Origin of the sequence: Caballeronia sp. LZ029 (genome assembly GCF_031451275.1) — a bacterium.
Taxonomy (GTDB): Bacteria; Pseudomonadota; Gammaproteobacteria; order Burkholderiales; family Burkholderiaceae; genus Caballeronia; species Caballeronia jiangsuensis.
In genome coordinates this window covers 2,142,844-2,199,800 of record NZ_JARUXO010000001.1, presented here as the reverse complement: position 1 = coordinate 2,199,800, position 56,957 = coordinate 2,142,844, and the positions used below count along the sequence as shown (strand labels likewise).

General features: G+C 58.0%; 54 protein-coding genes (1 of these 54 running past the window's edge). 36 read left to right on the top strand and 18 right to left on the bottom strand.

Annotated elements, in window-relative coordinates:
• The 5 genes from QCE73_RS10440 to QCE73_RS10420 form a co-directional block, all read left to right on the top strand.
• Window positions 1-240, top strand: partial view of a TolC family protein gene (locus QCE73_RS10440; RefSeq protein ID WP_087126637.1) — the 3' end only. The gene continues 1,083 nt to the left of window position 1, outside the view; the window shows 240 of its 1,323 coding nt (coding positions 1,084-1,323); its start codon lies off the left edge, out of view; the stop codon is at window positions 238-240.
• A gap of 10 nt (window positions 241-250) precedes the next feature.
• Window positions 251-1,729, top strand: coding sequence for an efflux RND transporter periplasmic adaptor subunit (locus QCE73_RS10435; protein ID WP_087126638.1), 1,479 nt, complete (start codon window positions 251-253; stop codon window positions 1,727-1,729).
• 69 nt (window positions 1,730-1,798) lie between these two features.
• Window positions 1,799-5,026: an efflux RND transporter permease subunit gene (locus tag QCE73_RS10430; protein ID WP_087126639.1), complete on the top strand. Its 3,228-nt coding sequence runs from the start codon at window positions 1,799-1,801 to the stop codon at window positions 5,024-5,026.
• On the top strand, window positions 5,027-5,707 hold the full coding sequence (gene irlR / locus QCE73_RS10425) for a heavy metal response regulator transcription factor IrlR (protein ID WP_087126640.1): 681 nt from the start codon (window positions 5,027-5,029) through the stop codon (window positions 5,705-5,707). It begins immediately after the preceding gene.
• Window positions 5,707-7,134 carry a heavy metal sensor histidine kinase gene (locus QCE73_RS10420; RefSeq protein ID WP_309881090.1) on the top strand — a complete coding sequence of 476 codons (1,428 nt, stop codon included), beginning with the start codon at window positions 5,707-5,709 and terminating at the stop codon, window positions 7,132-7,134. The genes irlR and QCE73_RS10420 overlap by 1 nt, the downstream gene beginning before the upstream one ends.
• A 79-nt stretch (window positions 7,135-7,213) precedes the next feature.
• Here QCE73_RS10420 and QCE73_RS10415 read toward each other — a convergent pair whose 3' ends face one another.
• The 4 genes from QCE73_RS10415 to QCE73_RS10400 all read right to left on the bottom strand — a co-directional run bounded on the left by QCE73_RS10415 (window position 7,214) and on the right by QCE73_RS10400 (window position 11,702).
• A complete protein-coding gene (locus tag QCE73_RS10415; protein ID WP_087126642.1) occupies window positions 7,214-7,486 on the bottom strand; it encodes a DUF4148 domain-containing protein in 273 nt (90 codons plus the stop codon).
• A 701-nt stretch (window positions 7,487-8,187) separates the two neighbouring features.
• Complete coding sequence (locus QCE73_RS10410) at window positions 8,188-8,904, bottom strand: ZIP family metal transporter (protein ID WP_087126643.1); 717 nt, start codon at window positions 8,902-8,904, stop codon at window positions 8,188-8,190.
• Window positions 8,901-9,269, bottom strand: a complete 369-nt coding sequence (locus QCE73_RS10405) for a zinc ribbon domain-containing protein (RefSeq protein WP_309881088.1) — start codon at window positions 9,267-9,269, stop codon at window positions 8,901-8,903. Before QCE73_RS10405 ends, QCE73_RS10410 begins: the two co-directional genes overlap by 4 nt.
• Window positions 9,270-9,296: 27 nt before the next feature.
• On the bottom strand, window positions 9,297-11,702 hold the full coding sequence (locus QCE73_RS10400; protein WP_404989746.1) for a heavy metal translocating P-type ATPase: 2,406 nt from the start codon (window positions 11,700-11,702) through the stop codon (window positions 9,297-9,299).
• A gap of 77 nt (window positions 11,703-11,779) precedes the next feature.
• Here QCE73_RS10400 and cadR point away from each other — a divergent pair, with 77 nt between their 5' ends.
• Complete coding sequence (gene cadR / locus QCE73_RS10395) at window positions 11,780-12,211, top strand: Cd(II)/Pb(II)-responsive transcriptional regulator (protein WP_087126646.1); 432 nt, start codon at window positions 11,780-11,782, stop codon at window positions 12,209-12,211.
• A 112-nt stretch (window positions 12,212-12,323) separates the two neighbouring features.
• Here cadR and QCE73_RS10390 read toward each other — a convergent pair whose 3' ends face one another.
• Entirely contained in the window at window positions 12,324-13,388 is a 1,065-nt protein-coding gene (locus QCE73_RS10390) for a cation diffusion facilitator family transporter (protein WP_238212473.1), read from the bottom strand.
• An 81-nt stretch (window positions 13,389-13,469) separates the two neighbouring features.
• On the opposite strand from QCE73_RS10390, the gene QCE73_RS10385 reads away from it, so the two are divergent.
• Window positions 13,470-13,817, top strand: coding sequence for a metalloregulator ArsR/SmtB family transcription factor (locus QCE73_RS10385; protein WP_035501785.1), 348 nt, complete (start codon window positions 13,470-13,472; stop codon window positions 13,815-13,817).
• Window positions 13,818-13,843: 26 nt separating this feature from the next.
• Here the strand turns inward: QCE73_RS10385 and QCE73_RS10380 are convergent, their stop codons facing one another.
• Window positions 13,844-14,008, bottom strand: a complete 165-nt coding sequence (locus QCE73_RS10380; protein WP_238212472.1) for a hypothetical protein — start codon at window positions 14,006-14,008, stop codon at window positions 13,844-13,846.
• Between the two features lie 168 nt (window positions 14,009-14,176).
• Window positions 14,177-15,478: an Nramp family divalent metal transporter gene (locus QCE73_RS10375; protein ID WP_087126647.1), complete on the bottom strand. Its 1,302-nt coding sequence runs from the start codon at window positions 15,476-15,478 to the stop codon at window positions 14,177-14,179.
• A 202-nt stretch (window positions 15,479-15,680) separates the two neighbouring features.
• Here QCE73_RS10375 and QCE73_RS10370 point away from each other — a divergent pair, with 202 nt between their 5' ends.
• On the top strand, window positions 15,681-16,796 hold the full coding sequence (locus QCE73_RS10370) for an RNA-guided endonuclease TnpB family protein (RefSeq protein WP_087126648.1): 1,116 nt from the start codon (window positions 15,681-15,683) through the stop codon (window positions 16,794-16,796).
• A gap of 205 nt (window positions 16,797-17,001) precedes the next feature.
• Here QCE73_RS10370 and QCE73_RS10365 read toward each other — a convergent pair whose 3' ends face one another.
• The 4 genes from QCE73_RS10365 to QCE73_RS10350 form a co-directional block, all read right to left on the bottom strand.
• On the bottom strand, window positions 17,002-18,189 hold the full coding sequence (locus QCE73_RS10365) for a permease (RefSeq protein WP_087126649.1): 1,188 nt from the start codon (window positions 18,187-18,189) through the stop codon (window positions 17,002-17,004).
• A gap of 23 nt (window positions 18,190-18,212) precedes the next feature.
• On the bottom strand, window positions 18,213-19,175 hold the full coding sequence (locus QCE73_RS10360; protein ID WP_087126680.1) for a cytochrome D1 domain-containing protein: 963 nt from the start codon (window positions 19,173-19,175) through the stop codon (window positions 18,213-18,215).
• A 17-nt stretch (window positions 19,176-19,192) separates the two neighbouring features.
• Complete coding sequence (locus QCE73_RS10355; protein WP_087126681.1) at window positions 19,193-19,393, bottom strand: heavy-metal-associated domain-containing protein; 201 nt, start codon at window positions 19,391-19,393, stop codon at window positions 19,193-19,195.
• A 712-nt stretch (window positions 19,394-20,105) separates the two neighbouring features.
• Window positions 20,106-20,408: a DUF4148 domain-containing protein gene (locus tag QCE73_RS10350; protein ID WP_309881083.1), complete on the bottom strand. Its 303-nt coding sequence runs from the start codon at window positions 20,406-20,408 to the stop codon at window positions 20,106-20,108.
• Between the two features lie 431 nt (window positions 20,409-20,839).
• On the opposite strand from QCE73_RS10350, the gene QCE73_RS10345 reads away from it, so the two are divergent.
• The gene (locus QCE73_RS10345; RefSeq protein WP_309881081.1) at window positions 20,840-21,259 is read left to right on the top strand and encodes a DUF411 domain-containing protein; all 420 of its coding nucleotides are present in this window, start codon (window positions 20,840-20,842) and stop codon (window positions 21,257-21,259) included.
• 121 nt (window positions 21,260-21,380) lie between these two features.
• Here QCE73_RS10345 and QCE73_RS10340 read toward each other — a convergent pair whose 3' ends face one another.
• Together QCE73_RS10340 and QCE73_RS10335 are read right to left on the bottom strand one after the other, a co-directional pair.
• On the bottom strand, window positions 21,381-22,805 hold the full coding sequence (locus tag QCE73_RS10340; protein ID WP_309881080.1) for a heavy metal sensor histidine kinase: 1,425 nt from the start codon (window positions 22,803-22,805) through the stop codon (window positions 21,381-21,383).
• Complete coding sequence (locus tag QCE73_RS10335) at window positions 22,802-23,473, bottom strand: heavy metal response regulator transcription factor (RefSeq protein ID WP_029672341.1); 672 nt, start codon at window positions 23,471-23,473, stop codon at window positions 22,802-22,804. The genes QCE73_RS10340 and QCE73_RS10335 overlap by 4 nt, the downstream gene beginning before the upstream one ends.
• A 711-nt stretch (window positions 23,474-24,184) precedes the next feature.
• Between QCE73_RS10335 and QCE73_RS10330 the strand changes: the two genes are divergently transcribed.
• From QCE73_RS10330 to QCE73_RS10275, 12 genes are all read left to right on the top strand, one after another.
• On the top strand, window positions 24,185-24,640 hold the full coding sequence (locus QCE73_RS10330; protein WP_140401945.1) for a hypothetical protein: 456 nt from the start codon (window positions 24,185-24,187) through the stop codon (window positions 24,638-24,640).
• Window positions 24,637-26,070 (top strand): TolC family protein, encoded by a 1,434-nt coding sequence (locus QCE73_RS10325; RefSeq protein WP_309881079.1) that lies wholly within the window; start codon window positions 24,637-24,639, stop codon window positions 26,068-26,070. Before QCE73_RS10330 ends, QCE73_RS10325 begins: the two co-directional genes overlap by 4 nt.
• Window positions 26,071-27,366, top strand: coding sequence for a copper oxidase (locus QCE73_RS10320; RefSeq protein WP_087126653.1), 1,296 nt, complete (start codon window positions 26,071-26,073; stop codon window positions 27,364-27,366). It abuts the gene before it with no gap.
• A 57-nt stretch (window positions 27,367-27,423) separates the two neighbouring features.
• Window positions 27,424-27,771: a copper-binding protein gene (locus QCE73_RS10315; RefSeq protein WP_087126654.1), complete on the top strand. Its 348-nt coding sequence runs from the start codon at window positions 27,424-27,426 to the stop codon at window positions 27,769-27,771.
• Window positions 27,772-27,847: 76 nt separating this feature from the next.
• Window positions 27,848-28,222, top strand: coding sequence for a copper resistance CopC family protein (locus QCE73_RS10310; RefSeq protein ID WP_087126655.1), 375 nt, complete (start codon window positions 27,848-27,850; stop codon window positions 28,220-28,222).
• Complete coding sequence (locus QCE73_RS10305; RefSeq protein ID WP_087126656.1) at window positions 28,222-29,166, top strand: copper resistance D family protein; 945 nt, start codon at window positions 28,222-28,224, stop codon at window positions 29,164-29,166. Before QCE73_RS10310 ends, QCE73_RS10305 begins: the two co-directional genes overlap by 1 nt.
• Window positions 29,167-29,987: 821 nt before the next feature.
• Entirely contained in the window at window positions 29,988-32,141 is a 2,154-nt protein-coding gene (locus tag QCE73_RS10300; RefSeq protein WP_309881078.1) for a copper resistance system multicopper oxidase, read from the top strand.
• Complete coding sequence (locus QCE73_RS10295; RefSeq protein ID WP_309881077.1) at window positions 32,138-33,259, top strand: copper resistance protein B; 1,122 nt, start codon at window positions 32,138-32,140, stop codon at window positions 33,257-33,259. The genes QCE73_RS10300 and QCE73_RS10295 overlap by 4 nt, the downstream gene beginning before the upstream one ends.
• A 509-nt stretch (window positions 33,260-33,768) precedes the next feature.
• On the top strand, window positions 33,769-35,028 hold the full coding sequence (locus QCE73_RS10290; protein ID WP_309881076.1) for a type II restriction endonuclease: 1,260 nt from the start codon (window positions 33,769-33,771) through the stop codon (window positions 35,026-35,028).
• Between the two features lie 328 nt (window positions 35,029-35,356).
• Window positions 35,357-35,713: a four-helix bundle copper-binding protein gene (locus tag QCE73_RS10285; protein WP_404989767.1), complete on the top strand. Its 357-nt coding sequence runs from the start codon at window positions 35,357-35,359 to the stop codon at window positions 35,711-35,713.
• A gap of 606 nt (window positions 35,714-36,319) precedes the next feature.
• The gene (locus tag QCE73_RS10280; protein ID WP_238215517.1) at window positions 36,320-36,646 is read left to right on the top strand and encodes a DUF4148 domain-containing protein; all 327 of its coding nucleotides are present in this window, start codon (window positions 36,320-36,322) and stop codon (window positions 36,644-36,646) included.
• A 487-nt stretch (window positions 36,647-37,133) separates the two neighbouring features.
• A complete protein-coding gene (locus QCE73_RS10275) occupies window positions 37,134-37,817 on the top strand; it encodes a heavy metal response regulator transcription factor (RefSeq protein WP_087126661.1) in 684 nt (227 codons plus the stop codon).
• A gap of 286 nt (window positions 37,818-38,103) precedes the next feature.
• Here the strand turns inward: QCE73_RS10275 and QCE73_RS10270 are convergent, their stop codons facing one another.
• From QCE73_RS10270 to QCE73_RS10260, 3 genes are all read right to left on the bottom strand, one after another.
• Entirely contained in the window at window positions 38,104-38,451 is a 348-nt protein-coding gene (locus QCE73_RS10270; protein ID WP_309881071.1) for a response regulator, read from the bottom strand.
• 327 nt (window positions 38,452-38,778) lie between these two features.
• Window positions 38,779-39,414, bottom strand: coding sequence for a cytochrome c (locus QCE73_RS10265; RefSeq protein ID WP_309881069.1), 636 nt, complete (start codon window positions 39,412-39,414; stop codon window positions 38,779-38,781).
• Between the two features lie 229 nt (window positions 39,415-39,643).
• Window positions 39,644-39,970: a DUF4148 domain-containing protein gene (locus QCE73_RS10260; RefSeq protein WP_087126663.1), complete on the bottom strand. Its 327-nt coding sequence runs from the start codon at window positions 39,968-39,970 to the stop codon at window positions 39,644-39,646.
• A gap of 341 nt (window positions 39,971-40,311) precedes the next feature.
• Between QCE73_RS10260 and QCE73_RS10255 the strand changes: the two genes are divergently transcribed.
• On the top strand, window positions 40,312-40,764 hold the full coding sequence (locus QCE73_RS10255; protein ID WP_309881067.1) for a porin: 453 nt from the start codon (window positions 40,312-40,314) through the stop codon (window positions 40,762-40,764).
• Between the two features lie 125 nt (window positions 40,765-40,889).
• Here the strand turns inward: QCE73_RS10255 and QCE73_RS39390 are convergent, their stop codons facing one another.
• A complete protein-coding gene (locus QCE73_RS39390) occupies window positions 40,890-41,342 on the bottom strand; it encodes a multicopper oxidase domain-containing protein (protein WP_404989745.1) in 453 nt (150 codons plus the stop codon).
• Here QCE73_RS39390 and QCE73_RS10250 point away from each other — a divergent pair.
• The 14 genes from QCE73_RS10250 (at window position 41,341) to QCE73_RS10185 (ending at window position 56,360) form a co-directional block, all read left to right on the top strand.
• Window positions 41,341-41,703 carry a hypothetical protein gene (locus QCE73_RS10250; protein ID WP_309881065.1) on the top strand — a complete coding sequence of 121 codons (363 nt, stop codon included), beginning with the start codon at window positions 41,341-41,343 and terminating at the stop codon, window positions 41,701-41,703. The genes QCE73_RS39390 and QCE73_RS10250 overlap by 2 nt on opposite strands.
• A 92-nt stretch (window positions 41,704-41,795) precedes the next feature.
• Window positions 41,796-43,091 carry a TolC family protein gene (locus QCE73_RS10245; protein WP_309881063.1) on the top strand — a complete coding sequence of 432 codons (1,296 nt, stop codon included), beginning with the start codon at window positions 41,796-41,798 and terminating at the stop codon, window positions 43,089-43,091.
• A gap of 11 nt (window positions 43,092-43,102) precedes the next feature.
• Window positions 43,103-44,653, top strand: coding sequence for an efflux RND transporter periplasmic adaptor subunit (locus tag QCE73_RS10240; RefSeq protein ID WP_309881061.1), 1,551 nt, complete (start codon window positions 43,103-43,105; stop codon window positions 44,651-44,653).
• Window positions 44,650-47,856, top strand: a complete 3,207-nt coding sequence (locus tag QCE73_RS10235) for an efflux RND transporter permease subunit (RefSeq protein WP_309881059.1) — start codon at window positions 44,650-44,652, stop codon at window positions 47,854-47,856. The genes QCE73_RS10240 and QCE73_RS10235 overlap by 4 nt, the downstream gene beginning before the upstream one ends.
• Window positions 47,853-48,203: a copper-binding protein gene (locus tag QCE73_RS10230; protein WP_309881058.1), complete on the top strand. Its 351-nt coding sequence runs from the start codon at window positions 47,853-47,855 to the stop codon at window positions 48,201-48,203. Before QCE73_RS10235 ends, QCE73_RS10230 begins: the two co-directional genes overlap by 4 nt.
• A gap of 75 nt (window positions 48,204-48,278) precedes the next feature.
• Window positions 48,279-50,117, top strand: a complete 1,839-nt coding sequence (dsbD, locus tag QCE73_RS10225) for a protein-disulfide reductase DsbD (protein WP_309881057.1) — start codon at window positions 48,279-48,281, stop codon at window positions 50,115-50,117.
• A 541-nt stretch (window positions 50,118-50,658) separates the two neighbouring features.
• A complete protein-coding gene (locus QCE73_RS10220; protein ID WP_309881056.1) occupies window positions 50,659-50,955 on the top strand; it encodes a hypothetical protein in 297 nt (98 codons plus the stop codon).
• 67 nt (window positions 50,956-51,022) lie between these two features.
• Complete coding sequence (locus tag QCE73_RS10215) at window positions 51,023-51,229, top strand: DUF2933 domain-containing protein (RefSeq protein WP_309881055.1); 207 nt, start codon at window positions 51,023-51,025, stop codon at window positions 51,227-51,229.
• 105 nt (window positions 51,230-51,334) lie between these two features.
• Entirely contained in the window at window positions 51,335-51,496 is a 162-nt protein-coding gene (locus QCE73_RS10210; protein ID WP_309881053.1) for a hypothetical protein, read from the top strand.
• The gene (locus QCE73_RS10205; protein ID WP_309881052.1) at window positions 51,493-52,035 is read left to right on the top strand and encodes a PCYCGC motif-containing (lipo)protein; all 543 of its coding nucleotides are present in this window, start codon (window positions 51,493-51,495) and stop codon (window positions 52,033-52,035) included. The genes QCE73_RS10210 and QCE73_RS10205 overlap by 4 nt, the downstream gene beginning before the upstream one ends.
• Before the next feature lie 39 nt (window positions 52,036-52,074).
• Window positions 52,075-52,392, top strand: coding sequence for a P-II family nitrogen regulator (locus QCE73_RS10200; protein WP_087126688.1), 318 nt, complete (start codon window positions 52,075-52,077; stop codon window positions 52,390-52,392).
• Between the two features lie 698 nt (window positions 52,393-53,090).
• Window positions 53,091-53,486, top strand: coding sequence for a Cu(I)-responsive transcriptional regulator (gene cueR, locus QCE73_RS10195; protein WP_087126674.1), 396 nt, complete (start codon window positions 53,091-53,093; stop codon window positions 53,484-53,486).
• A 74-nt stretch (window positions 53,487-53,560) separates the two neighbouring features.
• Entirely contained in the window at window positions 53,561-56,014 is a 2,454-nt protein-coding gene (locus QCE73_RS10190; RefSeq protein WP_404989744.1) for a heavy metal translocating P-type ATPase, read from the top strand.
• Between the two features lie 133 nt (window positions 56,015-56,147).
• The gene (locus tag QCE73_RS10185) at window positions 56,148-56,360 is read left to right on the top strand and encodes a GDCCVxC domain-containing (seleno)protein (protein WP_087126676.1); all 213 of its coding nucleotides are present in this window, start codon (window positions 56,148-56,150) and stop codon (window positions 56,358-56,360) included.
• A gap of 53 nt (window positions 56,361-56,413) precedes the next feature.
• On the opposite strand, the gene QCE73_RS10180 is transcribed toward QCE73_RS10185, so the two are convergent.
• On the bottom strand, window positions 56,414-56,957 hold a 544-nt coding region (locus QCE73_RS10180), incomplete at its 5' end, for a class I SAM-dependent methyltransferase (protein WP_309881051.1).

Genomic DNA, 56,957 nt, shown 5'->3' with positions numbered 1-56,957 from the left:
CGACTCAGAGTCGATGTGCTCCCCGCCGCCCGCCAGGCTCTTGACGCGATGTCTCGCGGTTACGAGCTGGGAAAATTCAGCTTCCTTGACGTGCTGGACGCTCAGCGCACGCTCTTTCAAGAGCAATCCCGTTACGTCCAAGCCCTCACCGACGCACACCTTGCGGTCGCAGATATTGGACGGCTCACAGGGACACCGTTGCCGACTGCGACCACCATTCCATCTCTGACCCAACCCTGAAGGACTTGCTATGCCGCGCAAAAAACTTATCGCTATAACGGCGGCTGCCATCGGGGTGAGCATCACGCTGGCCGTACTGGCGACAACGCTTAAGTCAAAAGAAACCAATGCCGCAGCCGAAGCCGCATCCGAAAAAAACGGTTCAGATGCGGGTGAAGCGACCGGACAGCACGGCGGTAAAGTGCTCAAGGCCGGCGACCTCACACTTGAGGTTGTTCTTTCCGAAAAACCCAACGACGCTCGACTCATCCTCTATCCTTCCGCCGGAGGTAAGCCTATTCAAGGCGGCGTGACGGCGACGGCGAAACTGAATCGTGCCCAAGGAACAAGCGAAACTATCGGCTTTGTCGAATCTGGAAACAAGCTGACCTCCGAGCTGGCCATTGCGAAGCCGCATGTCTTCGACTCGACGCTCAACGTTTCTTGGAACGGCAAGCCGACGACCTTCGCATTCGCGCTTGCAGATGGCGCCATCCCTCTGGATGGGCAGCAAATGCAACGCGCCGGAATTGGCCTCTCGAACTCCGGCCCGGCGCAGATTGCGTCGACGATTCAGGTCCCGGGTGAGGTTCGCTTCAACGAAGACCGAACAGCGCACGTTGTGCCGCGTGTATCAGGGATTGTTGAGCAAGTTGCCGTTTCTGTTGGAGAGAAGGTCCAGAAGGGACAGGTGCTGGCCGTGATTGCCAGCACCGACCTCGCAGACAGGCGCAGCGAACTCTTGACCGCCGAGCGCAGACTCTCTGCCGCCAAAACCGCCTACCAGCGCGAGAAGACGCTTTGGGAGGAACGCATTTCCGCAGAGCAGGACTATCTGCAAGCACAGGTGCAACTTCGTGAAGCTGAAATTGCGGCACAGAATGCGCGCCAGAAGCTCGTTGCATTGAACGCAACGCCGAACGGCGGTGCTCTGAACCGTTACGACCTCCGAGCGCCGTTCGCCGGAACCATCGTCGAGAAGCACATCACGCCTGGTGAAGCCGTCGCGGCTGAAGCGAACATCTTCACGCTTTCAGACCTCTCCACTGTCTGGGCAGAAATGGCCGTTCCTGCGCAGCACCTCAACGACGTCCGCGTCGGCCGGGACGCGATTGTGAAGGCGGCAGCGTTCGATTCGACTGCGCAGGGAAAAATCTCATACGTCGGTGCCTTGCTCGGGGAGCAAACGCGTTCTGCGCCTGCACGCGTCGTGCTACCGAATCCGGATGGCGCTTGGCGACCAGGCATGTTCGTCAACGTTTTCGTGAATGCTGGGGAGCAAGGTGTTCCTGTGGCAGTTGCGAGCGATGCGCTTCAGGACATCGACGGGTCGCCGGCAGTTTTCATCGCCACGCCCAAGGGTTTTGTCGCTCAACCCATCAAAACAGGCCGAAAGGACGACCGCGTCGTCGAAGTCGTCAGTGGACTGTCTGCCGGTCAGCAATACGTTGCCTCCAACAGTTTCGTATTAAAGGCTGAACTCGGCAAAGGAAGTGCCGAACACGAGTGACTACGCGCCGCGCCACATCAATACGACGCGGCGGCATGACCGTCAGTGCACAGTTCATAGGACCATTCAATGTTCGAGCGACTTATTCGTTTCGCAATTGCGCACCGCTGGTTGGTGATGCTGGCCGTCGCGGCAGTGGCGGCGCTCGGTGTCTTCAGCTACCAAAAATTACCCATTGATGCGGTACCTGACATCACGAACGTTCAGGTCCAAATCAACACGTCTGTTCCCGGATACTCGCCGTTGGAGGCGGAGCAACGTATCACCTTTCCAGTCGAGACGGCTATGGCCGGGCTGCCCAATCTCGACCAGACACGTTCTATCTCCCGGTATGGGCTGTCTCAGGTCACCGTCATCTTTAAGGACGGTACCGACATCTACTTCGCCCGCCAGCTCGTGAACGAACGCATTCAGGAAGCCAAGGAAAAGCTGCCCAGAGGTGTCGCGCCCGCGATGGGTCCAACCTCGACTGGCTTGGGCGAGATTTACCTCTGGACCGTCGAGGCAGACGCCTCCGCCCGCAAGCCTGATGGCAGCCGTTATACGCCAGCTGACCTGCGTGAACTGCAGGACTGGGTCATCAAGCCTCAGTTGCGCAACGTGCCCGGAGTCACGGAAGTCAACTCAATCGGCGGCTATGTCAAAGAGTTCCGCATTGCGCCCAATCCGACAAAGCTGATGTCCTACGGCTTGACGCTTGCCGACATCGTGAAGGCTATCGAACGCAACAACGACAACGTGGGCGCCGGATACATCGAAAAGCGAGGCGAACAATACCTCGTCCGCGTCCCGGGTCAGGCCGGCTCGGTGGAAGACCTTGCGAACATCGTTCTGACGAACGTGGGCGGCGTGCCGGTTCGCGTGAAAGACGTTGGCGAAGTGGACGTCGGCCGTGAGCTTCGGACGGGCGGCGCGACGTCGAACGGTCAGGAAGTCGTCCTGGGTACGGTTTTCATGCTCATGGGCGAGAACAGTCGGGCCGTCTCGCGCGCGGTCGCGCTCAAGATGGGCGACGTCAACCGCACGTTGCCGAGTGGCGTTCGTGCGATTCCCGTGTACGACCGTACCGTTCTGGTCGAGAAAGCTGTCAACACGGTAAAGAAAAACCTGCTAGAAGGCGCGGTTCTCGTCATCGTCATTCTCTTCCTGTTCTTGGGCAACATCCGCGCAGCCCTCATTACTGCGTTGGTCATTCCCTTGTCGATGCTGATGACCTTCACCGGTATGGTCAACGCCAAAGTTAGCGCGAACCTGATGAGCCTCGGCGCGCTCGATTTCGGCATAATCGTGGATGGTGCCGTGGTCATCGTCGAGAACTGTGTACGACGTCTCTCTCACGCCCAAGCATTGGCAGGCAGGCCTCTCACACGCGAGGAGCGTTTCACTGAAGTGTTTGGCGCCTCGCAGGAAGCCCGTCGCGCGCTCATCTTTGGCCAGCTCATCATCATGGTGGTGTATCTACCCATCTTCGCCCTCACTGGCGTCGAAGGGAAGATGTTTCATCCGATGGCCATCACCGTCGTCATGGCACTGGCTGCAGCGATGGTACTGACGGTCACCTTCATTCCCGCAGCAGTTGCGTTGTTTATCGGCAAGAACGTCGAGGAGAAAGAGAATCGCGTGATGGGATGGGCTCGCCGCGCATATGAGCCAGTTCTCACGCGATTCATGGGTCAACCAAAGCGCGTGCTCGTCGGTGCGGCACTCATCGTCGCGCTGACGACGGCACTCGCGACTCGACTGGGCAGCGAATTCATCCCCAGTTTGAATGAAGGAGACTTGGCGGTCGCAGCGCTGCGCATCCCGGGCACCAGCCTCTCGCAATCGCTGGAAATGCAGAAGAGCATCGAGAAGGCGCTCAAGGAAAAGATTCCGGAGATTGACCGAGTATTTGCACGCACGGGCACAGCAGAAATCGCGGCCGACCCAATGCCGCCCAACCTGTCCGACGGCTACGTGATGCTCAAGCCGACCGACCAGTGGCCTGACCCGAAAAAGTCGCGCGACGACCTTATCAAGGAAATTGAGGAGGTTATGGCAACGCTCCCAGGCAACGCATACGAGTTCTCGCAGCCCATTCAGTTGCGCTTCAACGAGCTTATTTCAGGTGTTCGTAGTGATGTTGCCGTCAAGATTTTCGGCGACGACATGACTGCGCTGAACACCGCCGGCGAAAAAATCGCCGCTGCGCTGCAGAAGGTGCCAGGTGCCTCGGAGGTGAAGGTCGAGCAAACGACGGGGCTGCCTGTCCTGACCATCAATCTGGAGCGTGACAAGCTGGCCCGCTATGGCGTGACGGTTGCTGACGTTCAGGACGCTGTCGCCGCCGCGGTCGGTGGACAAAAAGCAGGTACGTTGTTTCAGGGCGACAGACGATTCGACATCGTCGTGCGCTTGCCTGACGAACTTCGCTCGGACATTGAAACCATCAAGCGTCTTCCGATTGCGCTTCCGACGACTGCGTCCAGCGCAACCCGAGGCCCGACGCTTCAGGCCCCGTACGTGCCCCTCGATGAACTGGCGACTGTCGAAGTCGGCCCTGGACCGAATCAAATCAGCCGGGAAGACGGAAAGCGCCGGGTCGTGGTGAGCGCGAACGTGCGCGGCCGAGACGTCGGTTCCTTCGTTGCCGAGGCTCGGGAACTGATTCAGCAAAACGTGCAGGTCCCGGCCGGATATTGGGTATCCTGGGGCGGACAGTTCGAGCAGTTGCAAAGCGCAACCGAACGACTGAAGCTCGTCGTCCCATTGGCGCTCTTCATGGTGTTCGTGCTTCTGTTCGTGATGTTCAACAACGTGAAGGACGGTCTCCTGGTGTTCACGGGCATTCCGTTTGCGCTGAGCGGCGGCGTCGTCTCTCTCTGGTTGCGTGGAATTCCGCTTTCCATCACGGCTGCGGTGGGATTCATTGCACTCTCGGGCGTTGCCGTGCTCAATGGTCTGGTCATGATTTCGTTCATCCGTAACCTCCGGGAGGAAGGCGTACCGCTTGATGAGGCAGTGAGAGAGGGAGCGCTGACGCGCCTGAGGCCGGTTTTGATGACCGCTCTTGTCGCGTCGCTCGGATTCGTTCCAATGGCATTGGCGACCGGCACCGGCTCGGAGGTGCAACGACCACTCGCCACGGTCGTTATCGGGGGGATTCTGTCTTCGACGGCGCTGACGCTCCTTGTGCTGCCCGTGCTTTATCGCGTATGCCACTCCGTGTCATTTCGCAGCAACGCAAGGACGAGCGCAGGCCGCAGTTTGGCGGCACAATTACTTCAGAGAATTGGTATCAACCGAGGGAACGTCTGAATGCGAATCCTGCTAGTCGAAGACGAACAGATGACTGGTTCGTACCTCAAGAAAGGCTTGTCCGAGGCCGGATACGTCGTCGATTGGGTCGAGGACGGCATCTCCGGCCAGCATCAGGCCGAAAGCGAAGATTACGACCTTCTGATTCTCGACGTCATGCTTCCCGGTCAGGATGGGTGGACGTTGCTTGAGAAGATTCGAAAGCACAGTTCGACACCGGTCCTCTTCCTGACTGCTCGCGACGATGTCAGCGACCGAGTCAAAGGCCTCGAGTTGGGGGCCGACGACTATCTTGCGAAGCCGTTCGACTTTGTCGAGCTGACTGCGCGAGTCAAATCGATTCTGCGGCGGGGCCAACCGCGCGAGACGAACGTGATGCGCGTGGCAGACCTGGAGTTGGACCTCAATCGCCGAAAAGCGACCCGTCAGGGAAACACCGTCCTGCTCACGGCAAAAGAATTCACGCTCCTCTGGCTGCTGATGCGACGCGAGGGAGAGGTGTTGCCTCGCGCGACCATCGCTGCTCAGGTCTGGGACATGAACTTCAATAGCGATACAAACGTTGTCGACGCTTCTATTCGCCGCTTGCGGTCAAAAATCGATGATGCTTACGAGCCTAAGTTGATTCATACAGTACGGGGTATGGGATATGTCCTCGAGGTACGGGACGACGAGGCGTGATGTTCAAAAGCCTTTTGCCTCGGACGCTGCGGACCCGGCTGACCGTTCTGATTATCTTGTCGACTTCAGCCGTTCTCGCATTGAGCGGCGTTGCGTTGTACGAGGCGCTGCGGAATCGCATCGAGTCGTCTGCTTCGGAAGAGATGACTGGCACGTTGAGTGCGCTGCAATCTCATCTCGCAGACTTGCAGAAGACGAGCGACATACCGCATAACTGGGAGATGTGGGTCGACCAACTCCACGGACATCAAAACATGGACCTAGCCATGTATGACATGGCTGGGGAGCGGCTCTTCAGCACGAGCAGATTCCAAGCATACGCACCCATTCAATCTGCTGACCCTGGGCATTCACCACTCTCACTTGCCCGCGACGAGTCGAAGCTCAAATATCTTGTGACCATGGCGTCGCTCAACGGAACAGACGGACCACGCGTGCGCGTCGCGGTTCAATACGACCGAAGCGGCGATGTCGCACTGCTGCGTGCGCACGCGTACACGATTGTGGTCATTCAAGTTCTGGGGGTAGGCCTTGCATCGGCGCTGGCATACGGTATCGCCTTCCTCGGGTTGAGCCCGCTTCGTCGACTGTCAAAGCGCGCCGAACAGATGTCGTCGTCACGATTGGCACAGCCGTTCGCTGAGCTTGACGCGTCGGGGGAGCTAAAAGAGCTCGAGCACGCATTCAACGGTATGCTTCATCGACTGAACGAGTCGTTCACCCGGCTTAATCAGTTTTCGTCAAACTTGGCGCATGACATGCGCACGCCCCTTACCAACCTGCAGGCGGCGGCACAGGTCGCGCTATCTCGCCCTCGCAACGCTGCGGACTACCGGGACGTCCTTGAAGCGAGTATCGGCGAATATCAGCGGCTGACGCGAATGATTGAGGACATGCTGTTCCTTGCGCGCGCCGAGAGCACCGATTTAAGCATCGAAGCAGTCAGGCTCGATGCCGCGTTTGAAGCAGAGCGAGTGGCGAACTACTATGAATCAATGGCAGAGGACGCCGGTGTCGAAATTGTTGTGAAAGGACGCGCGGATGTGTTCGCCGACCTGCTTCTATATCAAAGGGTGCTCAGCAACCTGCTCACGAACGCGCTCAAGTTCGCACCTCGCGGCACGGAAATTCGCGTTGATTGCAGCGAGTCTTCCGATGCCACAGTCATCGCCGTCTCCGACACGGGCGTCGGCATTGACTCCGAGCACATTGACCGCATCTTTGAACGGTTCTATCGGGTGGACCCGTCGCGGCACAACTCTGCATCCGGAACTGGCCTCGGACTAGCTATCGTGAAATCAATCATGGAAAGCCATCGCGGTCGCTGCTGGGTTGAGAGTAAGCCTGGCGTTCGCACGACGTTCTCGCTTTCTTTCCCAAAGCAGGTTGCCGCGTCCATCTTGGATGATTCGGGAAAGCGCCGATAACAAAGGCGCGTCGCAGTAGTTTGGCCACTGACGACGCGCTCCACTTCACATTCACCGTGAAGACGCAAGCCTGCGCGAATCAACGACCGGCAAGCTGGTCGTGGTGGTCAACGTTCGGCGACTTCTCGCCACCGTGCGCGTAAGCCGCGTGAATTTCTTTGTTTCGAGCGACGTTCGCTTCGGTCGGCGGATACTGAGTCTTGGCGACGGGCGTGATTCCGTCATGTTGAGCCTGAATCAGCTCCTGCCGGACTTGTTCACGCGTTTTCCCTTGCGCCATTGCCGCCTGCGAAATCACGCCCATCGACACGGCCGTCGCCGCGAACATCACCGCGAGTTTTGCTGCTTTCATTTCGGTTCTCCAAGTTCCGACCGCCAAGTGCGGCGAGTCATGCGAACAGTATGCGTGGCGGACAGTGCGTCGACGTGACGGAGAGATGAGAAAAATGTCAGAAAGGCGTGCACCCGCTAGTGTCTATTCAAAAAGCGGAGGATGACGAAGTTGTCATCCTGCTCTCATGTCTGCGATGCGTCGCCGTTGCAAAATGCCTGCACGTTCGAACAACATCGGTGGGCGTCATGAACTTATCTTTGCGGCTCTTCCCTTTGTCGTTGACGCTCGCGGCCGTCGTCTTGGTAGGTTGCGCACAACCTCAATCGACGGCGTCCGGCGTCCCAAGCGACGACGCCAACCGTCCTTGGACGGCCACCTCATCCGAGGTGCGCGTGGACTACGCGGGACACAAGTGCAGCCCTGAAAACCTTCACGTGAAGGCACATCCGTGCATCTTTCCACGTCGTAACGCTTCAGATTGACTCCCGTCAACTAGCCGCGGATGCATTGCCAGAATCAACGGAGACGCCAAGCCGAGAGCTGTTGCGGCGCCGATTCTAGCGACACGGAGGTCGAGATATGTACCTAACCCAAGCGCCTCAGGAGTAGCGTTGTCAGGCCACGCGCACGGCGAGTGTGGTTTGTCGCCGTGCTTTGGTCCGGGCCGTCTGCCCGGACTTTTTTCTTTCCAAGCTAAGCGGGAGCGAAGGCGCTCCCGCTCATACCGATGCTTCGATGACGAAGAACACGATGAAGCCCGCGAAGAACGCTGTCGTCGCGAGTGGCGTTTCCTCGACCTCGTGAGCCTCAGTCAAAAGTTCTTCGGTCACGAGATAGATGAGTGCCACGGTCCCAAGGCCGAGCAGGGCTGAGTAGTACATTGAGGAGATGTTGGCGAGCAGTCCAGTCGCGGCAATGGCTGAAATAGACAACAGCATCGAAAGCAGAATCGGAACAACAAGCGCAGCGCGCTTGGGGGCACGCGCGGCACTCAGCGCGGCGCTCACCGCAAGCGAAAGAAACAGCACCTCAAGCGTCAGCGCCACCGTGAGAATTAGGCCAGTACCTTCACCGGCTGTGAACGCGATTCCAAGGACGAGGCCGTCAATAACCAAGTCGACGGCCGTGACAATTATTAGCCCTGTTGGAAACTCGGTACCTTCGAAACGCTTCTCGAGTCGATTGCACATCGATTTGATGCCAAGCATCAAGCTTAAACCGAGCCCAAAGCCTATGAGCACGGGCCACAGCGCGCGCTTCCTGTCCTCCGGCAACAGTTCAAGAGCCGCGGCCGCGAAAACAATGCCGGCTGTGAAGTGCTGAATGACGCTAGTAGTCCGCGCGCCCGGCGGGCGAACAAATGCGATGCCCGCTCCGACGGACGCGGCCATCACCGAGGGCAATGTCAACAGCGCCAGGCGTTGAGTCGGCGTCACGGCTTCACCGGCGTGCCGCAGGCGCTACAAAACTTGGTACCTTGGGCGAGCGTCTGATTGCACTGCGAACAGGTCTGAGGAACGATTGATGTCCCGCACTGGCCGCAAAAGCGCGACCCCTCTGCCTTCGCTGCGCTGCATTTTGGGCAAGTGACGCTCGTGCGCGGCGTCGGAGCTGACCCGGGCGCCCGGCCCCATTCTTCACCAGAGTAGCAGCGACCCTTATCCGCGTGATGCCCCCCGCGTGCGTGCTGGGCACCGTGATGAACCTGCGTGTTCCCGTGTGACTGGCCGTGGCCACGGTCGTGGCCGCCCTGCGAACGGCTACCGTGATGCCCGCCAAGAATTCTCTCTAGCCAACTCATGCTGTCTTCTCCTCGGACTCACCCAATCTACTTGCGAAGCAGTCGCAAACCGTTTGCAACGACGAGCAGACTCGCTCCTACGTCAGCGAACACGGCCATCCACATCGTTCCGAGTCCGCCAATGGTCAGCGCGAGAAAAATCGCTTTGATGCCCAGCGCTAACGTAATGTTCTGAACCAAAATCGTGTGAGTCGCCTTCGAAAGTCGGATGAACGCGGGAATTTTCCGTAGGTCGTCATCCATCAGGGCGACGTCAGCCGTTTCAATGGCGGTATCCGTGCCCATCGCGCCCATGGCGAAACCGATGTCCGCACGCGCTAGCGCTGGCGCGTCGTTGATGCCATCGCCGACCATTCCGACCATCGCGTGGTCACTCGACAAGCTTTCGACGACGCGCAGTTTGTCCTCTGGGAGCTGGTCACCCTCGGCGCGGTCAATCCCCACTTCCTTGGCAATCGCGGCCGCAGTGTGTCCGTTGTCACCCGTGAGCATCGCGGTTCGCACGCCAAGCGCGTGAAGCTCGGAGATTGCTTCGCGGCTCGTGTCCTTCACCGTGTCCGCAACAACGAATAAGCCAAGCACACGCTTGTTATCAGCGAGCATGACAACAGTCTTGCCGTCTCGCTCGTAAGTTTCCAGTCGAGCCTCGAGTTCCGGTGAGCAACGGCCAAGCTCTTCCACGAGCCTGTGGTTGCCGAGTGAGTAACGGCGACCATCCACGCGTCCCGCGATACCTCGTCCGGGAAGCGCCTCAAACTCTTCGACTGAAAGCCGCGCGATGCCATCGGCATCTCCTGCTTGCGTGATGGCCGTCGAGACGGGATGGTCTGAGCGACTCGACAAGCTGGCTGCGATAGAACGCACTAACATGCTATCAACGCCAGTCGCGCGAAGTTCGAACGCGACCTGCACCGGCTTACCGTGGGTGATGGTGCCGGTCTTGTCGAGTGCAAGCCAGCGAAGCTTCCGGCCTTGCTCGAGGAACGTCCCGCCCTTAATTAGAATGCCTTTGCGGGCAGCAGCGGCAAGCCCGCTCACTATCGAAACCGGCGTCGAAATGACGAGTGCACAAGGACACGCAATGACAAGAAGCACAAGCGCTTTGTAGACCCAGTCAAACCACGCGCCGGCGAAAAAGAGCGGCGGAACGATGGCAACGCCGAGCGCAAGCAGGAAGACAATCGGGGTGTAGACCTTGGCAAACTGGTCGACAAACCGCTGCGTCGGCGCTTTCGCGCCTTGAGCTTCCTCGACGGCGTGAATAATGCGCGCAAGCGTCGAATTGTTGGCCGCGGCCGTGACTTGAAACTCGAACGACCCCGATTCGTTGATGGTGCCCGCAAAGACGTTGTCGCCTGGACCTTTTTCAACCGGCATGCTCTCGCCGGTAATTGGCGCCTGGTTCACCGTGGAGCGCCCGTCGGTGAGAGAGCCGTCAAGCGCGATACGCTCTCCAGGACGTACTCGGACAATCGCGCCCAACTCGACGCGTGTCGCGTCGATGTCGACCCAAGAACCGTCTGCCTGCTTGACTGTTGCAGTCTCGGGTGCGAGGTTCATCAGACCTTCAATAGCATTGCGTGCTCGGTCGAGCGATTTGGCTTCGATGAGCTCGGCAATCGTGAACAACACCATCACCATCGCGGCCTCGGGCCACTGCCCCAAGGCCAACGCGCCGGTGACCGCGATGCTCATCAGCGCGTTGATGTTGAGGTTTAGATTCCTAACGGCAACCCAGCCTTTTTTGTACGTTTCAATTCCGGCACAGGCAACCGCCAACAGGGCGAGCGCCGCCACCGCCCATACCGGCGAGCCCAACCAGCTGGCAAGCTCCGCTCCCAACGCGGCTGCGACGGCGATGGCGAGGGGCCACCAAGGCTTTCTGACTGGGGCTGGGGTGCGGGTGCCGGCAACTCCCTCGTCGCCGAGCTCAGGCGTGAACCCAAGAGTCGAGAGCGCCTTGACTACCGCCTGAAGGCCGTCGGGACGATGAACTACCGTAAGGACCCGTTGCATGAGATTGAATTGCATCTCGGAGACTTCGGCCATACCGTCGAGCTTCTTGCGAATGAGTGCTTCCTCGGTCGGGCAGTCCATCTGCAATATCCGCATTTGCGTGCGGACCAAGCCTCCGACCGAAGAAGATTGAGTGAGCGCAGCAAGGGCGGGCAGCGCTTCGGCCGCCTCAGAATGCGATGCGTGGCCGTGCCCATGGTCGTGGTCGCATTTCGCGTCGTCGCGATGCGCATGCTGATGTTCATGAGCGTTGCCATGGATTGAATGCCCTGCGTCGTCATGCACCCGTCCTGTCGCAACTGCATCAGGTATTTCTGTGCACGCATTCCCACCGCAACAGCCGCCATTCGTCTCAGACTTTTCTTTGGCCGGTTGCCAGGCAGAGTTCGATTTTTTCTTACCGCAACAATCTTCCATTTCTGCTATCCGCTTGGTATATGCTGCCAGTAGACACCTTGGAGGAACTCCAAGGTCAAGCGTTTTGAGGAGCAGATATGAGAATTGGCGAACTGGCAAAGGCGGCCAACTGCACAACGGATACGGTCCGGTTCTATGAAAAGGAAGGTCTACTTCCGCCACCCGAGCGGACCAGGGCCAACTATCGCAGCTACACTTGGGCCCACGTCGAGCGTCTACGCTTCGTGCGGAACTGTCGCGCGCTTGACATGACGCACGATGAAGTTCGAGCGCTACTGTCCGCATCGGACGAGCCCGGCCTCGGATGTGGCACCATTAACTCGTTGCTGGATGAGCACATCGCGCATGTCGACGAGCGCATCGCAGAACTTGTTCACTTGCGGGAGCAATTGGGTAGCCTGCGAGCCCGCTGCGCGGGAGAGGCGGCGGTTAAAGAGTGTGGAATCTTGCAAGGCTTGACCTCGATGGAAACCGCCCTGGACAACCATCGCGCCACCCATCTGGGCTAGGCATAGGTTTCATCGTTGGGACTTGCGGCATTACCGGATTCCGTCGTTGCCCCAAAGCTGGTCTTTCTCGCAACGGGTCACAGGCAGCAGGCCGGCGCCGCTTACCGCTAAATCAAACAACTCTGGGAGCGTCATGTCCGTCACCCGCGGTTGAACTGGCGTCAACGCACTCTTCGTGCTCCACCTGGACCGTTACATGCTGGATGTTGAAACGGGTGGCTAAACGCTGCTGCACCGCCACCACGACGTCACGAGCACTTGCGCCTGCAACTGGATGGACATGAAGAGTTACCAAGTGTTGCTCGCCCGTGATGGACCACGCATGAATGTGATGGGCGTCGTGCACTTGCGCAACGTTTTGTTCGAGGTCGGCTTTGATATCGACAAGATTCACCCCCTCGGGAGTACCTTCGAGCAGGATGTGGGCGGAAGACTTAACGATACCCCAAGCGCTCTTGAGGATGATGACAGCGACGAAGATGGACAGCAGTGGGTCAATCGGCGTCCAGCCGGTCCACAGAATCACAAGTGCCGCAACGATAGCTGCAATCGACCCGAGCATGTCACCAAGAACATGAAGCCAAGCTCCTCGCAGGTTCAAATTCTCACGGTTCCCGCCGTGTAGGACGAAAAACGCGGCAATATTCGCCAAGAGTCCCACGACGGCGACAATCAGCATGGTTTTGCCGATGACAGGGACGGGCGACGCAAAGCGTTGCACGGCTTCAATCACAATCCATCCTGCTATGACGAAGAGCGCGCATCCATTCACGAATGCGGCCAGGATTTCGAGCCGCTTGTATCCAAACGAAAGCTGCGCCGTAGCGGGCCGCTTTCCGTAGTGGATAGCAACCCAGCTGAAACCGAGCGCTGCCGCGTCGCTGACCATGTGACCAGCGTCTGCTAAAAGCGCGAGAGAGCCGGAGATGACACCGCCAGCCACTTCTACCAGCATAAACGCTGCGATGATGACGAAGGCCCAGCCGATACGCCGTTGGTCGCTCACGCCATGCAGATGATTGTGGCCTGCGTGATTGTGTCCGTGGCCCTCAGGACCATGGCCGTGTTCATGGTTTTGGCGACCATGCTGATGGTCACTATGGTTGTGTTCATCTTGGCCGCTGTTGTCTTTGCGGTGGTCGTGCTGGTGTCCAGAGTGGTCGTGCTTAGAGGCCATTGTCGCTATCCTTGAGCAGAGTACGAGCGCTATTATATACACATATAAACATGCGTTGATGTGAACGGAGAATGGTCTTTTATGTCTGCAGAAATCGAGTTGAGCGATGACCAGGTCGTGGAACTGGCAGAGATGTTTCGGCTGATGGGGGACCCAAGTCGACTTAAGATAATCGCTGCGTGCCTTGGCGCGCCGATGTGTGTCTCTGACATCGCGGCGAAATACGGCATGTCCCAGCCGCTCGTGAGTCATCACTTGCGACTGCTTCGCGCTGCTCGAGTGTTGCGTTCTGAACGTCGTGGAAAGCAGATTTTCTACGAGGCGGCCGACCACCACGTGAAACGAGTCATTGGAAATATGGTCGAACACGTTTGCGAACAACCGTCGCCCGAGGCAGCAGATATCGACGACGCAACGCGCCAGGAGTAGATTCGACGTCCATTTGTCTCGCTGTCTCAGACACGGCAACTCTTATTCTCCGCCATTGCTCCGAACGCAAAGGCTTCAGCTTTTAATCGATATGCCTTGACGCTCGCCATATATCCGCCGAAGTTGAAAAGCGCAATAGCGCGTGAGCAAACTGGAGTTCCGGCAAGAAGCGCCAGATTAGCGGTAGCCATGCGAGCGCCGCTGGAATCTCATTCAACTTGGTCGGCACGCGTTCTCGGTGCGCGCAGCGGGCATTCAGCAACGCCCCAAGCATATGGTGCGGAAGACGAGTGAGTCGGTTGCCGGCGCCAGTTTCAATCTAGGCTCTGCGTTCCTTCGTGCCTTTCAAGCCGCGATTATCATGGAAGTGCTACTCCGAACGTTTGCAGCAGTAAGAACGCGTTGAGTGAAAGGACAATGGCCGCTGCCATCGCGGACAATATGGTCGTAGATGCGCTGCTCTTGCAGACACCCATAATGTCCTGTCGGCAACTGAACCAAAGCAGCGCCAGCATCGGAAACGGCAACGCTAGGCTCAACACGACCTGACTGATAACAAGTGCCGTTGTAGTATTCACCCCAAAGCCGACAACCGCAAAACTGGGCAACATTGTCACGACCCTTCGCACCCATAGCGGGATACGAAAGCCGATGAAGCCCTGCATAATCATCTGGCCGGCCATCGTGCCCACGACCGAACTGGATATCCCAGAGGCAATAAGCGCCAGGAGAAAAATGCCCGCAGCTCCTATGCCGAGCAAAGGCGCAAGGGTGTGGTATGCCGTTTCGATTTCGGCGACCTCAGGATGACCCTCGTGGAATGCGCCGGAAGCCATGATGACCATGGCCATATTGATAAGGCCGGCAGTGCTCAGCGCGATGAGCACCTCGAGGTTCGAATACGCCAGTAGCATGGTGCGTTCAGCTTCTGTCTTAGCGAGCACGCGACTTTGGGTCAACCCTGAATGGAGAAACAACGCATGTGGCATTACGGTGGCGCCAATAATGCCGACCGCAATAGTGAGAGCTTCTGAATCCGGAAGATGCGGCGAAAACGTATGCGCGAAGACTGCTGGCCAGGCGACCGGTACGATGAATAGCTCGACTAGGTAGGACAAGCCAATCACGCCGACCAATCCTCCAATTGCAAGTTCGAGCGGACGGAAACCGGCACGCTCGAACAACAGAAGCGCATAGGTCACGAGGGCGGTGACAACCATGCTGACAAACAACGGCATGTGGAATAGCAGGGACAGGCCGATTGCTCCGCCCAGAAACTCGGCCAAATCCGTGGCCATCGCAGCCACCTCGCTCACTCCCCACATGAGAAGAACAAGCGACCTCGGGAGGTGTTCGCGACAGAGCTCAGCGAGGTTTCGTCCGGTAACTATCCCGAGTTTTGCGGAGAGCGCCTGGAACAGCATGGCTATCAGATTTGCCAGCAGCACGACCCAGAGGAGCGTATAGCCGTACTTCGCGCCAGCCTGAATGTTCGTCGCGAAGTTCCCCGGGTCTATGTAGGCGATTGAGACGACCATCGCCGGGCCGAAAAATGGCAGGAACACCCGCGCGCCTCGACCTTCGAGCCGCTCGCGCATCGCCGACGTCGTTCGCTCCGTCAGCGTTTTACGCCGGTCCTTCCGGCGAGCACGGTCGTCCATTGCCACTCCAGCCTGTCACCAGCTGCACGCACTGCGCGTCATCAGTCTGTCTGCGCATTACAACATCATTTGCCAGCGTGATTGGCCTGCCACTTCTTCTTCCGATAGCGCGAGAACCCCGTCCATTAGGTCGCGGAGGAAAGGCGCGAGTTTCGCTTTTGCCACAGGCTTCCGGCATATAAAGTATCGCGCTAGACGGGTCATGTCCGTCAAACGCGCCTTCCGTTTCCGCTTCTATCCAACCGCAGCTCAGGAGCAGCAGTTGGCGCAGCACTTTGGCTGTGTGCGGTTCGTCTATAACCACATGCTCGCGCGTCGTCAGCAGCGACGCAAGGACGGCCTGAAGTCGAACTACGTTGACGACGCCGCCGCGCTGACCGTGCTTAAGCGCGCGCCCGAGTGCCTCTGGCTGCGTGACGTCTCCATCGTCGCCCTGCAAGCGTCACTTCGTCACCTCGACACGGCATACCAGAATTTCTTTGCCCGGCGGGCAGGCTTTCCGCGCTTCAAGCGCAAGCGAGCCGCGCAAAGCTATGCCCTAATGCGCAACGGCTTTACCTTGCGCGACGGCAAGCTGACGCTCGCGAAGATGGCAGCGCCGCTCGATGTGCGCTGGAGCCGGGAGTTACCCGCCACGCCCTCGAGCCTGACCGTGTTGCGTGACGCTGCCGGCCGCTACTTCGTGAGCCTGCTGTGCGACGACGAGGTGGCGCCGCTGCCGGCGACGGCCAAGGTCGTTGCCGCCGACCTTGGTCTGACGCACCTTCTGACTTTCGCGGACGACCAGCCTCCACTGTCTCCGCCGAAGTTCCTCGCCGAGCTGCTGCATCGCGTGCGTCGCCTGAGCCGCGCGCTCTCGCGCAAACACAACGGCTCGAAAAACCGCGACAAGGCGCGCAAGCGTCTCGCGCGGCTGCACGCGCGCATTGCCGACTCGCGCAAGGATTTCCTGCACAAACTGTCCACCCAGCTCATCCGCGAAAACCAGGCGGTGTTCATGGAGGACCTGTGCATCAAGGGGATGATGCGCAGTCACCTTGCGCGGAGTATCGGCGACGCCGCCTGGGGCGAGTTGCTCAGGCAGCTCGCCTACAAGGCGGCGTGGTATGGCCGGACGTACTGGCAGGCGGACCGGTTCTTCGCGTCGAGCAAAACCTGTCACGCCTGCGGGTTTCGGCACACGTCGCTGCCGTTGAACATTCGGCAGTGGACCTGCCCGGATTGCGGCGAGATACACGACCGAGACCAGAACGCAGCGAGGAATATCCTCGCCGCAGGCCTTCTCGCAACACGTACCGCGGGACGCGCGGAACCTTAAGCCTGTGGAGCGGACGGAAGACCTGACGGAGACACCTTCGGCAGGCGGTCTGCAACGAAGCAGGAACCTGACTTGCGAAGCTCAGGAATCCCCGTCCCTTCAGGGCGGGGAGGACGTCAAGTAAGCAATTTCCTCATTTTGTGCCTTGATGATGTTCTTGGCCAGTCGCTTCATGGCGGGGGCCTTGCCGTGAGTGGCCATGATGTTAATGGTGTGTATGGCCATGGGAGGCATGATGCTCATGCCCACCGTGGTCGTGCTGGCCGCTCTCCATCATTCGCATCATCTGCGGACCCCCGGTCCTGAAAAATACCACTGTCAAGACGATGAAGATTGCGCCAAAGATGATGTCGAGGACGGTGGTGTAGTTGAAAGTAATCGTCGCGTCCACAACTGCTGTATGTCGGTCCGTCGGCACCCAGCCAAGCTCTTGGAATAACGCTTCGACCACGAGTGCCGCTGAGACCATCGCAAGATAGAAGGTTAGAGCGAGGAAGACCGTCATCCGTCCGCCGTAGTACTTCCTGTAGATGTTGAGGATGGGAGGAATGATGAGGTCGCCAAAGATGAAAGAAGCGACTCCGCCGAAGCTGATACCACCATTCCACAGTACGGTGGCGAGCGGCACGTTACCCACGGAACAGGTGAACGACGCAACGGCAATCAGCGGGCCGACAAATGCACCCCAAATCATCGCGGCCGTCGGATGGCTGACAAGAAAGAATTTCTGCCAGAAGCTGTCCGGCACCCAGGCGCCGAGCGCGCCAGCGATGAGCAACCCAATCCCGATGTCGCGCCACAGCATCGCCCAGTTCATCACGTAACTATGGCTGATAGCTATCCACCCGTCCTTGGATGAGAGACGTTGCTTCCAGGTCCCCTGCTGTTCGCCCATCGACATGGCAGCGTGACCCTCCATGCTGCCGGCGATGCCCTTGTCCGCCTGCTCGATAGCTTCGCTTTTGAGCGAGTCCTTGACAAAGAACCGGAAAAGCAGCGCAAGAACGACAATCATGATTGGGCCACCGATGAACTCAGCGGCGGCGAACTGCCAGGAAATCAGCACCCACATCAGCACGCCCAGTTCAAGCACAAGATTCGTCGCTGCAAACTGGAACGCCATGGCGGCCGTGAAGTCCCCGCCCTTGCGCACGATGGAGCGGGCCATCGCGACGGCGGCATAGGAGCAGGAGGATGATGCGGCGCCGAGCAGACTGGCAACTGTCAGCGACCGTGGGGATGCGTTCGGCAGAAGCATCGACATCTCGGACTTCGAGACCACGACCTCAATCACGGCCGAGAACAGAAAGCCGAGACTCAGCCCCCAGAAAATCTGCCACAGCATGGTGAAGGACATCCAGAGGGCATGACCGACAGCAGTGACAATCTGCATCGCAACCTCCTGCGTGAAGACTCCTATATCAGCGGTGCGCGGTTATAGAAATAAATGCCGTGAGGTGATTTTCCGACCTTGATGGTGTTGACGAGCTTCAATGTCTTCATGTCTATAACGCCGACATAGCGTGTGAAGCGGAAGGTCACCCAGAGATATTGCCGGTCGGGCGTGAGCTCCATGTCGTCAGGCCCCGGCAGCAACCCCGTGATGGTTCCAACGTTGGTCAACGTGTTCTGGTCGAGGATGCTGATAGTATTGCCGACGCGATTCGTCACGAGCACATGTTGGCCGTCGGCAAGGGAGCGGAAGTTGTGCGCCCCTCTATCCGTGTGAATTGTCTTGACGATTTTGCGCGCACGCCAGTCAATGACGGCGACATAGTCCGCACCGGTCATGCCAATCAGCAGATACTTGTCGCCGGGCGTTAGCCATAGTCCTGCCGGCGCTTTGCCGACAGGCATCTTCCACAGTACGGTCTGTGTCGCAAGGTCGATGGCGGCAACTTCGCCCGACTCCTGCAACGTGACGAAGACAATCTTGCTGTCGGCCGAGAAAATCATATGGCTCGGCATCTTTGCGAGCGGCACCCGTTTGGCCAGTGAGACATTCTTGCCGTCGTAGTGGTATATGTCCACGCGGTCAAGGCGCAGTCCATTGGTGACGAACCACTTCCGGTCGTAAGAAAACCCAAGCTGATAGGGGTCTTCGATGTCAGGCACCCACTTCTGAGCCTTGCCTGTCTTTGGGTCCAAAAATACGAGATTATTGCCCACCGAGTTCGCCACAATCAGAGACTGATTGTCTGGTGTGGCCATCAGATGATGCGGCTCCTTCCCGACCGGGAATGTGTCAACGACCTTCTGGCTCGCCTGGTCGATGAGACTTACACTCGCGTCCGCCGAGTTAAGGACGATGACATTCTCTGCCTGGACCGGTGTGTTCGCGAGTGCCGTGACGGCGAGCGCGCCGAGCATATACCGCATCTGAAATATGCCCAGCTTCATGCTGCGAGCACCGTAGGATGGAAGCCTGCTGCTTCGATTGCGGCCATGAGGCGTTCCGGTGACGCCGTCGACTCGACCTCGACAATCTTGCCGCCCACGTCGATTGCCACACTGGCTGCGGCGTCCTCCTGCGTGATAGCCTGCGTGATGGCGTTCGCACACCCGCCACATGACATGTCTTTGACTTCGAATTTCATGGCTGTCTCCAGCAATTGAAGAGAAACTTTGATGCTGAACCTTCCCATCGCGGGAAGGTCAAGCGTCTTTGCTGATGGCGCGCGTCTTCAGACTCACCCGTTGGCATCGCGGAAAAAGAACAATGCGAAGGCTCGCGACGCCCACATTTGCCCGATGCGTTTCCGTGATGGGCTTACCATAGCAAGCCCTAAGCCTGTGTTTTGAAATGACGCAGCCCGCCAGCGTTCACGCCGTAGAAGCGCCCAAAGATTATTTCGAAGATGCTCGGCCGCACTCGCGTTCTTTTGATTGGTCGCCACAGTAACGGCGAACTTCGGCGATTCAAACGCGGTTAGTTCGAGTGATAACCCCCGAAATGCATGCTCAAGGACAATCAACATCAGACTGCTTGCGACCCGGAGGAACGAGAGAGTCCGAGCGAGACCGGTCCCTTCGCCCGCTACCGGCTCGCCCCGCACGTCGCCGAGGGATGAGGGCCAAATTCGAGCCGAGCTGCTAAAGCCTTCGTCTGAGGATTGAACGCCGAGGACCATTCGTCTCGCAGGAAATGGCCGATTGACAGGCACGCAGAACTAGGCCGCAGGTATGCAGAGCCCATTAAGGCTTCTTGTCGAAAGCAGCAAATAGGAACGTATCGCGGTTGGTGCGAATTTGCAAAAGAGATGAAATCCACTCGATATGCCCTGTGCTGAGGGTGCAGCACGAACGGATTCAGCGACCAGTGGTTTTGGCGGGCGTGTCGAGCTTCGACGCCTTCTCAGGATGAGCGCGAGCGTACGCTTCCTTGTTCTTCTTCATGGATGCTGCGCTTGGCGGATACTCCGAACGACGAAAGGGCAATACGCCATCCTTGTACGCCTGGACAAGTTCCTGCCGAACTTCCTCTCGCGTTTTTCCCTGAATCATCGGACCGCCCTCGCCATTTGCTACACCGTCGGCACCGACTGTCAGCAACACGAACGTCGCGATTCCAACAATGAGTTTCATCGCATTTATTCCGTTGACGAAAGCCATCCCGGCCCTTCGATTCAGTGTACATGCCCGACGCTGCGTTCCCATGACCTGAAAATGATAAAAGCGTCATTTGACTGTAATCTGGTCCTTGCAGCCGCCTCGAATATCAAAAGGAGATAAAGTAACGTTGGAGTAACGGTCGTTACCCGCTTTCCGCTGTGATAGACGAGCAGTCCTTTCGGGCTTGATGTAGATGACCGCGCCCGTTCCGAGGGAAACAAGAGCGGCCTAATCCCTGGCGAAAAGCGAGAGCGTCCTAGGGCGCATCTACGAACCCAAGGATGGCAGTGGAAGCAAAACCAGCATCGCACTGTGTCTTGTCCGCTCTTTTCAATTGTCCGGGTGCGACGCAACGTCGCTTCTGCTCGTTGCCATGGTCCCAGCCGTGCGGTTAATATCCTGATTGGAACCAGTTCGGATTTTTGAAAACAATGATGAAACGTCTTTGTATCACGGCGGCTTTTATGTTTGGAACGCCCATAGCGCATGCCGCAGATACAGCGGTCACGATATTCAAAAGCCCTGCTTGTGGCTGTTGCGAGGGTTGGGTGAGGCATGTCGAGACCGCGGGCTTTGTGACCAACGTCGTTGATACAAACGACCTTCAGGCGGTTAAGGACCGGCTAGGGGTCCCGGCCTCGATGCGTTCCTGCCATACCGCTGTCGTGAGCGGCACGAATCAAGTCATTGAAGGCCACGTTCCTGCCTCGGCTATAAAAAAGCTGGTCGCTCAACGGGCAGTGCACGGTGTCGCCGCGCCCGGAATGCCAGCGAATTCCCCGGGGATGGGCGAGATGGATGGGAAGTTGGTCACTGTAGACTTCCTCGGAAAAAGGTTCTCACAGGACTGACCAAGACGACGAGATGTCGGACGCGTCCTGTGAGGGCGCACAGCACTTACATCAGCCGCTTCACTTGCAAGTTTTCATCCGATAGCGCTGGAAAACCCCGTCCTTCAGCGCGGGGGAACGTTCAAACGGTGACGACCTTATCATTGATTGCAACAGAATCGCTCGTTGGGAAATATAAAGTAAAAGTCGTTCGCCCCGCGGCACTCTGCACGTCAATTCTGCCTCGGTGCAGTTCCATAATAGATTTGACGATGGCCAATCCCAAACCCGCGTTCTTTCCGGATTCGTGTCGTGCTGGGTCTAATCGATAGAACCGGTCGAATATCTTCTCGACATCCGAGGCGGAAATTTCGATGCCTTCGTTAGTAACGGAGACCGCGGTATAACCGCGCTCGTTGGAACCGCGCAACTCGATGGTGGAACCGGGAGTAGCATGGTCCAAGGCATTGCTTACAAGATTACTGACCGCTCGTCGAAACATCGTTGTATCGGCGCGAATAGTACCATCGCCCTGAACGCGTAGCGAATTGCCACGTTCCTCGGCCAGACCGTCAAAATAGGACGCGAGCCGTCGAAGCTCGGAAGCGATATCTACATCGACAGTCGTGATAGCTTGCTGTGCGTTATCGGTCCGAGCAAGGAACAGCATATTCCCAATCATGCGCTGAAGCCGCTCGCACTCTTCGATGTTGGAGTCGAGAAGCGCTTCATACTCGTCAACACTCCTAGTCTTGGATAGCGTGATTTGGGAAGAGCTGATTACGTTCGCGAGCGGCGTGCGCATGTCATGAGCGAGGTCCGATGAAAATTGCGACAACCGGACGAACGCGCGCTCCAAGCGGTCCAGCATTCGATTTACCGAATGTGCTATTTCGTTCAATTCGACTGGGCCGCGCTCAATATTGAGTCGTTCACTCAAGTTGTGCGCCTCGATGCGAGACGCTTGGCGCCCAATACTTTTCACCGGCGTAAGTCCGCGCCTCGCCACGAGATAACCAAGAAGTCCGACCAGCGCTGAACCAATTGCGGCCGCAGCCCAAACGTCCAAACGGTAACTAGCCAGCAGGGAAACTCTGTCAGAAGCACTGCGCGCGAGAAGTATGTGCACGGTTTCCCCTGAGGGCAGGCTCTCGCTTGAAAAAATGCATCTAGCGGACCCAATGGCTTCGGGTGAGCACGTGTAAGGGAACCCTTGCAGTCGCCGCGGCTGGTAAGCGGACAACAGACCACCGGGCGTTTCCGGGTGTTGAACCACTATCGCGCCCGCTTGGTCCAGGACGGCCAAATATACGCCCGGATGAGATAGCAGAATTTCGTGAAACATATTGCTGGCGTCGCGGACGCCTGCGACTGTCCCGGCGTTGTGAATGAGTTGCCGGAACTGACTGAGCTTTCCGTCAATTTCGATATCATCGCGTCGCTGAAGTTCTGATGAGAGGGACGTATATAGGAACGCACCCATTAACGCGAATACCATCGCCGCGATGCCGAGGAAGGCGAGCGCAAGGCGGCCGGACAGTGAATAATGCTGCCCATCCGTCTTCATGTGCGCTCCTCCAGTACGTAGCCCATGCCGCGCACCGTGTGGAGAAGTTTTCTTTCGAAAGGAGCATCGATTTTGGCCCGCAGGCGCTTTACGGCGACGTCGACGACGTTTGTATCGCTGTCGAAATTCATGTCCCAGAGTTGGGACGTGATGAAGGTACGCGTCAGCACCTCTCCTTGGCGCTCCGCCAGCAATTGAAGAAGCGCGAATTCCTGGGCTGTCAAATCAATACGAACGTTTCCACGACGGGCGCGTCGCTTGAAGAGTTCAATTTCGAGGTCGGCGATGTTGATTACGTCGCGCGCTCCGCGCGGCGAGCGCCGAAGCAAAGACTTGACGCGCGCAAGAAACTCCGCATACGCGAATGGCTTTGAAAGATAATCGTCGGCTCCCAATTCGAGCCCTTTGACCTTGTCCTCTACCGTGTCCCGCGCAGTAAGAAGAAGCACCGGGGTCGATTTTTGTTGCCTCAAACGGCGAAGCACTTCGAAGCCGTCTAATTGGGGAAGCATCACGTCTAGAACGACAATATCAAAGTCTTCATGCAAGGCGAGGAAAAGGCCGTCCTTTCCGTTCGATGCAACGTCAACGTTGAAGCTCGCCTCAGTTAACCCCTTGTGCAGATACGACGTCATTTTTTGTTCGTCTTCGACAAGGAGTATGCGCATATTGAGCCTTTCAATCGCAGGGGTCATCGGTAAGGTTAGCAACTGCTGTCAGTCAAGTACATGACGCGAAAATGACATTTCGGTAATTTTAGGGCTCTTCATTACAGGTTGGTCATTTTCGAGCCACGGTCGCGTCATGGTCACCTGTGTATCGTGCCTTCAACTAATTCGCCGTAGCTTGCAACGGGTATAAACCCGCGTGCTAGACTCTTGCCTCATGACAAACTGGCGCAAATTCCTTACTGTCGTTCTGCTGATGCTCAGCCTGTCGGCTCGGGCATTCGCGGGCACACCGCTGAGCTGCGAACTTTCGCGGATTAGTGGAGGGAGTTCGTCCGTCGGTCATCTCCATACGACTCACGTGTTCAGTGCAGCGTCGGACTCCGTCGCCGCCGTCGGCTCCGCCCAGCATCATCACGACTCTCATGACGGCTCACACCATCACGGTAGTGGGCCCTGCAGCATCTGCGCGTCTTGCTGCTTCGGGAATGCTCTGCCGCCAGTAGCGGTCGTAGCGACAGCCATCGAGCTTTCTCATCAGGTCGCACCTACGCCACCGCACGTCCGCCCGGCCCGTTTTTTGACGGGCGGTATCGAACGTCCTCCTCGAACTCTCCTCGTTTAAGTCGAGTCGTCCCGCCCATGGCGTGACGCACCTTCGTTCTGTCTGCAATTCCTTGTGGACAGTTGACTTACGTCGAGAAAACTTTCATGCGAAACATTCTAGCGGCGCTGCTTACTGCGGCGGCGGCGATGCCGTCGTTCGCAAGCGAAACGCCGTCGCTTCCCGACCCTACGGACGCCGCGGCGCCGGTGCCGTCTGTGATGGTTCCGGCGATAGCCGGTTCATATCAATCGTTCCAAGACAAGCCGGTCGGCTCTTGGAGCGAGCTCAACAAGGCCGTGGCTCCAACTCCGAAAAAAACCGGTCCGGCTGGAATGTCCGGGGTCGGAAAAATGGACCATTCCACGATGTCGTCGTCGACGGCCGTCACCAAAGCTAACAAGGGCGCGGTACGTGGGGACGAAAAATCGCAGAAGGGCAACAACGGCATGGCCGGAATGAACCCTTCCCAGATGCCCGCGAAGTCAGCCACTGATGGCAACGCGGGCTCGGCTCGCGAAAACAAGAAAGAGCATTCGAACCACGAGGGCATGCACGAATGAACCAGCGCTTTCCTTCCGCTGGCCGCCTAGTGACGACCGTAAGCATCGTCGCGGTGCTGGCCGGGTGTACGACTTTTTCTAAGGACGGCGGTTTTAACAGTGTCTCTAATGTCGCGTCTGAGCGACTAGGAAAAGACGCCGTTGTCGTGAAAACTGACGACGACCGCAATGCGGTTTTCACGCGGACCAAGGAGTTGTTGACCAAGCCGCTGACTATGGACGATGCAGTGCAGGTTGCGCTCCTGAACAATCGCGGATTGCAGGTCTCATATGGGGAGCTTGGTATCTCCGAGGCTGACCTCGTGCAGGCAGGACGATTGCCGAACCCGGGTTTCACGTTCAGTCGGACGCATTCCAGCAACGACCTGACCATCGGCCGTACGTTCTCGATGGGCATCTTGAGCATCTTTACGCTCCCGCTCGCGACTCGAATCGAAAGCCGCCGTTTCGAACAGACGAAATTGCTCACGGCCGACGCCATGCTCAAGGTCGCCGCTGACGCACGCCGCGCTTACACCACTGCAGTGGCCGCCCAGCAGTCGGTTGCCTACGCCGAGCAAGTCAAGGATTCGGCCGAGGCTGCTGCAGAACTTGCCCAGCGGATGCAACAAGCAGGCAACTTCAGCAAGTTGGACTACGCGCGAGAGCAGGCGTTTTACGCCGACTCCGTGGCTCAACTTGCTAAGACCCGCCAAGAAAGCGTTGCGGCCCGCGAGAAGCTTACTCGCATCATGGGCCTATGGGGTTCCGGGACTCAGTACCAGCTTCCTGACCGGCTGCCGGACCTTCCGAAGTCTCGGCCGGAACTGAATGACTTGGAAAGCTTTGCAATGCAGAACCGTCTCGACATTCAGGCGGCAAAGTTGCAGACGCAGAGCGTGGCCACATCCTTAGGTTTGACCAAGGCAACACGCTTCATTAACGCACTCGACGTTGGAATTCTCAATAACTACGAGACCGATAAGGGTCATGAGCACGGGTACGAAATCAGCGTCGAGATTCCCATCTTCGACTGGGGCGGCTCGAAGGTAGCGCGCGCACAAGCAATCTATATGCAATCGGCGAATCGCTTGGCGGAAACCGCTGTGAACGCCAGGTCGGAGGTCCGCGAATCGTATTCGGCCTACGTAACCGAATACGACGTAGCGAAGCACTACCGCGACGAAGTCGTCCCGCTTCGCAAAACGATTTCAGACGAACTGATGCTTCGCTACAACGGCATGCTCGCAAGCGTTTTTGAGTTGCTGGCGGATTCCCGCGAGCAGGTTGGCGCCGTCAACAGCTATATCGAGGCGCTGAAGGACTACTGGATTGCAGAGACCGATTTGCAGCAAGCAGTCGGTGGACGTCTTCCTAACGTAGCCGACGCGCAATCTCAGACCGCGCCTCTCGCACAGCCGGCATCGTCATCAAATTCTGAAGGTAAATAAATGGTCTCACGTCGAAATTTCATCGGCGGTTCAGGCGCTGCGTTGTTGGGCGCAGCACTTGTCAGCAAGGCCGGCGCTGCATCATTGCCCGAGGCGCCGACAACGTCGAGCGTCAACATGCAGCCTCCGTTGGCTCCGCCAAACGGCCGCCCTTACACTCCAGTGGTGACTCTCAATGGCTGGTCGTTGCCATGGCGCATGAAGAACGGCTGGAAGGAGTTTCACCTTACAGCCGAGCCAGTCGTGCGCGAAATGGCTCCCGGCATGAAAGCCAATCTCTGGGGCTATAACGGTCAATCGCCGGGTCCGACCATCGAAGCGGTCGAGGGCGACAAAGTTCGAATCTTTGTGACCAACAAGCTGCCCGAGCATACGACCGTGCATTGGCACGGAATGCTGCTGCCTTCCGGTATGGATGGCGTCGGAGGGCTGACTCAACCGCATATCCCGCCGGGAAAGACCTTCGTGTACGAGTTTCAACTTGAGAAACACGGCACGTTTATGTATCACCCGCACGCCGACGAGATGGTGCAAATGGCGATGGGCATGATGGGTACCTTCATCGTCCACCCTAAGGACCCGAACGTCATGCGCGTCGACCGCGATTTCGTGTTCCTGATGTCGGCGTATGACATTGACCCGGGAAGCTTCACTCCTCGCGTCAACGAAATGACCGACTTCAACATGTGGACGTGGAATTCCCGGGTTTTTCCCGGCATTGACCCGTTGCCGGTACGTGTGGGAGACCGCGTTCGCATCCGGTTCGGCAACCTCACGATGACCAATCACCCGATTCACCTGCATGGCTACCACTTTGAAGTGGCGGGCACGGACGGGGGCTGGATACCGACTGCCGCTCGTTGGCCGGAAGTAACTGCGGACGTGGCCGTTGGACAGATGCGCGCCATTGAATTTACGGCGAATCGACCCGGCGATTGGGCATTTCACTGTCACAAATCACACCACACGATGAACGCCATGGGCCACCAGGTGCCAAACCTGATTGGGGTGCAACAGAAGGACTTGGCAAAGCGTATCAACAAGCTCGTGCCGGACTACATGGCAATGGGAAGTGCCGGCGGCGCCATGGGTGAAATGGAGATGCCGTTGCCCGATAACACACTGCCCATGATGACCGGAACAGGTCCGTTCGGACCGCTCGAAATGGGCGGCATGTTTACGGTCGTGAAGGTTCGCGAGGGCATGGCTCGAAATGATTATCGAGACCCAGGTTGGTTCAAACATCCGAAGGGCACTGTCGCATACGAGTATACCGGCGACGTGTCCGAAAGTTGATTCGCAGATTCGCAGCAGGTCGCGGATATTTTTTTTAATGGTATCTGGAGAAAGAGCATGAAAAAGACATTTGTTTCGATTGCACTCGGCGTTGCATTGGCCACTTCTGGCGCCGCATTCGCGGCGGGCGATATGGGGAACATGGACATGTCGAGCGGCGCCAAGCAAGGAGGGGCAGCTAACTCGTCGATGTCGCACGGCGAAATTAAGAAAGTGGACACGGCGTCCGGCAAGTTGACCATCAAGCACGGCCCGCTTGAGAACCTCGGCATGGACGGGATGACGATGGCTTTCAAGGTCAAGGACCCGGCGATGTTGTCGCAAGTCAAAGTGGGCGACAAGGTTGATTTCGTTGCGGAGGAAATTAACGGTGCGTTGACTGTTACGAAACTGCAGAAACAGTAAAAGCATCTAGGACAGACAACTCGGTGCGCAGGGCTGTTTCGACGGCCCGCACCAACCACTATCAAGGAAATCAAAAATGAAGGCCTCGAAAAACAAGCTCATCGCGCCGGTCGTTGCGACTCTGGCCATCGCATTGGCTCCAGCTATTGCCTTTGCGCACGGCAAGCTCGAGAGCGCAGAACCTCCCGTGAATGGCACGGTTTCAACAGCACCGGGCGTACTGCGCCTAACCTTCAATGAAGACCTCGAACCGACTTTCAGCACCATCAAAGTCGCTGATGCGAGCGGTGCACCGGTAGGTGAAGAAAAGGCCAAGGTGGACCCGGCAAACAAGCGTATTTTGACCCTTGCTGTTCCGAAGTTGGCCGCAGGTACGTATTCCGTCCAATGGGCTGTCATGACCGGCGACAGTCACAAAGCGAAAGGCACGTATAAATTCTCGGTGAACTGATGAACTACGGCTCCTTGGACATCGAGCGCCTTTTGTTGATGGCGTTGCAAAACCTGGGTCTTGCGGCCATGGTCGGCGCTCTTCTCAGCGCGTGGTGGCTGAGGGGACCGAAATCCGATTGGCAAGTGCGCGCCTCGGCGAAGCTCGGACTTGTCTTCAGGATGTCAGCCATCGTAGCGTTGCTGTCTAGTACGGCAGGATTTTGGGTTCATTGCGCGTTGATGAGCGAAACTACTCTCCTCGACGCTTGGCCCGCAGTCCGCTCGATGCTGGTGAAGACGCAGTTCGGCCATATTTGGGCAATTGGTGCTGGTCTGCTCCTCTGCGCTGTTGTGTTGTCGTTCAAACCTACGAATCGCGCCGGTATTCCGTGTCAGCGTCTAACGTGGCTCTTGATAGCGGGAGTCGCTCTGGCAAAAAGTAACGCGGGTCACCCAGTAGATGCTGGTATTTTGAGTCTCCCCGTATGGGTGGATTGGGTTCACCTTCTCGCGATTAGTTCGTGGGTGGGTATGGTCCTCATGGCAGCGTACATCGTGTCGCCAGGAATGTTGCGCGCGAGGTCGACGGAACTCTCCGGAGGCGCCAGATATGTTCAGGCGATGTCGGATGCGGCTACCGTCGCCCTCGTCGCCCTGTTCCTGACGGGCGCGTTCAACGGCTGGCGTGGTGTCAGCGCACCCGAGAATATTCTCGGGTCGTCTTACGGGTTGGTCCTCGTCTTTAAGCTTGCGCTCGTCTTGGTCGCCGCCGCGCTGGGCGGCCATAACCGGTTCTTCGAAATGCCCGCGCTTCTTGCTTCGCTGAAAGGGTCTTCGTCCGCCATTCAGACGCGTCAACTGAAACGCTTCGCGACCGTATTGCATATAGAGTCGTGGGTCCTTATCGGCGTGATTGTAATCGCGACGGTGCTGGTATCGAGTCCGCTTCCCGGCACCGAGTGACAGAGTGAAATCTCGGCAGCGTCCTGCACATCGGCGCTGACAAGCCGCTGGCAACTTAAATCGGAAAGCGGTCAGCGCGACCCGAAAATAGCAACGCGGCGGTTCGTGGCGAGTCTGCCGTCATCGAGATTAGTTGAGGTTCTCAGCAGGAACTCGTCTTTCGGGCCCGGAGTTCTACTTCGGGCCTTCTTACCCGCGTGGCGAGCCGTGCCTCTGCGATGTGAGACGCATCCTTTGCTGTCCTTTCCGCACTGAAAGACCTTCTCGTGAACTTGTAGTCGGCGGGCGTTGTAGAAGCCGAGACAGTCGACGATTTCATCCATCGCAGCACGCTGCGTTGCGAAGTGACGAACGCGCAGTCGTGCGACCCAGGTTAACGGCCGTGACCGTGCGGCGCTCAACCCCGGGGATTTGGTATCCGAATAAATACATCATTCCTGAGGCTCTTGCTCGAGCTAACCATCAGTTGGCGGGCGAGCCACTTAGAGTAAGGATGGTGGCATGCTTAAGTGACTGATTGATTGCGCGCACATTACCATTTGGTCATTTGTTAGTCATCTTCAATTGTATTGCGCTTTTCCACTTTCCTTCTGCTGTCTTGTGCAGTTAATCTCATCGACAAGTCGACCTGGTCGCTCGCATATAGAGGGCTGGTCAACGTACAAAGCGTTTTTGTGTGGAATTTCGTCGGTTCCGGCTCTTCGCCAAGGGCGTCGATACTTCGCCCTGTGCAGTGCGCAAGGAGCCTCCGCGTCCGACTGACCATGCGGCGCGCGGTGGGCCAAATTCTGGTTCTAGTTGTGAGAGGGCTTGACGTGACTATGCTAAAGCAACAAGCGGATATTGATGTTGAAATCAACGGAAGGCGGCGTTTTGTGCGGGGGCTCGCAGCGGGTGGTCTCGTCGCTGGCATTGGCGGATGGCCGATAGCATCACTTGCCGCAACGGTAAGCACGGGGCCGACGGTACTTAGCGGCACGCAGTTCGATTTAACGATTGACTCGACACCGGTCAACTATACCGGGCGCACCCGACCCACAACCTCCGTCAATGGGTCGATTCCTGCTCCGATTCTTAAGTGGAAACAGGGTTCTGAAGTTGCGATGCGAGTCACCAATCGGCTTGCGGTTCCTACCTCCATTCATTGGCACGGCATCCTAGTTCCCTTTGGAATGGACGGCGTCCCTGGCATCAGCTTTCCTGGAATCGAGCCCGGCGAAACGTTCACCTATAAATTCCTTGTTCGACAAGCGGGAACCTACTGGTATCACAGTCATAGCCGTTTCCAAGAACAGACCGGCCTATATGGGCCACTGGTCATTGAGCCCGCCAATGGCGAGAGCGTCCATACGGACCGTGACTACGTTGTCATGCTTAGCGACTGGACCGACGAGAATCCGGAGCGAGTCATGCAGAACCTGAAGGTCTCCAGTGACTACTACAACTACCAGATGCCGACGGCGCCGCAGTTTTTTAGCGATATCAAGCGAATCGGGCTCAAGGGGGCATTGAAGAAGCGACAGATGTGGAACGAAATGCGAATGAACCCCACCGATTTCAATGATGTGTCGGGGGCCACCTACACATACCTCGTCAATGGTGTGGCTCCTGCCGGCAACTGGACCGCTATCGCGCGACCTCGTGAAAAGGTGAGACTTCGTTTCATCAACGGGTCTTCGACAACGCTTTTCGATGTTCGTATCCCGGGCCTGAAGATGACGGTCATCTCTACAGACGGACAGGAAGTTGAACCGGTTGAGGTCGACGAATTCCGCATTTCGGTCGCCGAGACCTACGACGTTGTGGTTGAGATGCCTGACGACAAGGCGTACACGATTTTTTGTCAGTCGATGGACAGAAGTGGATATGCACGCGCAACTCTAGCTTCATACCCCGGTATGCGAGCTCAGATTCCCCCAATGGACCCTAAGACCTGGCTGACGATGGACGACATGGGCATGGGCGGGATGCAAGGGATGGAGGGAATGAAGGGAATGTCGGATATGGGCGACATGAAGGGCATGCACGACATGAAGGGCATGAGCGACATGAAGGGCATGGGCGACATGAACGGCATGGGCGACATGGAGGGCATGGGCGACATGAAGAACATGGGTGACATGAAGAACATGGGCGACATGGAGGGCATGGGCGACATGAAGAACATGGGTGACATGAAGAACATGGGCGACATGAAGGGCATGGACGACATGAAGGGCATGGACAACATGAAGGGCATGGGCGACATGAAGGGCATGAGCGACATGAAGAACATGGGCGACATGAAGGGCATGGACGACATGAAGGGCATGGACAACATGAAGGGCATGGGCGACATGAAGGGCATGAGCGACATGAAGAACATGGGCGACATGAAGAACATGGGTGACATGAAGAACATGGGCGACATGAAGGGCATGGGCGACATGAAGGGCATAAACGGCGGAGGGACCACGGGGATGAGTGAGATGGCTCTTAAGACCGGCCCCGAAGTCGACATGCGACCGATGACGGTTTCGAGTTCCCTAAGTGACCCAGGACCACGGCTGCGAGGCAACGGCCGAAAGGTGCTGACCTATTCCGACCTGCGGACCATTGGCGGCCCGCTCGACGACCGCCCGCCTACGAGGGAAATGACGCTACGGCTTACCGGGAACATGGACCGTTTTATTTGGGGCTTTGATGGCAAGAAGTTCTCGGAAGCTGAGCCCATCGTCTTTAACTACGGGGAGCGGCTCAGGGTTACGCTCATAAACGACACGATGATGAACCATCCGATTCATCTTCATGGGATGTTTATGGAACTGGAGGACGAGCGTGGGCAGTTCCTCGTGCGGAAACACACCATCAACGTCCAGCCCACCAAGCGAGTGAGCTACTTGGTAACAGCGGACGCTCCCGGGCAATGGGCGTTTCATTGCCATCTTCTGTATCACATGGAGGCGGGAATGTTCCGCAAGGTAGTGGTCGCATGAGCGCGAGCCACTTTTTCAGGCGCGCGGGACAAAGGAAGCCGGTCAAGTCCTTTCCAACCGCGGTCGCGCTATTGATAGCCTCCTCGTCGGCCGTGGCTGCGGGAGATATGTCGCAGATGGACGGTATGCCGGGCATGAAAGGCATGGGCAACATGGACATGTCGGACAAGGGGAATAACTCATCTCAGTCACGCTCCGGTTCCACCTCAAAGACGGGCGGAGCGCCCGGGGCAAAAGGAACGTCAGGGATGGACGGCGGGGACCAGATGAAATCGCCTGGAGACCAGCCACATCCCAAATCGGCCGCACCGACCGACGGCAATCAGTCGAAGTCGAGCAGCGACGCCAGTATCCGGGTTGATAATTCGAAAAGTCCGAAGGCAGGTCCGCTCAATGGACCCAATCACATCATTGGGGTCGACGAACCTCGCATTCCGATGGCGAACCCGAATGAAGGCATACCGATGCAAGGCATGGATATGTCCGACAACGGTATCTACCACCAAATTCTCATCAACCAGTTGGAGTACGTTAAGGCAGTTGGAGGACAAGGATGGTCGTGGGACGGTGAGGCATGGATTGGCGGCGACATCAACAGGCTATGGTTGAAGAGTTCTGGGGAGCGTCTTTACGGAAAAACAGACGATGCGCGCGTCGAAGCTCTCGTATCACACGCATACTCGACCTATTGGAACGCGCAACTTGGTGTCCGGCACGACTTCGGTAACGGACCGACTCGCGATTGGGCAGCCATCGGCGTTGAAGGACTAGCTCCTTATTTCTTCAATGTACAGGCGACGGGCTATATCGGAACTTCCGGCCGCACCGCTCTCCAGTTGAAAACATCCTACGACATCTTGCTGTCTCAGAAGCTCTTTCTGACCCCCGAAGCCGAGATGAACGCATACGGCAAGTCCGACCCGGAGCGAGAAATTGGCAGCGGTATATCTGATATTAAACTGGGGTTGCGTGTTCGCTACGAGATTAGGCGAGAAATAGCTCCCTACATTGGCTTTGTGTGGGGACGCCGCTTCGGCCGTACGGCTGATTTTTCACGCCGCGATGGAGAGCCGGTAACCGATACGGAACTGGTGGTTGGCTTGCGCCTTTGGTATTAGCGCACCTCCTCCGCTGCCCCGATTCGCCTCGTTGAACATGTCACCGCCTACGCTTCTTGCGACGTTGCCGCTAGGCTGGAAAGCAAAGCGTCGCGCCCGGCAATCCAACGTCGCCTTCGCCCTAATAGTCCACGACTCGAACTAAGCAGATGAAGTCAACATTACATTTTGGTCAGTCAACCTACATTTTCGCGGTCCTCCTTCGACGAGGGATATCACGTATGTAAAGCGCAACCTCGGTGAAGAAACCATTGTCCGGTAGCACCGACGGCGGCTCGGTCATTCAGTCTTCCACCTCAGGCCGCGATTGCATGCCCCAATGTGGCGTGCGACTGGTGGAACGCCCAGACGCCTTACTCGCTACGACACACCCGGCGAGCCGGCATTCTCCCGATGGCCCAAAAGGCAGGGGCTACTGCGAGCCGTCCCTGCTCGGATGTACGCCTTCATTTGAATTTTGAACAACGGAGCAGTGGTAGACTCGCGGAAAACGAGAGAGTCGCGAGCAAATGGACGATATAGCAACGTTGATTCAGCATTGGAAGCAAGACCCGACAGGAACGTTTCAGAGTTGGTTCCTATGGCCCGAACGCTTAAAGAATTTCCGCTCGATTCGCCAAGGGCTTCGACAAGTTGTGAAGGAGATAGAGGCAGGCACTTTCGGGAACACATACCGCGGGTCGTCACTCGAGACTGTCGTTCACTCAATCGCCGAGCAACGGCAAATATTTAAAGGGGCGGACCATGCGTTCCTCTGGAAGCCGAAGCTGCGAATCCCGGACATCTACGAGAACCCCGGGAATCAGCGGGCGTTCGCGCGGCTCCTGGAAACTTGCGACTGCTGCAGCGAAGCAGAAGAAGTGCTCCGTGCCATACGAGCGCTCGATTCCCATGCCATCAAGGGTCTGGGACCGGCTGTCGCGAACTTGTTGTATTTCATCCATCCGACACTTGTCAGTCCGTTCAATACAGCCATCGTCAAAGGCTTCAACGCAGTCACGCGCTCGAACGTTAAGCTCGGCCGCTGGGACCATTATCTGACGATGCGGCAGAGCATTCTTGCGTTCAATGCGGCGCATCGCGGGCTCTTATCCAATGACCTTGGTGCAGCCGCTGGATTCCTGTTTGACGTTGGAAGCGAACGGTATCCGCTTCCGCCGATAGCTGACGACACGGCTTCACACGACGCGTGGCGCAAAGACCTTGAGGCAGTCCGCGCTCAATCCGCAAGTCAAGCCAAACAATTAGCGGCAAGCAGACAGGAGGATGCAACACATACGCAGATTCAGGGTTGGCTGCGCGACCTCGGACATTCGCTTGGATATAAGGTTTGGATTGCGACCAACGATAGGTCCCGCCCGTATGAAGAAGGAAAGCTCTCCGACGGATGCCTTGAGCAGTTACCGATTGCGCTTTCAATCGTGGGCGGGGACACGGTACCTTTGATTGACGTCATCTGGCTGCTTGAAGACGGCTCGGTTGTCGCCGCTTTCGAGGTAGAGCATTCGACGTCAATCTACTCCGGCATCGTTCGATTGCTCGACCTTGCGCTTGGGTCCGCAGATACTATTCAACGACATCTGTATCTCGTTGCTCCCGACAGCCGAGAGAGCGACGTTCGTAGTCAACTCGCGAGGCCGGCATTCTCGCGCGTGGCTGCGCTGAGCATGAAATACATTCCCTATAGTGCGCTAAAAGCAAATCGGGAAAGCATCGCGCGTTTTGGCACCGGGATGAAGCCCATCGAGGCCATTGCCTCCAAGCTGTAGTCAAATACTTGTCTCCCGTTGCGTGCTGGTCGCTCTAATCTAGACGCTAAAAACGTCCGGGTCACTCCGGAGCCAGCGGCACGCATGGCTTCAAATGGTTTTGCGAAATGCTTCCTGTTGGGCCTATGGTGTTCGTTGCGGTTCTGACAGGTGGGCAGACACTGCATCATGCTCGTTGGAACGCTTGAATTAGCGAACGATAGCCGTCGGTGGCCGACCTAGGAACTGACCTCGTCGCCGACCGATAGACCTACCGCATGTGATGACAGGATTTCATTGAAGCTCCCATCACCGGGCACGATGCGTGCGCGTCCTTCTTCGCTGGCTTATGCAGCCCCCTGCTATTCAAGGAGGAAATATGGCTCACCAACAGTATCAGTCGTGCATCGACGCTTGCGATTCCTGCGCCACTGCTTGCGACAATTGCGCAACTGCATGCCTGTCTGAAGGCAACGTCTCCCAAATGGCCGGTTGCATCAGACAGGACTTGGACTGCGCTGGTGTCTGTCGTCTTGCGTCTGCGGTCATGGCTCGCGGCAGCCAACATGTCAAAGACATTTGTGCGCTATGCGCATCCCTATGTGAAGCATGCGCCACCGAGTGCGAGAAACACGAACACGAGCATTGCAAGCAATGCGCGGAGGCTTGCCGCACCTGCGCGAAGGAATGTCGCGCGATGGCGTAGGTCGCAAACTCGCCAAGCGGGCCCAGAGCGGCCCGCTCGCTCCGCCGTGCGAAAAAGGCGTAGCCCTCAGGCGGTGCAGTTGCTATTCGGTAAGCGCTATCGACCACCGCTGTGCTGTCCGCGCAGACTTCCTCCCTCGGGTTGCAGTGGGCTAGCGTCCGAGAAGGGTTGATAATCAGCAAGCTCGAAGTTCTTCCCGTGCAGCTCTCGCATCTCGTCGACGGCGCCGGTCTGAGCGTGCAACATTTGATTGCATAGGCGCACGAGTTCCTCGTGGCATCACCGCGCTAGCTCTTGGGAATAAGCGAGCACGCGTTCGCGAAGGATAGTTCAACGACCTGCTAAGTCATTCAGCATCGCACCGACGCGCTGTTACTTATTCGACGGCCATCACGGCTGCGCCGTGCACGGTAACTACTCATGGCGTGGAAGAGCAGAACCTCTCAATTGGGAAAGCGCAAGCAGTGACAGACTTAGCCTCTCGAGTCCTGCACGCTGGGTGACTGAATGGTCATCTGAGCGTCACGGTGTTTTCAGGTGCACTTCTTCAGAATAAGCCTCGTAGCACGTCGAATCACCGACGCAGCTTTAATAACGAGGTTAAACATGAAATTGCATCATCTTGCTGTTGTCCTTTGCGCAAATATTGTCACAACAGCTGCATTGGCCGATTCAATGCACAACTACCCTCCGAAGGAAACAGCAAGAGCGGAAAGCGTCGAAACGGTTCAATCTGCTCACGTCTGGCAACCGCCGGTCGCTCAGGCCGCACCCGCTGGGAAGACCCGACGGCAAGTCGTCGAAGAACTGAAGCAGGCAGAACGAGAAGGACTCGTCCCGACCAGCGACAACGACTATCCGCCAAGCAATTGGCGCATTGAGATTAACAAGGAAAAGTACGCCGCTCGGCACCACGCAGCGCAAGCGAAGTAGGCGTCCACCGGCTCGCGCTGCCTTGGTTCACTAGCAAGATGCGGTACTTGACAAATAAGGGGCGAGCCGGACATTTAGCTAACGCTGGTGCTGAAATCGAGGTCCAGCATGAAAACAGAAATTGGCGGTGGAAGAATAGTAGCCGTGGCGCTGATTGCGAGCGTCGTTCTTGCCGCCTGTGGCACGATATCGAATGAGAAGGGCTCTGCTGCTAGCACTAACAAACGCGCTGCACCGAGCCCACAGTTGAAGCCCGACTATCCCTGTCAAAACCTGCACGTAAAGCCAACGAACTGTCCTCCGCGGTAAGCGAACCGCGCGCATCATGTCCGGCCGGCAAGGTTCTTCGAGAGGGGAAAGCTCACGGAGTCCTTCCCCAGCCGCTTCGGTTCTCGATTTGTCTTCCCCGAAAAATCTCCAAGCGGAGTGCAACGCGGCAGGCGCTTCCGCTCGCGACCAATGGTCGAAAGGAATAAATCATAGCGGTATGCGCATCCTACTTATCGAAGACGAGCAGAAGATGAGTTCCTATCTTCGTAAAGGTCTCACGGAGGCGAGTTTCACTGTCGACATTGCCGACAATGGTAGGCATGGCCTGTTTCTGGCACTCCACGAGGACTTCGACTTGATTGTCCTTGATGTGATGCTGCCGCAGATAGATGGTTTCGAGGTGCTAAAGCGGTTAAGGGAGCAAAAGGACACGCCTGTGCTCCTTCTGTCCGCGAGAGACGGCACCGAGAGCAAAGTTAAAGGTTTTGAGCTTGGCGCTGATGACTATTTGGCGAAACCTTTTGCGTACATAGAGCTGCTGGCGCGAATCCGGACTCTTCTTCGAAGAGCGCCTCGTTCGACCCGTGACTACGTGTTCATTGCTGATTTAGAGATTGAACTCATAAAGCGACGCGTGAGGCGCGGTGGCGTACGGATTGAACTTACCGCCCAGGAGTTCGCTCTTCTTCAGTTGTTGGCAGAGCGTCAGGGCGAAGTGCTGACTAGAACGTTCATCACATCGCAGCTATGGGACATCAACTTCGACAGCGATACAAATGTGGTCGACGTCGCGGTCCGAAGGCTCAGAGCTAAGATTGACGCGCCCTTTGACAAGAAGTTGCTCCACACTGTCCGCGGAATGGGTTACGTGCTGGAGGACAAGTCTCCGGCGAGTGAGTAGTTGAAAGACCATCTTGTCCGAGGTGCTTGCGGGTAGCACCTTCGCCGCAAGAGGTACGCGACGTCGGTCGCGGCGCGGAAAAGGGAGCTGGACGGCCCGCGCATGGAGATGTTCCCTGATGCGAGTGACACCTGCGGAAGGTGCCGGTTTGACTGAACCCCGGGTCGGAATGGTGAAGACCCTAGAAGGCGCACACCCCGATTTCGGTGACCACTTCGAGAGGACCATGCCGGCGGCAGAGGGCACTCGCGTTCTCTGCTCGTCCCGGTATGATTACCGCCTACGGCTACGGTGCAGTAAGCAGGTGCTCAATCTGGTGCATCGAAATGGGTTTGATTAACCAGTCGTCGAATGCGCTCAGTTCGCCGTTCGTGCGAATTTCAGCACGGCCTGTGACGGCAACAATGCGGGCATGCCTTGACAAGCCGCAACGAATCTGAGAGCACACGTCTCGTCCATCGACATCCGGTAGTGAGATGTCCAGAAACACCAGGTCGAAGACTTCTTGAGACGCCATTCGGCTTGCCGAGGCTCCGTCATATGCGACCGAAACACAATGGCCCAATTCGAGTGCAATATTCGCCAACATATCGGCTGTGTCTCTGTGGTCGTCGACAAACAAGACCTTCCCCATGACAGCTCTCCAATAGGCCAGGTCGACTGGAACGCCGTTGCTGTGGCGTCGATGCACAACCGCGGGCTGCGCCGTTGGAACCTTTGCAACTTGTACGCGACAACGCTCGTGCGTAAAAAAGAGCCCGACATTTCTGCCGGGCCCAAGGTGGACGGAATCGCTTACCGGCAAAAACGCGTATTGGCATACACGTTCAGCCTTTGCCGTACGAAACCGTCCGCGTGGCCGAAACTCGACCTCTCCGAGAGCCAACCAGTCGAGAAACCGAGGCCTCAATGCGGAGCGCCCCAATTTGTACGAAGGCCCCCGAAGCTTGACTGGAAACCTTCAGTCCGCGCCATGAGTATGGTGGCTGGCCTCTGGGCTGCGTGAGGAAGTGGCGTCATTCTTTGCGTCCTCTGCTGCGCCGTGCATCGACCTCATTCCAGGCATGTTCTTCATACTCTCCATTTCCTCGTCTGGAGGCGCCTTAGCCACCATTTCCTTGTATTCCTGTGGGCTCATACTTGGCAGTTTGTTCACGAAGGCGACCATACTCCAAATCGTCTCATCATCGTGTGTCTTGCCCCAAGCAGGCATTGCGCTCATCTTGAGGCCGTGCTTGATAACCCAGAAAGCGTTGCGCGGGTCCAATTGCGACTTCGCCAGCTCCGGCGGCTGAGGATAGAGCCCAGGAGCCAGCTCAGAATCTTTCACTCCAGGTGCGAGGTGGCATGTCACGCACATTGCCGCGTATTGGCCCGCGCCCTTAAGAATGAGTTCCGGACTATTGAGGTCTGGCAGCGCGATGTCCTTCGAATGAGCCTCGATAGACCTCATCCGCAATGTTTGCAAAATCTTGTAGGTAAGGGACCAGTGCGGAGCATCTGCCCCCATGTTGTAGCTTCCAGACAAGACGAACGCGGTCGCACCGACGAGCGCGACTGCCGACAATGACGCTGCAGGAAGAACCCAGTGTCTCATGCTCTCACCGAGAAGAAGGGAATCGGCCAACATCATCCAATCGACGCTTCATGGCGGCCCGAACGCGGTCTCCGCTGAAGAAATCCATGTTTGGCAGTTCGACGAACCTCTCATTTTTCCGTCGAACTGCCGCCCATCGCCAGCTGAATTCTGCAAGCTCCCGTGCCACTTTGACTAAGGCCACGCGTCGAGCGAAGCAAGTTGGCCTGAAATCCTGGTTGTATGAGGGTCAGCGATTGCGAATCCGATAGAGTTCCTTATTGCGTTCGATGGTTCTCTCGCTGGGCGGGTAGTCGTTCTTGCTGGTGGGAATGAGGCCGTCCCGTTGCGCTTGAATCATTTCGGCGACGACTTGCGCGCGGGTCTTTCCAATTTTGCCTGTGGCAGCCACGCCATCGGTGCTGCCGCCATACGACTGCGTGCTGCTACTCGACGCCGCTAACGTTTCGCTCCCTCGGGTCGGCTGTACGTCGTTCAAGCGATAGGCATGTTCGGCAAAGGCTGGCGCTGCGAAGGCGATGCTCAGGGTAGCAACCAACAAGGGAATTACTTTCATTGCGTCCTCCAAATGAGTTTGATTGGAGGAAAGTTTATGTTTTGGACTCTGTCTGGAGCATGGCTTCAACATGAAAATTGCGCAACGTTTGAAGCGTAGAAAATGTGGATGAAGTTGATTGGCATCCTCCCGGCTGAGCTCACTGCTCTCGCATCTTAATGCCTCGGAGCTCGTTGAAGACGGTTGATGACGAACAGATTGCCAAAATGTAATACCAGCGCAATGAACCGTGCGACTTTGGCTTGTATAGTTGGAATTCTGAGATGCAAAATCTGCTAAGAAAGGTGGTGTTAAGCTTATAAAATAGGAATGCGTATAAAATTAAGAAGCTGCGTGATAGAATGTGGCGCGGGCATCAACTACACTCTGTTCAGTTCGACCACCGTTGGCTTCGTGTATTCGCACACCGACCTGAATGCGCCGACAGCTATCTGCGGCTACCTGGTGCACCTCTGGCCACGACCCCAAGCACGCTGAAATTCGACGACTACGAAGTGAACGTCAAACATCAGTTCACTCCAAGTTTCTTTGTCGGTGCCATGTATAGCTTTACTAAGGGCAGGTTCGACGCTGCTTCAGGTACCGCAAAGCCGAAGTGGAATCAGCTTGCTTTGATGGCGGACTACAGCCTGTCGCCGCGCACCGACGTTTACGTGCAAGGCCTGTATCAAAAGCTGTCGGGAAGCCGTACCGGCACGAATCTTGATGCTGGAGCCTTCATTACGGGCGCTCAGGCACCGTCGACGTCTTCGAATCAAGTGTTAGCGCGTGTAGCGTCGCGTCATCCGTTTTGAGCGGTTTCGACGTGAGTCAGGAGGTGCTTCCGATATTTTAAGAGTTGGCGCGCGGGATACCGTGTCTCGCGCGACTTCATGCCGTATTGACGTCCACGCGGATGGTGGACCTCGACTATGCTTTCCTAAGCGTTCGACGGACGTGCGGGTAGTCGTGTGCACCGCCATCCCTTCAGACCCGGCTGCAACGCCGGGTCTTTTTTTTTTCGAAATGCACGGGCTGGGGCTCGAACGTCTCCGGATATTGTGGCGAACTGCCCCCTACAACCGCAGTCCATCGGAACTAGCGGTGTGCCAACCGCTTTGGTCCCTGGTCCAAGCGCATGCTGACGGTCTACGTGGTCGTTTGAATGATAGAAGCGGGTTCCGGCCTGCTGCGCCGTAGCTTTGTGCGTAAATTCACCGCCGGCAGGTACCGGACGCTTAGTGATGTTGGCCGCACCATAAACCCGCGCGTGCCCCGCGTTGAGCTGCTTCGGCCGCACTTGCTGCCGGTGCCCATCGTGCGCGGTAAAAGTGGCGCGGACGACAAATTTCTCGGAACGTGTATAAAATGGCCTCGCTACGCTTCGCGACATGAAATTTTTTCGGATACTGCTCCTGCTGCTGCTTTGTGCTGTGCTGCCCATCAGTGGGCTGGCAGCCAGTGGCTTGACCGGAGAATGTCCGATGCAGATGAGCGCGGGCTCCGACGAAGCAAGCGCGATGTCGTCGGAGATGCCCGGGTGCGAGATGGCGAAATCTTCTCAATCGGAGAAAGTCCGGGGGTTCTTCTGTAAGGCAACGGCGCAATGCCAGCTCGGCAGCCTCTACCACCCGGTTTCGCGCATCGAGGTAACGCGTCCTGCCGCATTGTCCAGCCCGCTCGTATTCCACTACGCGCACTCGCTCGTCGTCCGAGAACCGGCCGGTCTCTGGCGACCTCCTCGCACCCTCTAATCCCTTGCTGACAGGTTCGCCGCATTAGCGGCGAGGTCGTCCTGCATCCAGGACGTGGATTCCTTATGGGAGTCCGCCGTTGGGATTAGAACATGCCTTCAATCATTGGCACGCCGTTATGCCGGCGTGCATCCCTGCGCGCGCATTCGCTTTTTGCCGCGCTGATTCTCACGAGCGCAACTGCGTCCGCTCAGGAGACACCCGTTACGCTTGATGCAGCGCTTCAGGCCGCGACCGACCATTCCGCCGTCATGGGCGCGGCGCAGGCCTCGGTACGCGCGAGCTCCGAGGCAGCCGTCCGGGCCGGCCAATTACCCGACCCGATGCTCAAGGCGGGCATCGACAACCTGCCCGTGACCGGGCAGCAGAAATTCACGGTCGGCCAGGATTTCATGACGATGCGTCGCGTCGGCATCGAGCAGGAATGGGTGTCGGGCGAGAAGCGCCGACTCCAATCCGCTCTGGCAAACGACGTCGTTGACCGGGAGCGAGCGGGCTATCTGGCTCAGCTCGCGAACACACGTCAGCAGACCGCCATCGCGTGGCTGAATGCGGTCTATGCAAAGAAGACGGTCTCGTTGCAGCAGGAACTCGTTGACCACATGAGTCATGAGCTCGCCGCGACGAAGGCTTCATATCGCGGGGTGAAGGCGACGGCCGCTGATGTCACGCAAGCGCAGGTGATGCTCGCGCAGACCCAGGACCAATTGCTCAAGACCCGCCAGACCTTCCAGACGGCACTCATCGGCTTGTCTCGATGGACAGCAATGCCCGCGTCCGACGTGACCGGCGAGCCGCCTGCGCCCCTGTCCTACGTATCGACGCTACCTCCAGAGGAACTGCGTGAGGTACAGCCGGCGCTCGTCGCTGCGTCGCGCGACATCGCGCTCGCCGATGCCGATACGGCCGTCGCGAACAGTAACCGAAGCCCGAACTGGACTTGGGGCGTTGCGTATCAACAGCGCGGCGGAGCGTACTCGAACATGGTGTCGATTGGCGTCAGCATCCCCTTGCCCATCAATCGCAAAAATCGCCAGGACCGGGACGCAGCGGAAAAAGCGGAGCTTGGCACTAGGGCGCGCCTGATGTACGAGGACGCGCAGCGTCAGGTCGAAGCCGACATCCGCACGCAGTCCGCCACCCTCGAGAGCGGTCGCGAGCGCATTGCCAATCTCTCCGACTCTCTGCTTCCCGCTGCTGGCCAGCGCGTTCAACTTGCCGCTGCCGCCTATAGGGCAGGCACCGGCTCACTCGCCGATACCTTTGCGGCTCGACGCGCGCAACTTGAGGCTGAACTTCAGGTGCTTGACCTGCGACGCGACGTGTCGCAGACCTGGGCACAGCTTGAATATCAGGTCGTCCCAGCTTCGATGACCGCCGGTCAGTGAAGGAGAAACGCATGCAAAAGAAACAACTGGCACGCGCAGCCTTGGCGGTGTTTGCGGCAGCGGCGCTGCTCGCCGTCGGCTACGTTGCCGGCACCCATCGTCCGGTTTCGGGGGGAGCAGGCGCTGTCGCCGCCGTCTCCACGTCAGGCGACAAGGTCGACCCGAAAACGGGTCGCAAGGTGCTGTATTGGCATGACCCGATGGTCCCGGCACAGCATTTCGACAAGCCGGGCAAATCGCCTTTCATGAATATGCAACTCGAGCCGGTCTACGCGGACGAAGGTGGCAGCTCGACGGGCGTCAGCATCGACCCTGGCCTCCAGCAGAACCTCGGTATCCGCTACGCGACCGTGCGCCGGCAGGAAACTTCGGAAGGGTTCGACGCCGTCGGCACCACGCAATTCGACGAATCGCGGTCAGACGTCGTGCAGTCACGCGTCGCGGGTTACATCGACCATCTATACGCCAGCGCCCCGATGCAGCGGATTGCGAAGAACGCACCGATTGCGTCGCTATTCGTTCCCGACTGGCTGGCACCGCAGGAAGAGTACCTTGCGCTCAAGCGCAGCGGAATGGACAGCAGCATGCTGGAAGCGTCCCGCGCGCGCATGCGGGCGTTGTCGATTCCGGACGGCGTCATCGCGGCTCTCGACCGGACCGGTAAGGCGCAGACCCATGTCGTGCTGTCGTCGCCGGAAACAGGCGTCGTGAGCGAACTGAACGTCAGGGAAGGCGCGATGGTCACCCCGGGGCAGACGCTCGCCAAAATCGCGGGGCTTTCGAAGCTGTGGCTCGTCGTCGAAATCCCAGAGGCGCTCGCGTTGTCCGTGCAACCTGGCATGACGGTCGACGCTACGTTTAGCGGCGACCCGTCCCAGCACTTCAAAGGCCAGATTCGGGAAATCCTGCCTGGCATCAGCACGACGAGCCGCACGCTGCAGGCTCGCCTTGAAGTCGACAACTCAGCGTTCAAGCTGACGCCGGGCATGCTCATGCGAGTGCACGTCGCTGGCCAGAAGGCAGTGCCGCGGCTGCTGGTGCCTTCAGAAGCCGTCATCACAACCGGCAAACGCTCCGTCGTCATCGTGAAGAACGGCGACGGACGCCTGCAACCTGTCAGTGTCACCGTCGGTAACGACATTGGCAACGAAACTGCGGTCGTCAGTGGTCTGGCGGACGGCGAGACCGTCGTTGCTTCCGGCCAATTCCTCATCGATTCCGAAGCCAGCCTCAAATCGGTTTTGCCGAGGCTCGAAAGTCGCCCGGCATCCCGGGCAACGGGTGCTTCCCCCGGGACCGGTTCGGCCCCATCTTCTGCCCCCGCAGCGACTCAGACGTATGAGACCACCGGGAAGGTCGAGAAGGTAACTGCGGGCGACATCACGTTCTCACATCAGCCCGTTCCGGCGCTCGGCTGGGGCGCGATGACAATGGCGTTCAACAAGCCTTCGCCCAATGCATTTCCGGATGTTAAGGCGGGCGAGACGGTGCATTTTGTGTTCAGGCAGACGGATGACGGTTATCAGCTCACGAAGGTCGAGCCCGTGGGAGGCGCCAAATGATTGCGCGTCTCATCCGCTGGTCCATTCGCAACCGCTTCCTCGTGTTGCTGGCGACCATCCTGGTCGCGTCTTGGGGCGTCTACTCGGTAAGTGAGACGCCGCTCGACGCGCTGCCGGACCTGTCCGATACGCAAGTCATCATCAAGGCCTCATATCCGGGCAAGGCACCGCAGGTCATCGAGGACCAGGTCACCTATCCGCTCACCACGACGCTGCTTGGTGTGCCGGGCGCAAAAACCATCCGCGCCTATTCGTCATTCGGCGACGCGTTCGTGTATGTGCTCTTCGATGACAAGACGGACCAATACTGGGCACGCTCGCGCGTGCTCGAATATCTGAATCAGGTGCAAAGCCGCCTGCCATCTGGAGCGACGGTCTCGCTCGGTCCGGACGCAACCGGCGTGGGCTGGGTGTACGAGTATGCGCTCGTCGACAGAACCGGGCAGCACGACCTAGGGCAACTGCGCGCGTTGAACGACTGGTTCCTGAAGTTCGAGCTGAAGTCGGTGCCCGATGTGTCGGAGGTGGCCAGCATTGGCGGCATGGTGCGCCAGTATCAGGTCGTCCTCGACCCGGATAAACTGCGCGCATATGGCATCACCCAGGCAATGGTGGCCGATGCACTGGGCAAGGCGAATCAGGAATCAGGCGGGTCGGTCGTGGAGATGGCCGAGTCGGAGTACATGGTCCGCTCGTCCGGTTACCTACATTCGCTTGATGACTTCCGCAACGTCGTGCTGCGCGCGAACGAAGCGGGCACGCCCGTGCTGCTCGGCGATGTGGCGCGTATCCAGATTGGACCCGAGATGCGGCGCGGCATTGCGGAGCTGAACGGACAGGGTGAGGTCGCGGGTGGCGTCATCGTGATGCGCTCGGGGAAGAACGCGCTCAAGACCATCGACGCCGTGAAGGCAAAGCTCGGCGACCTGAAGCGGTCCCTACCCGCTGGCGTGGAAGTCGTGACGACTTATGACCGCTCCCAACTCATCGAGCGCGCAGTGGGCAACCTTAAGGACAAGCTCATTGAAGAGTTCATTGTCGTCGGGCTTGTCTGTGCGGTCTTCCTGTTCCATCTGCGCAGTGCATTCGTCGCGATTCTTTCGTTGCCGCTCGGCGTCCTCGCCGCATTCATCGTGATGCGCTACCAGGGTGTCAACGCGAACCTCATGTCGCTCGGCGGTATCGCGATTGCCATCGGCGCGATGATTGATGCCGCCATCGTGATGATAGAGAACGCGCACAAGCATCTGGAGGCGTTCGAGCATGAGTACCCTGGCGCGCGGATTTCTGCGTCTCAACGCTGGGAACTGATTGCCACGTCTGCGGCTGAAGTGGGGCCGGCGCTCTTTTTCTCTCTGCTCATCATCACGCTGTCGTTCATCCCAGTGTTCTCGCTGGAAGGGCAGGAAGGCAAGCTGTTCTCGCCGCTGGCATTCACGAAGACCTACACGATTGCGGCGGCTGCCGGACTGTCCGTCACGCTCGTGCCCGTCCTGATGGGCTATCTCATACGCGGCCACATCCCGCACGAAAACGCCAATCCCATCAACCGTGTGCTGATTCGTCTATACAGGCCGCTGCTCGAAGCTACGCTTCGACGTCCATGGTTCGTGATTGGGCTCGCCGTCGTTGCGCTGGCTGCCACGATAGTTCCTGTTTCGCGTCTCGGTGGGGAATTTCTGCCGCCGCTCGATGAGGGCGACCTGCTGTACATGCCGACGGCGCTTCCCGGCATTTCGGCCGAGAAAGCGTCGGAACTGCTGCAGCAGACCGACCGGCTCATCAAGACCGTGCCGGAGGTGGCGACCGTCTTCGGTAAGTCGGGCCGCGCCGACACTGCCACGGACCCGGCGCCGCTCGAAATGTTTGAGACCACGATTCAGTTCAAACCGCGCGACCAGTGGCGCCCGGGCATGACGCCGGAGAAGCTAGTTGACGAACTGGACGCGACAGTCAAGGTCCCGGGATTGTCGAACGTCTGGGTGCCCCCCATCCGCAATCGCCTGGATATGCTGTCGACGGGCATCAAGACGCCCGTTGGGGTCAAGATTTCTGGTGCGGACCTTTCGCAGATAGACCGGATTGCGACGCAGGTAGAAGCAGCCGCGAAGGACGTGCCTGGCGTGACGTCCGCATTGGCCGAACGGCTGAACGGAGGTCGTTATATTGATGTCAACATCGACCGGTCTGCGGCGGCCCGTTACGGGCTGAGCGTGGCGGACATCCAGTCGGTCGTCTCGTCGGCGGTAGGGGGTGACAACGTTGGCGAAGTGATTGCTGGTCGGGAGCGGTTTCCCATCAATATCCGCTATCCACGCGAAGTCCGGGATTCGCTCGAGCGGCTTCGTCAACTTCCGGTCGTCACGGACCGAGGCGCGCAAATCCAGCTCGGCGATGTCGCGCGTATCGCGATTACCGACGGTCCCCCGATGATTCGCAGCGAAAATGCGCGTCTCTCGGGCTACGTCTACGTGGACATCCGTAACACGGACCTGCAGTCAGCCGTGAAAGCGATGCAGCGTGCGGTCGCAGAAAAGGTCGTTCTCCCTCCCGGATACTCAATCGCGTGGTCCGGACAGTTCGAGTACCTGGAGCGCGCGGCGGCCAAGCTGCGAACGGTCATTCCCGTGACCCTAGTCGTCATATTCGTGCTGCTCTTCCTGACCTTCAATTCCGCGGCTGACGCGTTGTTGCTCATGTCGACGGTGCCCTTCGCGTTGGTAGGCGGCCTATGGTTCATCTGGCTGCTGGGCCATGCCGTGTCGGTCGCGACATCAGTGGGTTTCATCGCGCTCGCCGGTGTGGCTGCTGAATTCGGCGTCGTCATGCTTCTGTACCTCAAGGGTGCACTCAATCGTCGCCTCGAGGCTGGCGAAATGCTGACCGAGGCGCTGTTGTTCGACGCGATTCGCGAAGGCGCCGTGTTGCGCGTGAGGCCAAAAGCCATGACGGTTGCGGTCGTGCTGGCCGGGCTTATACCCATCATGGTTGGTCATGGCGCGGGGTCGGAAGTCATGCAGCGTATCGCTGCGCCGATGGTCGGCGGCATGGTCACCGCGCCCCTTCTGTCGATGTTCGTGATTCCCGCTGCCTGGTTCCTGTTACAGCGCCGTCAAGCGCGAGAGGCCGGCGCGGCCCGTTTTCATCGTGAAGTACCTTCCGGCGCGAGAGTGCCATCAACCGAAACTGGAGAAATTCAATGAAGAAACTGATTGTCACAACCGCAGCGTTTGCAGCCATCGTTGCCACTCCCGCGTTTGCGGGCGATGACATGGCTGGCATGAACATGTCCGCAAAGCCTTCGGCCGCGAAGGCGTCGTCGAACGCCGCGCTGACCGACGCGGAAGTCAAGAACGTAGACTCGACGACCGGCATGGTCACACTGAAGCATGGCGCGCTGGAAAACGTCGGGATGCCCCCGATGACTATGGCCTTCAAGGCAAAGGATGCCGCGATGGTCAAAAAAGTTCACGCAGGTGACAAGGTTAAGGTTCGCGTCGAGAACGTCGATGGCACCTTGACCATTGTGAGACTGGAGAAACAATCTTGACGAAGTATTGATGCCGGGCTGCAGGCTCGCCGTCGGTGAGCCTGCAGTCCGGTCCGTAGGAGACAGAGGCCCGTGATGCTAGCGACATCAATCAGTGTATGGAACGCGACGGTCAAACGTGTGTTGCGTGTTGCGCTCGGCTTGCTGTTCGTACTAACTTCGCTGGCCGCCCACGCTGTCGACGAGTCAGAACTACTGCCACCTGAACAAGCGTTCCCGTTAAAGGTCACGCTCAGCGCGCAGCAAGAGCTGCTGCTCGATTTCAACACTCACGAAGGTTATTACCTTTACCGGGACAGGTTCAGTTTTGCGGTCGACGGTACACCGATAAAGCCGGACCAGATGCCGCCGGGTGAGCTGAAAAGCGACCCAACATTCGGCATGGTCACGGTGTACCACCGGCCCTTGCAAATCGCTATTCCCTTGCCTCGCCCGATAGTGAGCAGCATCATCCTGTCCGTCACGTCGCAGGGATGCGCAGACCTGGGCGTCTGCTATCCGCCACAGACGCGAAGCTTTCGCGTGGCAGAGAATGGCTCGGTCACTTCCGCCTCAACAGGGGATAACGCGCCGGCTGGTGTCGCCGGATTTCCCGACATTGGCGATGCCCTGCCGTCCGGCAGGCTTGGCATCAACCTGCACCCCGCGAATGGCATCTCCCTCGCCGAACTGCTCGCCTTTCTCCTCGCGGGCCTGCTAATGGCAGGAACCGTGTGCATGTACCCGCTCATTCCCATTGTGACTGCGGTTATCGGGGCAGCGCGGGAACCATCGTCCTTTGGGCGAGGCTTTGCCCTGTCACTCGCTTATGTGCAGGGGCTTGCGATTACCTACGCAGTGGCCGGCACAATCGCAGCAATCATCGGCATTCCGCTAGTGGCGGTAACACAACAGCCCTGGGTGCTCGCCGGCTTTGGCATGCTGATGGTTATCCTGGCCCTCGGAATGTTCGGCGTGTTCAGACTGCAGTTGCCGACGAGCTGGCAAACCCGAGTGGCGGGATGGAGCAATCGTCTGCCCGGAGGGCGCGTTATCCCGGTGTTCATTGCGGGCATGCTGTCCGCGCTGATTGTCGGGCCATGCGCGACGCCAGCGCTGGCGGGCGCACTGCTGTATATCGCCAACAGCCGCGACGTCATTGGAGGAGCACTGGCCCTGTATGTGATGGGCATCGGGATGGGAATTCCGCTGCTACTCGTGGGTACCTTCGGAACCAGAATGCTACCTCGGGCCGGGCACTGGATGGTCGCGGTCCAGAACACGCTGGGCGTCATCCTGCTGGCCGCAGCGCTGTGGTTTGTCTATTCGCTGCTGCCAGTTTGGTCGTTGATGATACTAATTGCGCTCCTGCTCGCCGGTTGCGGGGTGATGCTTCGCGCGATTGACCCACTGCCAACAGGTGCACCCGCCATTACGCGAGTGAGCAAAGCGCTCGGCGTGCTGCTACTGGTCGCGGGCGTCGCCGAGTTCATTGGTGTCTTGTCAGGTCATCGGGACATCCTCGAGCCCCTTGGTGGCCTGATGCGCGTCTCGTCTGAGGGGACCAGCCAGGGAGCCGCACGATTCGACACGATACGGTCGAATGCAGACCTGGACCGGGCGCTCATAGCCGCACGCGGCCGGCCGGTTATGGTCGACTTCTACGCGGACTGGTGCATCAGTTGCAAGGAGCTCGAGCGCTTCACGTTTACCGACCCGCGCGTAGTAACCGAGTTTGCTCAGTGGAAGCTGCTGCGCATCGACGTCACGAAGAACACGCCCGAGGACATAGCGATGCTGCGGCGCTTCGGACTTTTCGGGCCGCCGGCACTGATTTTCTACGACAGGAACGGCAGGCAGCAACCCGGCGCACAGCTCGCGGGATTCGTCGGTGCCGATGCGTTCCTGTCGCACCTGAAGAAATGGGCCCAGTGACATGAAGCCACACTCGAATTTCGCGACGTGTCGTGGCGGCATGCTGCGACCAGGCCTATACTGAACTTCATGAAATTCTGGGTAAAACTCGTCGCATGTTTTCTGATTGCCTGGTTGCCTTTGATTGGCTATCCGGCATCGGCGACGTCATGCCCGGAAATGAGGGCAATGGCTTCACGACAAGCCAGCGTGTCGAGTGCCTCGGACTCGACACCCTGTGCACATGACGCAAAACACAACGCCGTGAACGTCCAGCACGTCTGCCCGGATGGCGTAGGTGGGTTCCTTTGCGGTGTGCCGGCTATACCCGTGAAGTATTCGGTCCTCGTCACGCCTTCGTCACCCGTCTATCGGGCGGTTACTCCCGCCTTCGCTGAAGAGTTCATTCCGGAACTTCCCGCACCTCCGCCTCGCTCGCTGTAGTTTCTCTTCCAACCAGGTTTGAACGGTTTTGTGCCGTGGGTCGCACATGTTCGCTGCGCGCAGCGACTGTCGACCTGCGCATGAAATCTATCAGCGACTTCATTCAATGGAGATATCCATGAACGCGAAAATTGTACGTGCATCGATGCTTTCAGCGGTGCTTTTGGGTGCAAGTGCCGTCGCCATGGCGGCAACAGGAGCTGGAGGTGGTAGTGCGCCCGGTTCGTCATCGCAGAGCCGGGAACACGGCTCCATGATGGGCATGGGCGGAATGATGGGGAGCTGTCCGATGATGGGTGGTACGGCCGGTATGGACCCGAAAACTGCGCTGAAGATGCACGGCGAGATGATGCGTGCGATGGGCGACATCATGCTCAAGTACTCAGACCAGGCCGGAACGGCTCCGTCGAAGTAAGTGCGTCAGTACCCATCCAAAAATATCCAAACTCAAGGACTCGACCATGAAGTGCAACATAAAGACGATGGTGACGATTGCGCTTGCTCTCGCACTGATTATCGCAATCGGCTACTGGGCATTGCCTCAGATACGAGGCACGCTCGGCGCTTTCATCGCGATGGCCAGCGTGTTGATTTGCCCGCTGTCGATGCTGTTCATGATGCGCGGCATGCAGACCCACACCGATAGGCAGGAGAAGTCCGGTCAGCCCGTGGAAAAAAGCGGCTCGTAGTTCAACCATCTGATGGCATCACGCAGGCTCGGTGCGGCATGGATGGCAGTCGCACCGAATCCTTGCGTGGCGCGGGAGCGAATCATGTTTAACGGAAAGCCGATATTGAACATCATCATCGGTCTCTTCGCGGCTATCGGCCTGGTCGCCGTGCTGAGTGCCGTTGGTATGACGGCAATGCACCTCAGCATGATGCACGGACTGCATTCCTGTGGTCAGGCGATGTTCGGCCGTTTGCCGACCAATGAACTGGGAGACTCAGGATGAAACGCCATACACACGACAAGAAGGCGTCAGCCAAGCCGTCGCGAAGGACGCTGTTGCATCTGCTGTTCCTGCTAGCGCTGGTCCTCGCGGTACCTGCAGCCATGGTCTGGGGTCCGACTTTTGTGCGACATGAGACGGTGTCGTCAGCGAAGGTGACAGGACCGTCCGGACAGGTTCAACAAGCAACTGCCTGGCATGTCGGAATGTTGCGCCCAGACGGATTGCGAATCATCCCGAGCGGCCGGTCGGATGCGTCTCACGTGTTGAACCCGAACCAGTTCACCGACGAAGACGTGAGACACGCCTACTGGGTTGCAACGCAGATTCCCGCAGTGCTCAACAAGCTTTACTGCTGGTGCGGGTGTGAGAATCGTGGCGTGCATCGCTCCAACCTGCAGTGCTTCGAAGACGAGATGGCAGTGACGTGCGCGGTGTGTCAGGGCACGGCCGAGATTGCTTATCAGATGACGCAAGCCGGCGTTCAGGATGCGGGCGAGATTCAGGCGGCAGTCGATGCGAAGTGGGCGCCAAAAGGATAGGCGCGAGCGGCTTTCTCGCAACCAGCCATGGAGGGAAACATGGAACTGAGATGCGTTGTTGCAATTGTTCGGCCCGAAGTCCTTAAGGCATTGGAGCGTCGGCTGGGAACAGTTCACGTTCATGGGGTGACCGTCACACGAGTCAAAGGATTTGGGATTCATCCAAACCCCTTCTCGAACGACTGGACAACCGAGCACATCAAGATTGAAGTCTTCACCGAGAGTGAGCGTGTTGATGCGCTGGTCCAGGAAATTATGGACACCGCACGCGGCGCCTCAGGGGACGATGGAATCGTCGCGGTTCTTCCCGTGGAGCGATTTTTCCGGGTTCGTACGGCTTCAGAGGCGGCTCCGTGAGCAGCAACAACGTCGGAATGTGCATCCGCCACATCCCGAAGTCGGCCTTCCGGGTCCGTAGCGCGGGCGGCTCGAGCGTTGAGCGCTTGAACGTCCGCCATCCTGACTCTTCTCGTCAGGCAACTGCTTGGCACACTGTTCCTGTTCATGGTCGCGGGGCTCTTCTATCGTGGCAGCGCGCCGGCCTTGCGATTACGCTCGCCGTACGGCATCTCACGCGTACCGAACACGAGAGGCGGGACGACGACCGCACCGAGAGGGCGAGATAACGTGGCTGCTCGGGGATATTGCTGCCGGCGGCATTCCGGGCCGCCGTAGCTGATGCTCGGACCTTCGAACAGCGGAGTGGGACATTCGGTTCAGACGTCATGACCGCGAAAATCGTAGGGTCAGTCCGCGCTGATATAAGCCATTTCGTATAAAAAGAAAGCGCATGCGGCGAGCGTGACGATGCCAATTGCCACGATTACGCCGAATCTCTGTGTCGCTCGTCGCATTACATCACTCTGCGTGTCTCATCTGACAGGTTCAGACTAGCTTGTCATAGACGCCAAAGCAATGGGAGCGGCGGGTATTGACTGTCAGGAACGTGCGGGTGCGTGAGTGATGGTCGCCGTTTCTGCTCCTTGACCTTCCCATGGCAGGAAGGTCAACAATGACTTGTATCAGCCGAGCGGCCGTTTCGTAGGAGGGAGACGATGAATATTGGCGAGGTTGCGAAGTCGTCGGGCATGTCCGCCAAGATGATTCGCCATTACGAGGAAACAGGCCTGATTCGGGCTGCCGCGCGGACAGGGTCGAACTATCGGGTGTACACCTCCCGGGATGTGCAGGTGTTGCGCTTTGTCCAGCAGGCTCGACATCTTGGATTTTCCACCAGGCAAATTGCGGTGTTGCTGGCCCTTTGGGAAGACCAAAGCCGGTCAAGCCGCGAGGTCAAACAGCTTGCGAGTGCGCATATTGCAGAGCTGAATTTGCGAATTCAGGAACTGATTCAAATGAGAGATTCGCTCAGCCATCTGGCGGCACACTGCAAAGGGGACTCGCGCCCTGACTGTCCGATTTTGGGGAAACTTGCGGGCGAGGCGCATTGATGTATCCATGCGTCGAAGTTCACGATAAGCGAAACAGTTCAAGCACGGCATGACGCCAAGACGGAGCACTCGATATGAGCGGGCCACTTAACGACGGTAAGACTTCTCATGAACACTCGGGCGCAGCCCATGAACCGAGCGGCCATCACGACCATGCCTCGGTCAATGTACGAGGCCGGCCGTCTGGGCACGTTCATGACAATCAGGGGCACCGCGGACGCAGTCACGATGGTGCGCGAGCGCAGACCAATGACGCGCTCAAGGACCCCGTTTGCGGTATGCGTGTTACTTCGGATTCGCAATTCCGCTCTGAACATGATGGACATCAATATTTCTTCTGTAGCGTGTCGTGTCAGGAGAAGTTTCAGATTGCCACGTCGAGGTATATCGAACGGCCGACCGAGACATCCCTACAGGCTGGGCCGGAGGGCACGATATACACGTGCCCGATGCATCCGGAAATTCGCCAGGACCATCCCGGGAACTGCCCAAAGTGCGGGATGACTCTCGAGCCGTTGTTGCCTAGTCTTGAGGACGAGGAGAATCCGGAACTGACGGACTTTCGTCATAGATTCTGGTGGACGCTACCGCTGACTGCAGTGGTGTTCGTCCTGGCCATGTTCGGCCATCGACCGGGCTGGATGGACGCGGCCACCCAAAGCTGGGTCGAGTTCCTTCTCTCGACCCCTGTCGTCGTTTGGGCCGGTCTACCGTTCTTCATACGATGCTTTCAGTCGTTCGTCAATCGCAGCCCGAACATGTGGACGCTCATTGGACTCGGCACAGGCGCGGCCTATGTTTATAGCGTCATCGCGACAGTTGCTCCTGGCGTCTTCCCCGAGGCTTTTATCGCGCACGGTCGGGTCGAGGTCTATTTCGAGGCTGCGGCCGTCATCATTTCGCTCACGCTGCTCGGTCAACTACTGGAACTGAGGGCACGGTCACAAACCTCCGCTGCTATCAAGGCGCTCCTGGGCCTCGCGCCGAAGACTGCGCGACGTGTCAATGCTGATGGAACTGAGGAGGACGTCCCGCTTACCCACGTCCATGTTGACGACCTGCTCAGAGTACGGCCGGGCGAGAAGGTGCCAGTAGATGGCGTCGTCACGGATGGTTCCAGCTCGCTCGACGAGTCAATGATTACGGGCGAACCAATTCCTGTCGGCAAACGCGTCGGCGACCATGTCATTGGCGCGACCATGAACACTTCCGGAAGCCTCGTCATCAAGTCGGAGAAAGTCGGCTCCCAGACCGTACTCGCACAAATCGTCCAGATGGTCGCGCAGGCACAGCGCTCGAGGGCGCCAATGCAGCGCATGGCCGACAAGGTTGCGGGCGTCTTCGTCGTCGCTGTAGTTGGCGTCGCGGTCCTGACTTTTCTTGCCTGGGGCTTGTTCGGACCGGAGCCGAGCTGGGTGTACGGTCTCATCAACGCGGTGGCGGTGCTCATCATTGCATGTCCGTGTGCGCTCGGACTCGCTACGCCGATGTCCATCATGGTCGCGAGCGGCAAAGGCGCCTCGAATGGTGTGCTTTTTCGGGACGCTGCCGCGATTGAGAATTTGCGCAAGGTCAACACACTTATCGTCGACAAGACGGGCACGCTAACCGAGGGTCGTCCCGCCTTTGAACGTGCAGTTGGTGTGAACGGACATTCAGAAGAAGATGTGCTCGGGCTCGCGGCGAGCCTTGACCAGGGTAGCGAACACCCCCTGGCCGCGACCATCGTGGACGCGGCCCGTCAGCGAAAACTGGCGCTCGAGAAGGTGGAGAACTTCGAATCAAGCACAGGGATTGGTGTGCGAGGATTCGTTGGCGGTCGGAAACTCGCGTTGGGCAACACTGCCTTGATGGAGGCTGAAGGTATTGACGTTCGGGAACTGGCCACCGAAGCCGACGCACTGCGAACGCAGGGGGCGAGCGTCATGTACCTGGCTGTCGACAAGACTCTGGCAGGCCTTCTCGCAGTGTCGGACCCGATAAAGGCGACGACATCCGAGGCGTTAGCGCGGCTCAGGGAAGACGGCATTCGCGTTGTGATGGCGACCGGCGACGGTGTCGTGACAGCCAAATCTGTGGCGACGAGGCTCCATATCGACGAGTTCCATGGTGAAGTCAAGCCCGCCGACAAGCTTGCGCTCGTGACGCGATTTCAGGAGGAAGGCAAGGTCGTGGCCATGGCCGGAGACGGTATCAACGATGCGCCAGCGCTTGCCAAGGCGGACGTGGGTGTTGCGATGGGAACCGGTACGGACGTGGCGATGAGTAGCGCCCAGGTCACCCTCGTTAAGGGCGATTTGCGTGGCATCGCGCGAGCCCGGGAGCTATCTGAGGCCACTATCCGCAACATGAAGCAGAACCTCGGCTTCGCGTTCGTCTACAACGCGCTGGGTCTCCCGCTGGCAGCCGGCGTCCTCTATCCATTCACCGGGTTGTTGCTGTCCCCGATGATTGCCGCGCTAGCAATGAGTCTGAGCTCGGCCTCAGTTATCTCGAACGCGCTGCGTTTGCGCAACGTGAAGATTTAACTCATCGCGCTTTCCGATTGTAGGGCGGGTATCGGGGTTGTACACGCTGCATGCCCACTTAGGCTTCGGTGGACGCGTCGACGAACGCTACCGCCAACACTGGTTAGCCATCCAACGTTAAGCAGGTGCAGTTATGATTGCAGTCGTGTTGAAATCAATCATCACGTGTCCGGTGTGTGGGCATAGGAAGAACGAGATGATGCCCTCTGACGCCTGCGTGTGGTTTTACGAATGCGAGCAATGCAAGACTGTTCTCAGACCGAAATCCGGGGATTGCTGCGTGTACTGCTCGTACGGCACGAAAAGGTGCCCGCCGATGCAGCGGTCTGGCGCCTGCTGCGCCTGACCGGATTCACGCAATTGACCAAGCGCGGTGCCGAGGCGCGTGTGACCCGACAGTCACAGCTTCTGGAAGCAGCAGTAAAGAAACTGCTGAATGGAGCCTGCCGGCGTATGGTGGTCCTCGAGTGTGCTTGTGACCAATCCAAACCCTGCACCGAATTCTTCTGAGAGCAACTGAGCGTCGTATCGCCTTACTTCCAGCCCGCTGCACCTGTTTGGTCCCAGTGGTCCGAATGTGCCGATTACAACGTGGCCACCGAACTTAATTGCTCTGGTCAGAAGATGGGTGTAGGCGTTCCGTTGCGATGGCTCCGTCAGGAAGTGGAAGACAGCGCGGTCATGCCACACGTCGTATCGATGCTCAGGCAGCTCGACCACCGTAATATCAGAGTCGAGCCACGTTATCTGCTCGGCGACAGAGCCTAAACGCTGTTTTGTTGCATTGAGAGCGACAGCGGACATATCGAGCACAGTCAGGTTTCGGTATCCACGCTGAAGCAAAGTAAGCACCCGGGGAAGGCATCTTGACGGGGCAATCGCTGAAACCATCAAGCAGTGGTCGGCGTCCAGCGATGAGGAAGAAGTTGCGTGATGTCGGCGG

Excerpts from the sequence above, each read along its gene's own strand:
- QCE73_RS10335 (WP_029672341.1), bottom strand. The coding sequence starts at position 23,473 with ATGCGCATACTCCTTGTCGAAGACGAACAAAAAATGACGTCGTATCTG.
- QCE73_RS10205 (WP_309881052.1), top strand. The coding sequence starts at position 51,493 with ATGAAACGCCATACACACGACAAGAAGGCGTCAGCCAAGCCGTCGCGA.
- QCE73_RS10355 (WP_087126681.1), bottom strand. The coding sequence starts at position 19,393 with ATGAAATTCGAAGTCAAAGACATGTCATGTGGCGGGTGTGCGAACGCC.
- QCE73_RS10265 (WP_309881069.1), bottom strand. The coding sequence starts at position 39,414 with ATGAGACACTGGGTTCTTCCTGCAGCGTCATTGTCGGCAGTCGCGCTC.
- QCE73_RS39390 (WP_404989745.1), bottom strand. The coding sequence starts at position 41,342 with ATGTCGCGAAGCGTAGCGAGGCCATTTTATACACGTTCCGAGAAATTT.
- QCE73_RS10380 (WP_238212472.1), bottom strand. The coding sequence starts at position 14,008 with ATGGCTACCGCTAATCTGGCGCTTCTTGCCGGAACTCCAGTTTGCTCA.
- QCE73_RS10430 (WP_087126639.1), top strand. The coding sequence starts at position 1,799 with ATGTTCGAGCGACTTATTCGTTTCGCAATTGCGCACCGCTGGTTGGTG.
- QCE73_RS10235 (WP_309881059.1), top strand. The coding sequence starts at position 44,650 with ATGATTGCGCGTCTCATCCGCTGGTCCATTCGCAACCGCTTCCTCGTG.
- dsbD (WP_309881057.1), top strand. The coding sequence starts at position 48,279 with ATGCTAGCGACATCAATCAGTGTATGGAACGCGACGGTCAAACGTGTG.
- QCE73_RS10305 (WP_087126656.1), top strand. The coding sequence starts at position 28,222 with ATGAACTACGGCTCCTTGGACATCGAGCGCCTTTTGTTGATGGCGTTG.
- QCE73_RS10385 (WP_035501785.1), top strand. The coding sequence starts at position 13,470 with ATGTCTGCAGAAATCGAGTTGAGCGATGACCAGGTCGTGGAACTGGCA.
- QCE73_RS10240 (WP_309881061.1), top strand. The coding sequence starts at position 43,103 with ATGCAAAAGAAACAACTGGCACGCGCAGCCTTGGCGGTGTTTGCGGCA.
- QCE73_RS10190 (WP_404989744.1), top strand. The coding sequence starts at position 53,561 with ATGAGCGGGCCACTTAACGACGGTAAGACTTCTCATGAACACTCGGGC.
- QCE73_RS10375 (WP_087126647.1), bottom strand. The coding sequence starts at position 15,478 with ATGGACGACCGTGCTCGCCGGAAGGACCGGCGTAAAACGCTGACGGAG.
- QCE73_RS10250 (WP_309881065.1), top strand. The coding sequence starts at position 41,341 with ATGAAATTTTTTCGGATACTGCTCCTGCTGCTGCTTTGTGCTGTGCTG.
- QCE73_RS10360 (WP_087126680.1), bottom strand. The coding sequence starts at position 19,175 with ATGCGGTATATGCTCGGCGCGCTCGCCGTCACGGCACTCGCGAACACA.
- QCE73_RS10420 (WP_309881090.1), top strand. The coding sequence starts at position 5,707 with ATGTTCAAAAGCCTTTTGCCTCGGACGCTGCGGACCCGGCTGACCGTT.
- cadR (WP_087126646.1), top strand. The coding sequence starts at position 11,780 with ATGAGAATTGGCGAACTGGCAAAGGCGGCCAACTGCACAACGGATACG.
- cueR (WP_087126674.1), top strand. The coding sequence starts at position 53,091 with ATGAATATTGGCGAGGTTGCGAAGTCGTCGGGCATGTCCGCCAAGATG.
- QCE73_RS10340 (WP_309881080.1), bottom strand. The coding sequence starts at position 22,805 with ATGAAGACGGATGGGCAGCATTATTCACTGTCCGGCCGCCTTGCGCTC.
- QCE73_RS10280 (WP_238215517.1), top strand. The coding sequence starts at position 36,320 with ATGAAATTGCATCATCTTGCTGTTGTCCTTTGCGCAAATATTGTCACA.
- QCE73_RS10320 (WP_087126653.1), top strand. The coding sequence starts at position 26,071 with ATGGTCTCACGTCGAAATTTCATCGGCGGTTCAGGCGCTGCGTTGTTG.
- QCE73_RS10220 (WP_309881056.1), top strand. The coding sequence starts at position 50,659 with ATGAACGCGAAAATTGTACGTGCATCGATGCTTTCAGCGGTGCTTTTG.
- QCE73_RS10215 (WP_309881055.1), top strand. The coding sequence starts at position 51,023 with ATGGTGACGATTGCGCTTGCTCTCGCACTGATTATCGCAATCGGCTAC.
- QCE73_RS10405 (WP_309881088.1), bottom strand. The coding sequence starts at position 9,269 with ATGAGTTGGCTAGAGAGAATTCTTGGCGGGCATCACGGTAGCCGTTCG.
- QCE73_RS10390 (WP_238212473.1), bottom strand. The coding sequence starts at position 13,388 with ATGGCCTCTAAGCACGACCACTCTGGACACCAGCACGACCACCGCAAA.
- QCE73_RS10245 (WP_309881063.1), top strand. The coding sequence starts at position 41,796 with ATGCCTTCAATCATTGGCACGCCGTTATGCCGGCGTGCATCCCTGCGC.
- QCE73_RS10370 (WP_087126648.1), top strand. The coding sequence starts at position 15,681 with ATGTCCGTCAAACGCGCCTTCCGTTTCCGCTTCTATCCAACCGCAGCT.
- QCE73_RS10315 (WP_087126654.1), top strand. The coding sequence starts at position 27,424 with ATGAAAAAGACATTTGTTTCGATTGCACTCGGCGTTGCATTGGCCACT.
- QCE73_RS10345 (WP_309881081.1), top strand. The coding sequence starts at position 20,840 with ATGATGAAACGTCTTTGTATCACGGCGGCTTTTATGTTTGGAACGCCC.
- QCE73_RS10270 (WP_309881071.1), bottom strand. The coding sequence starts at position 38,451 with ATGGGGAAGGTCTTGTTTGTCGACGACCACAGAGACACAGCCGATATG.
- QCE73_RS10400 (WP_404989746.1), bottom strand. The coding sequence starts at position 11,702 with ATGGAAGATTGTTGCGGTAAGAAAAAATCGAACTCTGCCTGGCAACCG.
- QCE73_RS10275 (WP_087126661.1), top strand. The coding sequence starts at position 37,134 with ATGCGCATCCTACTTATCGAAGACGAGCAGAAGATGAGTTCCTATCTT.
- QCE73_RS10295 (WP_309881077.1), top strand. The coding sequence starts at position 32,138 with ATGAGCGCGAGCCACTTTTTCAGGCGCGCGGGACAAAGGAAGCCGGTC.
- QCE73_RS10415 (WP_087126642.1), bottom strand. The coding sequence starts at position 7,486 with ATGAAAGCAGCAAAACTCGCGGTGATGTTCGCGGCGACGGCCGTGTCG.
- QCE73_RS10350 (WP_309881083.1), bottom strand. The coding sequence starts at position 20,408 with ATGGCTTTCGTCAACGGAATAAATGCGATGAAACTCATTGTTGGAATC.
- QCE73_RS10330 (WP_140401945.1), top strand. The coding sequence starts at position 24,185 with ATGCGAAACATTCTAGCGGCGCTGCTTACTGCGGCGGCGGCGATGCCG.
- QCE73_RS10185 (WP_087126676.1), top strand. The coding sequence starts at position 56,148 with ATGATTGCAGTCGTGTTGAAATCAATCATCACGTGTCCGGTGTGTGGG.
- QCE73_RS10260 (WP_087126663.1), bottom strand. The coding sequence starts at position 39,970 with ATGAAAGTAATTCCCTTGTTGGTTGCTACCCTGAGCATCGCCTTCGCA.
- QCE73_RS10435 (WP_087126638.1), top strand. The coding sequence starts at position 251 with ATGCCGCGCAAAAAACTTATCGCTATAACGGCGGCTGCCATCGGGGTG.
- QCE73_RS10200 (WP_087126688.1), top strand. The coding sequence starts at position 52,075 with ATGGAACTGAGATGCGTTGTTGCAATTGTTCGGCCCGAAGTCCTTAAG.
- QCE73_RS10255 (WP_309881067.1), top strand. The coding sequence starts at position 40,312 with ATGTGGCGCGGGCATCAACTACACTCTGTTCAGTTCGACCACCGTTGG.
- QCE73_RS10285 (WP_404989767.1), top strand. The coding sequence starts at position 35,357 with ATGCAGCCCCCTGCTATTCAAGGAGGAAATATGGCTCACCAACAGTAT.
- QCE73_RS10300 (WP_309881078.1), top strand. The coding sequence starts at position 29,988 with ATGCTAAAGCAACAAGCGGATATTGATGTTGAAATCAACGGAAGGCGG.
- QCE73_RS10310 (WP_087126655.1), top strand. The coding sequence starts at position 27,848 with ATGAAGGCCTCGAAAAACAAGCTCATCGCGCCGGTCGTTGCGACTCTG.
- irlR (WP_087126640.1), top strand. The coding sequence starts at position 5,027 with ATGCGAATCCTGCTAGTCGAAGACGAACAGATGACTGGTTCGTACCTC.
- QCE73_RS10365 (WP_087126649.1), bottom strand. The coding sequence starts at position 18,189 with ATGCAGATTGTCACTGCTGTCGGTCATGCCCTCTGGATGTCCTTCACC.
- QCE73_RS10290 (WP_309881076.1), top strand. The coding sequence starts at position 33,769 with ATGGACGATATAGCAACGTTGATTCAGCATTGGAAGCAAGACCCGACA.
- QCE73_RS10230 (WP_309881058.1), top strand. The coding sequence starts at position 47,853 with ATGAAGAAACTGATTGTCACAACCGCAGCGTTTGCAGCCATCGTTGCC.
- QCE73_RS10325 (WP_309881079.1), top strand. The coding sequence starts at position 24,637 with ATGAACCAGCGCTTTCCTTCCGCTGGCCGCCTAGTGACGACCGTAAGC.